Source organism: Chungangia koreensis, from assembly GCF_042651785.1.
In the GTDB taxonomy this organism is placed as follows: Bacteria; Bacillota; Bacilli; order Bacillales_A; family Planococcaceae; genus Chungangia; species Chungangia koreensis.
In genome coordinates this window covers 1-56908 of sequence record NZ_JBHSEC010000020.1, presented here as the reverse complement: position 1 = coordinate 56908, position 56908 = coordinate 1, and the positions used below count along the sequence as shown (strand labels likewise).

Sequence of the window (56908 nt, the reverse complement as noted above, 5' to 3'; positions counted from 1 at the left end):
GTTCCTGGCGGGGCAGTCATGGCAGCCCTTGGAATATTAGGTACAATGCTCGGCTTCAATGAAACCATGCTTGCGCTTATGATTGCACTTTATCTTGCTCAAGATAGTTTTGGAACTGCAACGAATGTGACTGGAGATGGAGCATTGGCGTTGATTGTCAGCCGTTTTTATAAAGAGAAAGAAACTGCAAAATCCAAGGTGATTGAAAAAGCAGTTGAATCATAATATTCAACATTTTAGAACTATTTCCTCCCTTATTTACTTTCAGTTATTACCGGTGTACGATATATCGTGCATCCAAGTAAAACCTTTAGGGGAGAGATTACAAATGAAAAAGTTCTTATTAACAACAATCGCAGCAGGTCTATTTTTAGCGGCTTGTGGCGAGGAAACACCAAAAGAAGAGACTACAGCACCAGCAGAAGAAACAAAACAAGAAGAGACTTCTAATGTAAAAGCAGATCTAATGAAGCTCTATATGTCCATTCCAAATACTATCAACGCTAATGATGCTGATTTGAATGCATTTGAAGGAGCAATCGGAGATGAAACTGCCGACTTGGCAGCTTTGAAGGATCCGGCTGTCGCTTCTGCACAAGCAACTGCAACTGCTGTTGAAGGAATTGAAGTTCCAGAATCATTAGTTGACCAAAAAGAAGCATTGGAAACAGCATTGGCTGACTTAAAAGTGATCTATGAAGACAAGGCAGCTGCAATTACTGCAGACGACACTGCTAAATTAGAAGAAACAAATGTGAAATACGAAGAAGTAGACGCTCAATTCAATGCACTTCTGGAAGAGCAAGGTTTAATCCCTTCCAGTATTTATAATGAAGTATCCATGTAAAAAGCTGTAGCAAAGGTCTGTCCGTTTTAACGGGCAGACTTTTTGTTTTAAAGCTTTTATTAATCGTGAATTTCATTCTAATAGAGTTGTATACAAAAGTTTGCATCAAAGAAAATCGTTTAAATTCACGGTTACCGGTTATATCTTTCAATGATCAGTGTTATAATGAAAATTCAGTAAAAAGACCTGAAACCATGACCATCAAATTTGATGTTTAATCAATTGTAGGTTGGGTATGGTTTATAGAGTCTTAAAATACGGAAGGGAATGGTTTATTATCCATCATATCGATATGGAATACACCGAGAAGATGGGGCAAGGTTTTCGGAGCGCTCATGGATTTGGTTATGAGGACTACCGGATGCGACATGACTTATTGATCAAAGTCGAAAAAAGAAGGCAAGCTGATTATGAAAAAGAGCGGTTGACTACTTCATTACTTGAAAGTCAATTACGAAATAACATATAATTGGGATAGACAATTGGAGCCAGTGCAGGACTTTGCACTGGCTCTTTCTGCTGTTAGACCTATTCTCAATCACCAAATCTTATTGAAAATGGGAGGTAGGATGCATTCGGGTTGATTGTCTTGAAAATTAGGCTATAAAAAGGCTTTATGGCCAACAAAATCAACTTTCAAAAGTTTGCAACCGTCCCTTATATACGTTAAGATTAGAATGATACTAAATTGAGAATCGCTATAGTGCAATTCAATTATTGGAGGTAATGGAATGTCGACATTGGTCATTAAAGATCTTCATGTTTCAATTGAAGACAAAGAAATTTTGAAGGGCGTCAATTTGACGATCAATACAGGGGAAATCCATGCCATCATGGGCCCGAACGGTACAGGTAAATCTACACTTGCTTCTGCAATCATGGGGCATCCGAAATACGAAATCACTTCTGGTACAGTCACTTTAGATGGTGAAGACGTATTGGAAATGGAAGTGGACGAGCGTGCAAAAGCAGGACTCTTCCTTGCTATGCAATATCCAAGTGAAATTGCTGGTGTAACGAACGCTGACTTCCTACGTACTGCGATTAATGCACGTCGCGAAGAAGGCGATGAAATTTCCTTGATGAAATTCATCCGTGAATTAGATAACAAAATGGACTTCCTTGAAATGGATCAAGAAATGGCACAACGTTACTTGAATGAAGGTTTCTCCGGCGGTGAGAAGAAACGTAATGAAATTCTCCAAATGATGATGTTGAAACCGAAATTTGCAATCTTAGATGAAATTGACTCCGGGCTTGATATTGACGCATTGAAAGTTGTTTCGAATGGTGTAAATGATATGCGCGGCGAAGGTTTTGGCTGCTTGATCATCACTCACTATCAACGTCTTTTGAACTATATCACACCGGATCATGTACACGTCATGATGCAAGGACGAGTAGTCAAATCCGGCGGTGCCGAGCTTGCTCAACAACTTGAAGCACAAGGTTACGAATGGATTAAAGATGAACTCGGGATCGAAGACGAAACAGTTGAAGCAGAAGCGTGATAAAGGAGACGATGAACATGACGGTTGAAACTAAATTGGCATTGACCGAACAGGACGTACGCTCCTTTTCATCAGCGAAAAATGAACCGGAATGGTTCACGGAGCTTCGTGTTCGTGCTTTGGATCAAGCGAACAACTTGCCAATGCCTAAACCAGACAAAACTAAAATCGATAAGTGGAATTTCACTGAATTCCCTGTCCATGCAGTAGAAAGCAATCCGTATTCTGATTTGAGTGAGCTTCCTGAAGAAGTGAAAGCATTAGTTCATGCGGAAGAACAAAAGAATATCTATATCCAACGAAATAATACACCTGCCTTTCTTGCTGTGTCAGAGGAGCTAACTTCAAAGGGCGTAATCCTCACGGACATCCATACAGCAGTCCGAGAACACGGAGAATTGGTACAGAAGTACTTCATGACAGAAGGTGTGAAAGTTGATGAGCATAAGCTTACAGCTTTACATGCTGCATTAGTGAACGGCGGTGTATTCGTTTATGTTCCAAAAAACGTGGAAATATCAGAGCCTATTCAAGTGATTTTCCTTCACGATGATGAAAATGCATCTTTGTTCAATCACGTATTGATGGTTGCCGATACACATAGTTCAGTCACATATGTAGAAAACTATTTATCCTTGGTACCAGAAGCAAAAGGATTAGCTAATATCGTATCTGAAGTGATCGCACTTGATGGTGCTAAAATCACTTACGGAGCGGTTGATGTATTGGCTAAAGGATTCACGACTTATGTGAACCGCCGTGGAATCGCTGGACGCGATGCACGCATCGAATGGGCACTTGGTTTGATGAACGATAGTGATACAATTTCCGAAAACTACACGTATTTAGTAGGTGATGGATCATTCGGCGATGCGAAAGCGGTTGTGGTTGGCCGAGGGAACCAAAAGCAAAACTTTACAACAAGAATCCAGCATTGGGGTAAAGCTTCAGAAGGCTTCATCCTCTCCCATGCTGTTGTAAAAGATGAATCCACTGCCATCTTTAATGGGATCGGACACATCGAGCACGGTGCTTCCAAAGCAAACGCTGAACAAGAATCCCGTGTATTGATGTTGAACGAAAAGGCTCGCGGTGATGCGAACCCGATTCTTCTGATCGATGAAGATGATGTAACTGCAGGACACGCCGCTTCAGTTGGCCGTGTCGATCCATTGCAGCTTTACTACTTAATGAGTCGCGGAATTTCTAAAGCCGACGCAGAGCGTCTGGTCATCCATGGATTCCTTGCGCCAGTTGTTAACCAATTGCCGATTGAAGGCGTACAGAAGCAGCTGACGGAGGTAATTGAAAGGAAAGTGCGCTAATGTTAAACAAAGACATACGTAGCTATTTTCCAATTTTGCATCAGGAAGTGAACGGTCACAAACTTGTCTATTTGGACAGTGCAGCCACTTCTCAAAAACCGGTGCAAGTCATTGAAGCAGTTAAAAACTATTACGAATTCGACAATTCGAACGTCCACCGGGGGGTTCACTCCTTAGGAAACCGGGCGACCGAAAAGTATGAAGGTTCTCGCGAAAAAGTTCGGAAATTCATTAATGCCGAATCCATCCAGCAAGTCATCTTTACAAGAGGTACGACAACAGCACTCAACTGGATTGCCAGTAGCTATGGCCGTGCTAACTTGAAAGAAGGCGATGAGATTGTCATATCATACATGGAACACCATTCGAATATCATTCCTTGGCAGCAGCTTGCAAAGGCGACCGGAGCGGTATTGAAGTATGTGGACCTTGAAGAAGATGGTACGATCTCAATGGAAAAGATCAACTCGACCGTAACTGAAAACACAAAAATTGTTTCTATTATGTACGTTTCAAACGTATTAGGAACGATGAATCCGATAAAAGAAATTGCTAAAGTCGCTCATGACAATGGTGCAATCATGGTTGTGGACGGTGCCCAAGCGGCTCCGCATTTGAAACTTGATGTGCAAGACTTGGATGTCGACTTCCTTGCTTTTTCTGGACACAAAATGTGTGGACCAACAGGAATCGGTGTTCTTTATGGTAAAAAAGAGTTGCTTGAAAATATGGATCCAGTAGAATTCGGTGGAGAAATGATCGACTTTGTCGGCCTTTACGAATCCACTTGGAAAGAGCTGCCTTGGAAGTTTGAAGGCGGTACACCGATTATCGCGGGAGCGATCGGTCTTGGGGCTGCGATTGATTTCCTTGAGGAAATCGGGCTTGACGAAATTGAAAAGCATGAGAAACAGCTCGCTGCTTATGCGATGGAAAAAATGTCGGTTCTAGACGGGTTAACCATCTATGGACCGGCTGATCCGGAAAAACGCGCTGGTATTGTAACATTCAATATTGAAGGCGTTCACCCGCATGACTTGGCGACAGTATTAGATATGAATGGTATTGCCGTTCGGGCGGGACATCACTGCGCTCAACCTCTCATGAAGTGGTTGAATGTGTCTGCCACCGCTCGTGCGAGCTTCTACATTTACAACACAGAAGAAGAAGTCGACATGCTTGTAGAAGGGATCCGCACAGCAAAGGAGTATTTTAACGATGTCATCTAATAATTTAGATCAGTTATACCGCCAAGTGATTATGGACCATTATAAAAAGCCGCGTAATAAAGGCTCTTTGGAAAATGGCAGTTTTACAGTCGACATGAACAATCCGACATGTGGAGACCGCATCCATTTGACGATGCAGGTTGAAGGCGACATTGTGAAAGATGCGAAATTTGACGGCGAAGGCTGTTCGATTTCCATGGCATCCGCATCGATGATGACTCAAGCCGTTAAAGGAAAAAGTGTTGACGAAGCACTACAACTTGCTGATATTTTCTCTAATATGATGTTGGGCAATGAGTATGATGATTCGCAAGATTTGGGTGATATCGAATCGCTTTCGGGCGTTTCGAAATTCCCGGCCCGCATTAAATGCGCTACTTTGGCTTGGAAAGCCATGGAAAAAGGTGTTAAAGAGAATAAACAATAAAAAGGAACGGAGGGAATACGATGGCTAAGAAAATGCCTGAAATCGGCGATTATAAATACGGTTTCCATGATAAGGACGTATCGATTTTCCGTTCTGAACGTGGTTTGACTCGTGAAATCGTCGAACAGATTTCTAAAATGAAAGAAGAACCTCAATGGATGCTTGACTACCGCCTAAAAGCATTAGAGCAATTTTATAAAATGCCAATGCCGCAATGGGGCGGAGAGTTGGGTGGACTTAACTTCGATGAGATTACGTACTATGTAAAACCATCAGAAGCCACTCAAAAATCATGGGATGAAGTACCAGAGGAAATCAAGCGTACGTTTGACAAGCTTGGAATTCCAGAAGCGGAGCAAAAATACTTGGCTGGTGTTTCTGCACAGTATGAATCCGAAGTTGTTTACCACAACATGAAGGAAGAGCTTGAACAAATGGGAATCGTCTTCAAAGATACTGATTCTGCCCTTCGTGAAAATGAAGAATTGTTCAAGAAACACTGGGGAACAGTTATTCCTCACACAGATAATAAGTTTGCAGCTTTGAACTCGGCTGTTTGGTCCGGTGGTTCATTTATCTACGTACCACCCGGCGTGAAAGTGGAAACTCCACTTCAAGCTTACTTCCGGATCAATTCAGAAAATATGGGTCAATTCGAACGTACGTTGATCATCGTAGACGAAGGGGCTTCCGTACATTATGTAGAAGGATGTACAGCACCTGTTTACACAACCAACTCTCTCCACAGTGCGGTTGTTGAGATCATCATCAAAAAAGACGCATATTGCCGTTATACAACGATTCAAAACTGGGCGAACAACGTTTACAACCTTGTAACGAAACGTGCAGTTTGTGAAGCAAATGCAACAATGGAATGGATTGACGGTAACATCGGTTCCAAGTTGACAATGAAATACCCGGCAGTCATCTTAAAAGGTGAAGGTTCACGTGGTATGACACTTTCCATCGCAATCGCTGGTAAAGGGCAACACCAAGATGCTGGAGCAAAAATGACACACTTGGCACCAAATACTTCATCCACAATAGTTTCGAAATCCATTTCGAAGCAAGGCGGTAAAGTAACATATCGTGGAATCGTCCACTTCGGACGCCGCGCACATGGTGCTCGTTCTAACATTGAATGTGATACGTTGATCATGGATAACCAATCGACTTCCGATACAATTCCATACAACGAAATCTTGAACGATAACATCTCACTTGAGCACGAAGCGAAAGTTTCAAAAGTGTCCGAGGAGCAATTGTTCTACTTGATGAGCCGCGGTGTTTCCGAACAGGAAGCAACTGAAATGATCGTCATGGGCTTCATCGAGCCATTCACGAAAGAACTTCCAATGGAATACGCGGTAGAAATGAACCGTTTGATTAAATTTGAAATGGAAGGAAGTATCGGTTAATCCGATCTTCATCCAATATAAAGCCCGGCCACTTTGTGGTCGGGCTTTTTCCTCGTTCATTATCGGTAATGCTGATTGAACTGTGATTAATGCTGATTCAAATAGATTTAATGCTGATTGAAGCAGATTTAATGCTGACTGCCCATCGTTTAGTACAACTTTCTAAAATCCTCACGAGCCACCTTAGAATATTTGGGCGATTAAACGAGAAATTCCGGCGATTAAAGAGAGTCCAAACGGCGATTAAAAGTGGAATTTGGGGGATTAAAGCATCTTTTTTGGCGATTAAACCCTCTAAGACGCGATTAACCACTCAAGGAGAGATTCGGAAAAAATCCACACTCGCTGTCAGCAGAAAACAGGATTGTCAAAACACCGTATGCTATCATATAGGAAAGATAGAGAAGGGGGCTATAGGAATGATACAGATCGGTCTGACCGGGTGGGGAGACCATCCAGACGTTTATAGTCCGCATTCAAGCAGCCGTGATAAGCTGAAGGATTACAGCGGGCATTTTCCGATTGTTGAACTCGACGCCTCCTTTTATGCGATACAGCCTGAACGGAATATTGAAAAATGGATTCGAGAAACTCCGGACTCTTTTCAATTTGTGGTGAAGGCGTACCAGGGTATTACAGGCCACCACCGGGGTGAGCTGCCCTTTGCGTCTGAGGATGAGATGTTTGAATTGTTTAGTCGTTCCATTCGGCCTTTAAAAGAGGCTGGAAAGCTGGCAATGGTATTGGTTCAGTTTCCGCCATGGTTTGATTGCCAGAAGAAGAATGTAGAGGAAATACGATCGATACGTGAACGGCTCAACGAATTCGAACTTGCGATAGAGTTCAGGCATCAATCGTGGTATCACATAGATTTCCGTGATGGGACATTGACATTTCTACGTGAAAATGGATTGATCCACTCGATCTGCGATGAGCCTCAATCCGGTGAGGGAAGTATCCCGTTAGTACCGATTTCAACGAATAAGGAAAAGGTACTCTTCCGGCTCCATGGCCGAAACATACACGGTTGGCGTAATCCAGGAGATGATGAGCAGTGGCGGAGGGTACGTTATTTATATGATTACAATAGAGAAGAATTAAAACAATTAAGTAAAACGGCAACCCTGTTGGAAAAACAAACAGACCGTGTCTATGTGTTGTTCAATAATAATTCAGGCGGGCATGCAGCGGCCAATGCGAAGCAGTTCCAAAAGATTTTAGGGATTTCGTATGAGGGTCTTGCACCGAAACAACTTGATTTATTCGGAGGAGAATTTTAATGGAATGGATTTTGCTGGCATTGTTGGCCTTATTTTCGGGTATCGTCGGGGCACTTGTCGGTCTCGGAGGCGGAATTATTTTAGTGCCCGCCACTATATTTTTAGGAATTACGATGGGATGGATCCCTGATCTCACGCCCCAAAAAATCGTTGGTCTGTCGGTCATTATGATGGTTTTCACAGGGCTTGCTTCGACCTTGTCCTATATGAAGAAGAAAACGGTGGATTATCGCAGCAGCCTTATCTTTTTTGCAGGGAGTGTTCCGGGTACACTAATAGGAGCGTGGGTCAATAAAGGATTGGATTTGCCTTCTTTTAATTTGTATTTCGGCATACTACTTTTAATAATCTCGACACTGTTATTAGTCCGTAAGTACTTGAAACCTGTGTTGTGGTTTGTAGAGAATGGAAAGAAGAGAGAGTTCATTGATCCCGCTGGTCGTCAATATACATATGGATATCCGATTTGGTTTGCCCTCCTCTTAACCTTCGGCGTCGGCTTCATGTCGGGCTTATTCGGGATTGGTGGCGGATCAATTATTGTCCCTGCTATGATCTTGCTGTTTTTGTTCCCGCCACATGTGGCAGTTGGAACTTCGATGTTTATGGTCTTTCTGTCGGCACTTGTGAATTCAGCCACTCATATTTCCCTTGGAAACGTACCTTGGCTCTATACGATACCGGTCATACCAGCCGCGTATATCGGTGCAAAATTGGGTGCTTACTTGAACAGTAAACTAAAATCGGAAACGTTAGTGACGATTTTGAGAATTATCCTGCTGTTAATGGGAATCCGCTCAATATTTGAAGGGATTTTTGGGTGAAAGAGGCGATTTGATTGATTGAAACGATTCATTTTTATCATACAAATGATTTACATAGTCACTTCCAGCATTGGCCGAAGATCCGGCATTTGTTGAATGTTCGAAAACAATGGCATGAAGAAGAGGGGGAGAGTTGCTTCCTCTTGGATATTGGTGATCACGTTGACCGTTCTCATCCGTTTACAGAAGGGACATTCGGGAAAGGCAATGTTCAGCTTTTGAATGAAGCAGGGTACGATCTTGTGACAATCGGGAACAACGAAGGAATCACGATGCACAAGGATCGTCTTTCAGAGCTTTACGAACAGGCGAATTTTGACGTGATTGTTTGCAACCTTTACGAAAAGGACGGAAGCAGACCTGCATGGCTAAAGCCATATGAGATCATCGAAACGAAGACTGGCGTTAAAATCGGTGTGATTGGAGCTACAGCTGCATTCACGCCTTTCTATGAACGTTTGGGCTGGACCATCACTCCTGGTCGTGAGGAAATCCGTAAGCAGGTTCATCTGTTAAAAGACCAGACGGATCTGATAATCATTCTTTCACATTTAGGCATTCATGAGGATGAACAGTTAGCGGAAGAATGTCCGGATATCGATGTTATTTTTGGAGCGCATACACATCATGTGCTGCACGAGGGGAAACAGGTAGGCGATACCTTGCTTACAGGTGCAGGGAAGTTCGGACAGTATGTAGGCCATGTCATGGTGGAATTAGATAGTGATCAGAAAACGATTGTAGATAAAAAAGCGATTCTATATGACGCGAATGAACTCGATGAAAGCAGTGATCAAAACTACGATGATGAGTTGATAAATAAGGGACACGAGTTGCTAAAGAAACCCCTATTTTATAACGGAACTGCCATGAAAAAGGAATGGTTCTCCAACTCCAAACTTAGTAGCCTATTTGGACAATCGCTCTTGGACTGTACTGGCGCAGATTGTGCCTTATTTAACGCAGGCATATTTTTAGATGGGCTTCCAGAAGGGAATGTCACCGCATTTGATATTCATCAGACCTTGCCCCACCCGATTAATTTGACAGTTGTGGAGTTGACAGGGGCGGAGCTGAAGGAAGCTTACCTGCAGTCTTTAAATGCAGACTGGCCAGCCATCGAAATTAAAGGACTCGGTTTTAGAGGTTCTGTAATGGGTAAGCTCATATGGTGTAACATGAAGTTAGACGAGGAAAAACGATTGCTCATTAGCGGGGAACATGTTGATCCCCAAAAGGAATATCGGCTTGCAACCCTTGATATGTTTACATTCGGTTTCTTCTTCCCGAGTTTTCAACGGGCACCAAAAATCTATTATATGCCAGAATTCATCCGGGATATCTTTGCAGATTATTTAATAAAGACCAAGCCGGAACCTTCAAAACAATAGGACATAATAAAAACCTCCTTCTCATAAACTGCGGAAGGAGGCGTTTTTTGTGCGATTTCCTCATTCCCGGAGGCGAAGAAGATGGAATATCAGATTGACACCGCTGATCATCCCCGTCCTTATTATTTCAATAGGGATTTTCTTAGTATTCGTGAACACACGATTAAATCCGATCTTTTTGGAGTATGCAAAAGTGCAGACCAATAAAATCGCTTCATTGGTCATAAGCAGAGCGACGAATTCACGTGTCACGAATGTGATGGACGTGAATGATATCATTGAAGAAGTTCCTACGGAATCGTCCAATATGGTCACTACACGTTTCAACACAGAAATTATTAATAGGGTACGTGCGGACACTACCACTTTAGTTCAATCACATCTTGAACAGGCTGAGCAAGGTAATCTGGAGCTTCTGCCTGAAAATGATTATGAATTTGATAAAGACGCAATGCAGGAAAAGGGTGGAATCGTGTTTTATGTACCGTTGGGGCAGGCTGCCAATATTCCGCTTATAGGTAATTTGGGTCCTAAAATACCCATTCGTTTTCACCTAATCGGTAATGTCGAATCCAATATTGGAACAGATATCAGGGAATTTGGAATAAATAATGCGTATGTAGAAGTTTATATCCATATGAAAGTGAATGTACAAATTATCATTCCAATGGCTACAACATCCAGTGTAGTTGAACAGCGTATTCCAGTGGCCATCGGTTTGGTAAAAGGACCTGTTCCACATATCTATACAAATGGTGATAGTTCTAATGCTCCTTCAGTAGAAGTGCCCCTTCCTTTAGACGCAGATCCACCAGAATAATCCTCTTGAATTTTCAGCGGTAAATTGATAATCTTATATACATTGAATTTAAATATGATGAGGTAGAGGCCGCATCACCTAAGAGTAGTACACGTGAGGATGACAACGTTGACCGTGTATGAAAGGAGGCGATGCCGAAGCCGGAATGTTCTAGTCGAGAATGTTGCGGTTGGGGATACTCCGAATAGGAGGATCACTGTCATCCGGACGACGGATGGAGAGCTATCGTCAGTAAGGTGAAACAAGACTTTTTGTTTTTCACGACAGCGATTGGTTAAGGCCGGCTACGGGTATAATGATGCCTGATGCCGGCCTTTTTATTTGGCCTCTTCCTACACAAAAGGAGGAACTATTCATGGAAGGTACTATTTTTTCAATTGTACCGCCTTTACTTGCCATTATAATGGTGTTAATAACTAAACGTGTCATCTTATCCTTGGGGATCGGGATTGTCAGCGCCGCTATTTTGGCTAGCTTATCCCCAACTGGGTTTGTGAAAGACATCTTTGCGTCATTCGCGACAACTTTTTGGGATGATGGAATAAACACGTATAATATATTCATCATCCTATTTATTTTACTTCTTGGAGTTATTACAGCATTTGTCAGCTTGTCAGGTGGAAGCCGCGCCTTTGCGGATTGGGCCGTTAAACGGATTAAGACGCGAAGAGGGGCAAAGCTTTTAACCGCATTCTTAGGGGTCATCATTTTTATAGATGATTATTTTAACGCGCTGGCAGTTGGTCAAATTGCTCGTCCTATTTCGGACAAGCACCGGATCTCGCGTGCAAAACTTGCATACTTTATCGATTCAACCTCTGCACCAATATGTGTCGTTTCACCGGTTTCAAGCTGGGGAGCATATTTAATTGCCTTAATTGGGACGATTCTGGCAGGACAAAGCGTACTGGAATATTCACCTTTGTCTGCTTTCATGTTAATGGTACCGATGAACTTTTATGTCATCACAACCCTTTCCATCGTGTTTTTTGTCGCAATTTCAGATTTTGATTTATTCCAAATGAAAAAACATGAAACATTAGCCCTTGAAAAAGGGATCTTATACGATGATAGTAAAAAGATTCCAGGAGAATTAAAAGAAGAATTTCCTGCACATCAGCATGGCAAGGTCCGTGACTTGGTTCTCCCGATTATCTTGCTGATCGTCTCTACAATCATCACAATGCTTGCAACTGGCTATGTAAATGCTGGCTATGAGTTGAATATTTGGAAAATGTTCGAGAATACGGACGTTCCCCTTTCTCTCTTAACAGGAGGAATCATTGGGACCATTGCGGCTGTAATCTTGTATGTCAGCCAATCAGGGAAAAATGAGACCTTTAGTCCGTCCTTGATCGGACTCGCATTTTGGAGCGGAATCAAATCCATGATGCCGGCAGTATTTATCCTGTTATTTGCATGGTCATTATCTTTCTTGATCACCAAACTTGAAACAGGGGACTATTTAGCCCAAGTAGTAACCGCATTTGATCTTCCGACTGGCTTATTGCCATTCTTACTATTCATCTTGGCGGCATTTATAGCATTCTCTACAGGCTCATCGTGGGGTTCCTTTGGGATTCTTCTCCCGATTGCCGGTGAAATCATGATTACTGCAGATATTGACTTGCTCTTGCCTGCACTCTCTGCGGTATTAGCCGGATCCGTTTTTGGGGACCATGCGTCACCGATCTCCGATTCGACTATTCTCTCTTCTACAGGAGCTGGGAGTAACCACATCGATCATGTCATCACACAGTTGCCATATGCAATTATTTCTGCTGTCATTGCTGCTGTAGGATTTTTAATCTTAGGGCTTACGGAGTCCGTTGCAATTTCTATGGTGGCTGTTGTAGTGATCCTATTAGTTCTATTTGTTGTGTGGTCAAAGCGAATTAAGTCTACAGTTGAACCCTCGAAATAATTCTGGGTGTTTGTGACCTGTTTGGATTAGATAGTTATTGTCCAGGACATCTGATTATGTTACATTGACATATATCCGAACTAAAAACTGGTGGTGAAGAAATGATTGTCGTAGACAAAACACAATACGAGCTTTTAACGGACTACCGGAATGGTTTTGAAGAGGAAGCTTTCCAAAGCCGGTATTCGGATATATTATCTAAATATGACTATATCGTCGGTGACTGGGGCTATGGACAACTACGGCTGAAAGGCTTTTTTGAAGACCGCAATCACAAGGCGACTTATGAAACTAAAATCAGCACACTCCAAGACTATATATATGAATACTGCAATTTTGGATGCGCCTATTTTGTATTAAAAAAAACCGGAAAAGTGAAAGAAGAAGAACCGGTATATGGAACGATTCATGTCGAAATGGAAGAGCAGCAATCGGAGGAAGTTTGACTCCGATTGCTCTTTTTTTTATTTTCGCCGAATGTGGTAGGATAGAGGAGAGAATGATTCAAACTGGAGGAAACATCATGTATTTTATTGATCGCAAAAAAATCACCGAAACGTTAACATATATGGAGCGATTATTAGATGGGTATGAGAGAAATGAGAAATGGAACGCAGATATCATTCATGAATTAGCTCTTGAGAAGTTGGTCCAAAACGTAATCGAGTCAATCATTGATGTCGGAAATTCAATGATCGATGGGTTCATCATGCGAGATCCTGGCAGCTATGAAGATATTTTGGATATTCTATTGGATGAAAAAGTCATTTCCCAGGAAATGCATGCTCCACTGGTTAAAGTAATTGGACTTAGAAAAATGCTGGTGCGTGACTTCGTCAAAGTAGATACAGATCTTGTCATTTCCATTATGAATGAAGGAATGGAAGCACTAAAACAGTTCGCTCCTGCAGTCAGAGCCTACTTGGAAAACGAACTGGGAGCAGTGTCCGCCTTCATGCCGGAGGGACAATAATGAAACGATATAAAGCGTATTGCTTCGACTTGGACGGGACTGTCTACAGAGGAGATGAACCGATCTTAGAGGCAGTTGAGTTTGTTAATAAGCTTACACGAAGCGGGATTAATCCGTTCTTTGTAACGAATAACGCATCCAAGACCCCCGCTCAGTTATTGGCCAAATTAACTTCATACGGAATAAAAACTTCTGAATCACAAATTATGACTTCCGCTATTGCCGCTTCTTTGTTCATAAAGGAGCAGCACCCTGACGCACGTGTCTATATGATTGGGGAAGCCGGTTTGCATGACGCGTTAGTAAGTCAGGAGCTTAACCTCGTAGAAAAGGATGCAGATGTTTTCGTCATGGGAATCGACCGTGACATCACGTATGAAAAACTTGCACGGGCTTGTGTGGAAGTTCGGAATGGTGCAAAATTCATTGCAACGAATAGTGACAAGGTTTTTCCTACAGAGAGAGGCCTGATTCCTGGAAATGGCTCTTTTGTGGCATTAATCGAGGCGGCTACTGATGTAAAGGCGCTCTACATAGGAAAACCCCAACCTCATTTGCTTGAAGCCATTATGGTAAAGCATGGGTTTACAAAAGAAGAAATGGTCATGATCGGCGATAACTATACGACAGATATTTTAGCTGGTATTAATTTTGGAATCGACACGGTTCATGTTAACACCGGGGTCACATCTGCTGAACAAGTGAAGCAGGAGAGTGCGGGACCGACATACTATCTCGAAGACTTATCCCAGTGGAAAATATAAAAAAGTTATCCTATCAAAGGATAACTTTTATAATCAAAACATCGGGTTTTCTTCGATGTATTCATACACTTTTTGGACCAGTTCTTCTGAAGTATCTGCCTCTACGATATCGCCGTTCACCAGGCAATATAACCCCATAGAGCAAGTTGTGCAATAACTGAGACAGCCATATTCAAGAACATCCAAATTTGTATCCTGCTCGAGAATATCGAAAGCCTCTTGTGATCCGTTTGCCATGTTGCTTATACAAAATTCGATTATCGGATTCACAAATTTCACCTCTTTCAAACGAAATGCTACTCGATTTCCGTGGATACGTCAAATACTGACCATTATTGTGAAACTTATCACAATCAGCTATACTATTTATATATTATTACTTACATATTCTTATGTTTAAAGGAGATACGTATGCGAAAATTAGTCTTACTTGGCGGTGGTTATGGTAATATCCGGATTCTTCTCCGACTTTTGCCGAATAACTTGCCGGAGGATGTAGAAATCACATTAGTAGACCGTACTCCGTTCCATAGTTTAAAAACCGAATTTTATGCTCTTGCTGCTGGCACTGTTTCTGATGCAGATGTAAGGGTTCAATTCCCGCAGCATGAACGGCTAAAGGTTGCGAACGGCGAAATTATTGATATTGATGTGAAAGAAAAAATGGTATTTCTTGATAATGGTGATCGGATCAGTTATGACGATTTAGTGATCGGGCTTGGTTGTGAAGATAAATATCATAACGTGCCGGGTGCGGATGAATTTACGTATAGCATCCAGACGATTGCGAAAGCGAGAGAGACGTACCAATCCTTATTGGGATTGGATCCCGGAGCTATTGTAGGAATCGTAGGAGCAGGGTTGAGTGGAATTGAGTTGGCGAGTGAGTTGCATGAAAGCCGCCCTGACTTAAGGATTAAATTGTTTGACCGTAGTCCTCGGATTCTAAGAGATTTCCCGGAAAGATTGAGCAATTACGTTAAAGGGTGGTTTGAGGACCACGATGTAGAGGTGATCAGCAACTCGAATATTACAAAGGTAGAGCCTAATTTACTTTATAATCATGATCAAACGATTGAAGTAGATGCCGTCGTCTGGACAGCCGGAATCCAACCAGTCAAAACTGTACGTAAGTTGGATGTTGAGAAAGATAAATCCGGAAGGGTAATCGTGACCCAATACCATCATGTTCCAGCGAATGAGCATATTTACGTAGTAGGTGATTGCGCTGCTTCCACATTTGCTCCGAGCGCATATTTGGCCGAGGAACAAGCGGAACAGATTGTTAAAGTGCTAAAAGCCAAATGGAATGGTGAAGATCTCCCTGAGAAAATGCCGAAAATTAAACTTAAAGGTTTCATGGGATCACTTGGTAAAAAAGAAGGGTTTGCCTATTTAGCAGACCGTACCGTTACCGGAAAGATCGCCCGTCTGTTAAAATCCGGAGTCCTCTGGATGTATAAATGGCATAACGGATGAAGAAAATCCGTGGGCTTGAAGGTTGCAGGTCATGCAAACTTTCCCGCACGATGCGGTGTACTTTTGTTGCGAACTGAACCGCTGACTTCATTTTCATCCACAAAACCCGCAAACAACAGTTTGCGGGTTCTTCTATGGTTTCTTCTATTTAGCAGGCTCTTGAAATCCATGCTTTTCTAATTCAGCTAATACCGGCTTCAATTGAATGTAGCCTTCACCGACAACTTCGCCCTCTATCATGACAAGGGGATAGAAGAATTCATCATCGAGTACACGTTGGGCAATTTTAGCCTGGCGATCATCTTCAATTGGTTTCTCAATATCAATATACTCAATTGAGAATGGGTATTCAGGGTATTTACGGCGGATTGCAGCGTCTAACCATTCGTATGTGTCCTTGGAGGAAGGAGCATTCACACAGCTCGCACAAATAATATCCGCTCCATATATTTCAACCGAAACAGGGACTTTGTTCAAAAATATTACATCCTTTCTAATTTCCATGATGGATTTTTTTCTTACTTCACATTATAATAATTATAAGGAAAGGAGTCGACAAAATATGACCGAAACAATGATGAGAGAATCAGTTCAAGAAGTTTTAAATAAATTACGTCCATTCTTACTACGTGATGGCGGGGACTGTGAATTGATTGATGTCGAGGACGGCATTGTCAAGCTCCGTTTGCTTGGTGCTTGCGGCAGCTGCCCAAGTTCAACGATTACACTTAAAGCTGGTATTGAACGTGCGCTATTGGAAGAAGTTCCAGGCGTAGTCGAAGTAGAACAAGTATTTTAATAAATAAAAGGGATCGAACCTGATCCCTTTTTTATTTTCTCTAAATATGTATGCATGACGCGGAAATCGGTAGGATTTGTACTAAGTAATTATAACCGATAGTAAAGCCCCCTTGTGAATACACTATATTTAGGGGGGATTTAATGAAAGAAGTAAGCAGGGATACTTTAGAACTTAAAAACTCACTTAGTTCATTTGAAAAGAGTGTTATTAGATCAATTGTAAGAAGGTGGTATAGGCACTATTCAGATGAAATAATATTTAATGGCGATTATGAAATAGGAGACTATGCCAGCTTACATTTTGTTTTTGAAGACCAAGAATTAGAAGATGATTTAATTATTGATCATTTTGCATTAACCATTAGTAACAAAGTCGTCCTATTTACAACCGATGAATACGGTAAGAATCAAAAATGTTTTATAATTTGATTAATAAAATGATAACGTTTATCGGTATTTAAACCAAAAAAATCAGCAGCAAAACCAGAATCGGTAATAAGTCTATAATAATCGGTAGTAAACCCATCATAATCGGTAGTAAACATATATCACAATCGGTAGTAAACCCTGTCAATCGTTACAAGACAAGTTAACCGAGATCATAAACATAAACCATGCCATTTAGTGAAACACTTGCTTTCTATTTCAATTGATGTTCTTTCTCTTCACGGATTAAGCGCCATTGTTCTTTTGCCATTTCAATAACTTTTGGTTCAATTGAGGTTTTTTGTTTTTCAATGACTCGTGAAAAGTATCGAGTTGCCTCTTCAATATCACCTAAGCGCCTGGAAAGTTCAGCAATCATATACAAGACACGTTCTTCTGACATTTGGGTTCCTTCATAATCTTGTTGAGTATACGATTCAATATACAAATCACGTGAGATGAGAAGGAATCGCTTCTCTTGTTCAGGATTGTCTAAATTCCGATACAGCCAAGCGGTTCGTAGTGTAATTCCTGCCAGTGCGATCGATTTTTCTTTTTTAATCGAACCACTTAAAAATGCCAGCTTATAAGCAGCTATTGCTTCTTCAATCGTGCGTTCTCCTCCATAAGAGCGATTCACCCATTTTGAGGCGATTTGTGCATCGATTTGTTCTTTAATGGCCGGAGCAAAGTATTTGGAAAAGTCGTCTGTATATGCAAATCCACAGTGTTCGCAAACCATGATATAGTAATACAGAGGATTGATGTCATTTGCATAAAGAGGTTGAAAATCTGACTCTTGGGAGTGAAGTTTTACAAACTTCGATCGGATTTTTGTCGTGTTAAATTTCTTGCGGCAATGTAGACATTCAATTTGTTTTGTGTAGTAGGGCGATAGTTCCATTTCGTTCCCCTCGTTTCGTATGACATTATTACCATTCATTATAACTCAAAATTCTTGCAATGAATGCTCTTTCTTGTCACAAATTAGGGAAAACGATAAGATAGAAAGTAAGAAGAAAGGAAGGTGACACGATGGTACAGATTGTTGAATTGACTGAAGCTGCTGCTTTCCATGTTAAAGAAATGATGCAACACAATGAGGAAGAAGGTTCGTTCCTACGTGTTGCAGTTCGTGGAGGAGGCTGTAGCGGCCTTTCATACGGCATGGGCTTTGAAAAGGAACGACAAGAGGATGATTTTCTTCTTGACCAACATGGCTTACAAATTGTTGTTTCGAAGGATGATGCAGGAATCCTGAACGGAACGACAGTAGATTATAAACAATCGCTAATGGGTGGAGGATTTACAATCAATAACCCTAATGCCATTGCTTCGTGCGGCTGCGGTACTTCATTCAGAACAGCAAAAGCAGCTGGAACACCAGAAAATTGTTAAGACCGGGCAGCCGGTCTTTTATTTTTTTATCAGGAAGATATTTTGTGAATAGTCCGTCATGAATTAAGGATATTTAACACCTTTTGAAAGCGTTTAACATGTTATTTCCTTGTATCTCTTTATACCTTTAAAACTATTTATTGTTGAGTTGAAAAGAGAACTCAAAAGGTCTAATATAGAGGATAGGGAAATTTGTCATGTAAGTGACGAAACGACTAAGGTAGCTATACATTCATAATCTATTTATTTCTCCCTTAGTTGAATTATAAATATTAAAAAGGTGGTTTCGATCTCTGTGAAAAAACCAACAATCTTGGTATTGGGGGCAGGTTACGGCGGTTTGATGACAGTTGTAAACTTGCAAAAGAAATTAGGTGTCGATGACGCAGAAGTAATCCTTGTCAACAAAAACGACTACCACTATGAATCGACATGGCTTCACGAAGCATCTGCAGGTACACTACGTCCGGATCAAGTCCGCTATGACATCAAAGATGTGATTAAAAGTGATCGTGTAAAATTCGTAAAAGCTACTGTTGAAAATATTGATGTAAACAGTAAGAAGGTTGCCACTACTGCCGGTGATCTAACATATGATTATCTTGTAATCGCACTTGGATTCGAAGGTGAAACTTTCGGTATTGAAGGACTCGACAAATATGCATTTAGTATTGCGAATGTAAATGCTGCCCGTCAAATCCGTGATCACATCCACTACCAATTCTCTACTTGGTCCTTAGAAGAGGAAAGAGACGATAGCCGCTTGACGATTGTAGTCGGTGGAGCAGGGTTCACTGGTATTGAATTCTTAGGAGAATTGGCAAATCGTATTCCTGAACTTTGTGCTGAATACGATGTACCACGGGAAAAAGTACGTGTTATTTGCGTTGAGGCATCTCCAATGGTACTTCCAGGCTTCGATCCGGAACTTGTAGACTATGCGAAAGCACAGCTTCAATCCAAAGGAGTAGAATTCTCAATTGGTACGCCAGTTGTCCAAGCAACTCCTGAAGGCGTTAAGATTAAAACTGGTGAAGAAGAGTTTGATTTCATTAAAGCTGGTACAGTCGTATGGGCTGCAGGTGTACGAGGAAACAGCCTAATTGAAACATCTGGAATTGAAAGCAACCGTGCTCGGGTTAGAGTGGAAAAAGATTTACGTGCTCCTAACTTTAACGATGTATTCATCGTAGGCGACTGTTCATTCATGATCAATGAAGAAGCTAACCGTCCATATCCACCAACTGCTCAAATCGCGATGCAACAAGGTGAAGTGGCAGCTGAAAACATCATTGCTTTAATGAATGGAAGAGAAACAAAAACATTTGTTCCTGACATTAAAGGGACTGTATGCTCACTCGGTGATGAAGATGCTGTAGGAGTAGTATATGGTAAAAAATTGACAGGCAAGAAAGCTTCCTTCATGAAGAAGGTAATTGATAACCGTGCCTTACTTATGGTCGGCGGTCCATCATTAGTGCTTAAAAAAGGAAAGTTTAATCTTTTGTAATTCTTTTAAAGGAAGCTCCCCATGGATACCCATGGGGAGTTTTTTTACCAAGTAGGGGGTAGAAACATGGGGAAGAAAGAGCGGGGAAAAGTTTGGCTCGCCGCTGGAGGACTTGTCATCAATGAAAAAGGTGAGTGGCTTGTTGTTAAGAAACGGTATGGTGGATTAATCGGAAAATGGTCCTTACCTGCAGGATTTGTTTCCCAAGGAGAAACCATTGATGAGGCTGCAATACGAGAAGTGAAAGAAGAAACAGGCATCGACTGTAGAATTAGGGAACTTGTCGGCTTTCGGACTGGCGTCATCCGAGGAGATATTAGTGATAATATGGCAATTTTCACGATGGAGCCTATTGATTCCAAACAGGAAGTCGTCCCCGAACAAGGCGAACTCTATGAGGCTGCATGGATGAGCCCCATGAATTTAAAGGATCATCCTTTAGCTTCGCTAATGCTTAAAGAGTTTACAGCGGAATCGTTAAAAAACGGTATACCTTATTTAGATGGACTGAACCCAGGTAATGTTTTTGAATATACCTCCTATCGTCTTTTCATAAATAAATAATTCCAAAGATAATAAATTGCATTATTCAATCATATATGGTATATTATCTGAAAATTAAAACAGGAGGAAGATGACGATGCCATCACGGGGGAACTATAAGTTGGATTGTCCGTATTGTAAAGGGAAAGGGTATGTACAACTACGTCTTGGCGGTTCTGAAACATGCTTATCGTGTAAAGGGGCGGGGAAGAAAGCGTAAGTGCAAATATGACAAACCGTTGAACTCGTGAGACGTTGTTGAAAAAGGTCCTGCTGTTCATGTACACTGAAGACAGTGAAAATGGAGGGCAACTTATGAACGGATCTTTTTCGATAATTCAACTCATTCTATCCATGCTCATATTCTTGGTCATGTTTTTCGGAATCAGTTTTCTTTTGAATATGTTATTACGTATGACGTGGCTAATGGCATTTGTTTATCCGCTCATTGTCATTTTTATTGTCGATGAGGTTAGTTTTTTCGATTACTTTACGAACCCGGCTGAGTCATTTGGTCTTTTGGGAGAGAAGTTATCTTCACTGCAAATCGTAGATGTGCTGATTTTGGCAAGTGGTTTTGCCGGAACGATTATTGCGGGCATCGTCATTAAGCTTTTAAGGAAAAATGGATATCGAATGTTTTAAAGGGACTATTCCAGAGCTTTTAGCTCTTGGAACAGTCCCTTTTCTATTTTAGAAACGCATAGATTACAATTGATAAGAAAATTCCGGTCAACGCACCGGCAAACACTTCACTCGGCTTATGTCCAAGCAAGGTTTTTAGTTCTTTGATCTTTTCATTACTATTTTTTTGACTCCATCCTTTTGCTTCATTGACAAAGGTCTGGAAATCGAGACGCATCTGATTGATAATCAGAGCTTGTTGACCTGCCTGAAACCGTACACCGGTTGCGTCGAACATGACGATGACAGAAAACATGGTCGCAACAGCAAAAGTTGGTGAATCAAAACCTGTTTCAAATCCTACCGCGGTTGCAAGAGCTGTAACGGCAGCTGAATGGGAACTTGGCATTCCGCCAGTTGAGGTAAACAGTTTCCACTCAACTTTACCTTTCAACAAATAATGAATCGGTATTTTTGCAAATTGCGCTAAGAGAATCGCGAGTAAGGAAGCTATAATTGGTGTGTTTTCTAAAATGCCCAAGGGATCAACAACCTTTCAAAACAGGTAACTTAGTGATAGTATACCACAAGGTCAAAACTCAGAAACAGACAAGCGACAAACGAAATTTATTCGTTGTCCGAAACAAATTCGGTTATAATTAAATCAGTGAAATGAGAATGGAGGATTTATATGAAATTAGATGTAGTAGGAATGGATTTTTCTCAAGTGAATTCAGATGTTTTGATTGTAGGTGTTTCAAAACATCCTGAAAATACGACTGGATGGGATCACTTTTCTAAACTTTTTGGTGAACATATAAACAACTGGGTCTCTAATGGAGATATTTCATGTGACCTTAAAAAAGTTACGAAGATTCCTTCTCTCGACAGTTCTTTTAAACGGGTTCTATTCGTCGGGTTAGGTAATCGAAAGGAACTGCAAATAGACGATTTGCGCCAAGTGTTTGCTGCTGCAGGTAAAGAGTTAGTGAACATGAAAGTCGAAAGTGCATCTGTTTGGCTCGGATCATTCACAAATGATGAAATCACTGAAGAGGATGTAGCATATGTGAGTGCTGAAGGAATAGTATTGGGATCTTATGTATTTAGGGACTATAAAACGACATCGAATGAAAAGGATTTTGACTTAAAATCTCTTCAATACTTATCAGCTGAACCTTCTGAAGAGCTAAAAGCCGCATTCGAAGTTGGCCAGGTATACGGCAAATCTGTAAACGAAGCAAGAACACTTGTAAATACACCAGGGAATGTATTGACTGCTACTGCAATGGCTGAATATGCTCAACAATTAGCTGAACAATACGGCTTTGAAATTGAAGTATTAGGAAAACCGGAAATGGAAGAGCTCGGTATGGGCGCCATTCTTGCTGTAAATCAAGGATCTGTTGAGGAGCCAAGACTGATTGTATTGAAATATCAGGCACAGGAAGAGTGGAAAGATGTAGTGGGCTTAGTCGGTAAAGGGATTACATTCGATACTGGCGGATATTCGTTGAAAACTAAAACGGGTATTGTCGGTATGAAGGGTGACATGGGCGGCGCCGCAGCTGTTTTAGGAGCGATGAGGATTGTCGGTGAATTACGCCCTTCGAAAAACGTAATGGCTGTTATTGCTTCCACAGACAATATGATTTCTGGCAATGCGTTTAAACCTGATGATGTCATTACATCTTTAAGTGGTAAAACCATTGAGGTACTCAATACGGATGCAGAGGGACGCCTTGTTTTGGCTGATGCTGTTACGTATGCTAAACAGTTAGGTGCAGAATATTTAGTAGACGTTGCCACATTGACTGGCGGAGTTATTACTGCATTAGGATATGATAAAACAGGAGCGTTGACAAACAACGAGTCATTCTTTGAAACTTTCATGGAAGCATCTGTTGAAACAGGCGAATTCGTATGGAGATTGCCATTGACGGAGCGCGATAAGAAACGGATTCGAAAAAGTGATGTGGCGGATTTAAACAATTCTCCAGGGGGAGATGGCCATATGATTTTCGGCGGTGGATTCGTAGGGGAATTTGCTGAAAATACTCCGTGGATCCATCTGGATATTGCAGGAACATCAGGAGCGTCCGCTTCTCATGACTTAGGACCAAAAGGCGGGACTGGAGTTATGGTACGGACACTGGCCACTTTAATTGAACGAATGACAGAAGAGGATGACGAATAGGCAAACGACCTATCTCTACTTTTCCCTCAAAGCATAACATAAGGGGGAAAGGAGGAGACGTTTTGCCACGATTCGGATTCGGATTTGGTCGTCCATTTGGATTTGGTGGGTTTGGTTTTGGGGGTCCATTCTTAGGAGGGTTAGCCGGTGGCCTGCTTGGAGGGGCTTTAGTAGGTGGATTTGGTCGTCCATTCTACCCATATTACCCTCCGTTTGGTTACGGATATGGTTTTGGAGGATATCCTTTTTACGGCGGTTACCCATACTTCTGGTAAAAAAATACGCTTTTGCACATGGTGCAAAAGCGTTTTCTTATGCTTATTTTGATGCTTTTCTTCGAAGTAACTCATCTTTGTAATCATCTGGTTTTGTACCCTCAATCGGTTTTATTCCATGGATATATGCTGCTCGTCCCATCAAATGACCGCCAATAGGTGAAGTAGCGAACAAAAAGACGATCGCAATAATCAGATGGGGATTCACATGGTCTTTAATGAGCCAAAAGTAGAGGAATACCCCGAAAAGGATAGACATGACCCCTAATGTGGAACTCTTCGAAGCAGCATGTGCCCGCGTGTACACATCAGGTAACCGAATAAGCCCAATGGCACCGACGATTGTAAAAACCAGGCCTACAATGATGAAAAAGCCAATGAGAATATTAAAGATCATCGTCAACTTCAATGATCGCTCCTTTCTCTATGAATTTAGAGAAGGCGACTGTACCAATAAACGCGATAATCGCGATCAGCAAGATGATTTCAGAAAAGAAAACGGTGTCGACCAAAATGGATACTAAAGCGGCGGTGGACACCAAACCGATACCTAAAGCATCAAGGGCAATAATCCGGTCTGCCACAGTCGGGCCTTTAACTAATCTGATGACGACTCCAATCATGGCAGCCGTTAAAATGACCAAACAGATCCAGATAAATGTCATCATGAACGGCTCACCTCCATAATCGCCTTTTCAAACGTATTTTTGATGGAACTGATCGCTTCATCAATTTCATCTGCATGGATCGCATGGATGAATAAGGTCTTCTGATCCTCGGAAACATCTATTACCAACGTTCCTGGTGTCAGTGTAATCAGTACTGACAATAAGGTGATTTCCCAGTCGGATCGAAGTTCAGTCGGATAGGCAAAAATTGCCGGACTTACTGGTAATGTAGGTTCTAACACTAACTTCATTACTGCAATGTTCGAAAGGATCAATTCTTTTAAAAAGAGAATAATTAATTTTACCATCGACCAAATTCTGGCGAAATAGAACCTTTCGCTTAGGAATCTTCGCATCAGGAATAGTAGAATAGCTCCGATTAACCACCCGATGATAAACTTGTGTGCCGTGAAAGTTCCTGTTATAAATGTCCAAACGACTGCAACAAAGAAGTTTAATAGGATTTGAATAGCCATCGTCATCTACTCCTTTAATACCGCATCTGTATAGATGGATGGTTGATGTAATACTTGTCCTGCATCCTGCATGAATGGAACGATGAATTCTGCCCCAACTCCGTAGAGAATCGTAATGCAGGTAAGAATCACAGCGGGGGTGAAAAGTTGTCTATAGGTAGATTTCCCAACTCCTTGAACGGGCTTTTCTTCGCCCCAGAAGGCATAGATGAAAATTCGGATTACCGATAGTAGTACCACTAAGCTTGAAGCTAATATAACTATGGTTCCCAAAAGTTCCCCTTCCGCAAAACCGCCCTGTACGATAAGTAATTTTCCTGCAAACCCACTAAGTGGAGGAATTCCTGCTAATCCGAAGGCAGCTACTAAATACATCCAGCCAAGGGCAGGGTGGGTTTTCATCAGACCACCCATTTTACGTAAGTTGGTGGTGCCGGTAACTGCTGCTATAACACCAATCAGAAGGAAAAGAGCACCTTTAATTAGAATGTCATGGATCAAGTAGAATACTGATCCTGTCATCGCTGTTTCGTTTGAAAGTGATGCGCCAAAGAGAATGACACCAACTGCAATGATAATGTTATAAATAATAATCTGCTTTAGATCGAAGTAAGCGAGAGCACCGATACAGCCAGCTACAATTGTAAGAAGAGCCACAATCATTAAGATTTCATGCGTGTACCCTTTGTCGAAAATGAAGAACAAGTTGTATGTACGCATGATGGCGTAAACGCCTACTTTAGTTAAAAGTGCCCCGAATAATGTCAACACTGGTATTGGTGGTGCTGCATAGGATCCCGGCAACCAGAAGTAGAGAGGGAAAATAGCACCTTTCAGGCCAAAGACAACTAAGAAAAGAATGGCAATGACGGTAATAATCCCAGGTTGGCCAATCTCACCAATTTTCATAGAGATATCGGCCATATTCAACGTTCCAACTACTGAGTACAACATAGCCACTGTAATAACGAAAATGGCAGAAGATATAACATTCACTAATAAATACTTGATGGATTCCCTAAGCTGGACTTTTTCTCCACCAAGGACAATCAATACATAAGAAGACATGAGAAGGACCTCGAAAAAGACGAACATATTAAATATATCGCCTGTTGTAAAGGCACCGTTCACGCCAGTCAACATAAAAAGAATAGCAGGGTAGTAATAGAATCTTTCCCGATCCTCACCAATTGCCCGGAAACTATACAGCACTACAAATAACGTAATAATGGTTGACGATAAAACCAACAACGCCGACAACATATCTGAAACCATTGTTATTCCGAAAGGTGCTGGCCAACTTCCGAGCGTGACAGATTGGATTCCTTCACTTTTCACTACTGAAATCAGATAAGAAACAACCAGGATATTCAGTAATAGCGCGATGGTCGTTAGAACTCTTTGAGCTTTCACTTTCTTTGGCATGAACAACAGCAACATCGCAAAAAAGAAAGGGATGATGATCGGGAATAAAGGCAAGTTAATCATGGTCTTCATTTCCTCTCATCAGATTTACGTCATCCGTATGTAATTCCTGGTATGCTCTATAAGCAATGACAAGGAAAAAGGCAGTTACACCAAAGCTGATGACGATTGCTGTCAGTATTAAAGCTTGTGGTAACGGATCCGCATAGTTCGTCACACCGTCAGCTACGACCGGTGGGGACTCTCCGCCTAGTCCGCCCATTGTCAGGATGAGTAAATGAGCACCGTGGCTCAACAGTCCTGTTCCAACAATGATTCGGAGTAAGCTTTTAGATAGCATAAGGTAAACGGCTGCAAAAAATAATAAGCCGATTAGGACTGACATAAGAATTTCCATTATTCATCCTCCCCTAACGTTTGAATAATGGTCATGGTAACTCCAACTACGACCATGTATACACCCAAGTCAAAAAGTGTAGCACTATGCAATGACGTTTTTCCGAACAAAGGTAGTTCGAAATAATCGAATGCATGGGTGAAAAATGGGACATTAAAGAAAATGGATGCTGCAGCTGTTGCCAATGCAATAACCAACCCTGTTGCAGTCATATAGGTGTAATTGATCGGTAAAATGTTTTTCACTGTTTTTAAATCGAAAGCTAATATCAGAAGGATAATGGCACTCGATGTAATCAGCCCACCAACAAACCCACCACCTGGGGTATAATGGCCCGCGAAGAAAATGTGGATAGCAAACAAAATGATCATGAAGAACAGTACTTTTGTTGCCGTCTGCAATATAACATCATTTGTTTTCAATGCCATCCACCTCCTTCTTTTTGGATAGCCTCAATTTGATCATTCCAATGATTCCAATAGAAGCGATCGATAACACCGCAATTTCAAATAATGTATCAAATCCACGATAGTCAACTAAGATGACGTTGACGATGTTACCGCCACCAGCTTCCGTGTAGACTGTTTCTTCATAATATTTTTTGATAGACGGAATCATCTTCTGAGAATGGGCGGAAAGGGCAACTAAAGTAACTGTTACGCCAACTCCTAAAGCAATAAGGAAATTCCCGAAGCGATAACCTTTAGATTCGACATGTTTACTTTCACTCGGTAAATGATAGAAAGCTAACATGAATAGTGCAACCGAGACTGTTTCGATGACAAGTTGAGTCAACGCCAAGTCCGGTGCCTTGAATAATACATAGAAAAGGGAAACCGTATAACCCGTTGCACCTAAAGCGATGATGGAAATCATACGGTTGGTCGCACCGATGACTGTTAAAGTACTAATGACTAAAATAATCATCAAAATGACATGGTAAACGCTAATTGAAGCTGAATCTGAAAAGTTAATGGCAAATCCATCTTTTACAATTAAAGTTCCAATCGTAATCAGGATGATAAATGTAAACATATACATCAGATAATGACGGATCGAACCAGTCATGTATCGATTAGAAAAACTATTCATGCCTGATTCGCTGGCACGCATCATTCCATCATAGAAACCATTCAACTTAAATCGTTCCGGAGTGTACGCATAAAGCTTCTGCCAACGATTTAAAGTGAAGTACAGAAGGAGACCTAATGCAATAATGCCAAGTGTCATGTAAAACTCAGTATTTGCACCGTGCCATGCAGAAACATGAATGTCCACCATGGATGGTGAATTATACAAGAACGGTTGAATGGCTGCTACAGCCGGTTTAACAAGTAAATCTCCGACAATGTTCGGTATGAAGAAAATTACAATTACAAGTAGCCCCAGTAGAACAGGGGAAACTAACATACCGATTGGTGCTTCATGCGGATGCTTCGGTAATTTCTCTTCCTGAAGCTTCCCTGTAAAGGTCCTGAATACAAAATAGAAACTATAAACGAACGTGAAGACACTTGCAATCCATGCGACAATCGGGAACAAGATACCCCATGTGTCAAATGAAAATAAGTTAAATTCAGTAAAGGAGACCATGGCCGTCAGGAACATTTCCTTACTTAGGAATCCGTTAAACGGAGGAATTCCTGCCATTGAAAATGAACCAATGAGTGCAACCGTAAAGCTGATCGGCATCAAGCTCATTAAACCGCCAAGTTTCCGGATGTCCCTTGTACCTGCCTCATGATCGACGATTCCCGCAATCATGAAGAGACTACCTTTAAACGTTGCATGGTTAATTAAATGGAAGATTGCTGCGAAGGCAGCGTATCTGAACACTGTATCTTCGGCTCCATCCACATGAAATGCGACAGATGCAGCACCCAGTAAGGACATGATCAAACCGAGCTGGCTGACCGTGGAGAAGGCCAAAATCCCTTTGAGATCTGTCTGTTTTAATGCAAAGAAAGATCCCCAGAAGAGAGTCAAAAGTCCGATTCCCGTAACAAGCCAGATCCATGTTTCGGAAACTGCAAAGATAGGTGTGAAGCGGGCTACTAAGTATATTCCCGCCTTGACCATTGTGGCCGAGTGAAGGTAGGCACTGACTGGTGTAGGTGCCTCCATTGCATCGGGTAGCCAAATATAGAACGGAAATTGAGCTGATTTTGTAAATGCACCTAACAGAATCAGAATCAAAGCCCAAATAAAGAGCGGATGCTCAGATAAGGATGTGCCTTGGCTAACCAGTTCCCGTATTGAAAATGTATCGCCCATGATTCCGAGTAATACGAATCCTCCGAGCATCATTAGTCCACCAAATACAGTGATCATCATTGACTTTAATGCACCGAATCTGGACGCGTCCCGATTGAACCAATAGCCGATCAGTAGGAATGAGGAGATCGACGTAAGCTCCCAGAACATATAAAGGGAAACCATGTTGTCCGACTGAACAACCCCTAACATGGCGCTCATGAAGATGAGCAGGTAAATATAGAAATTATGAAGTTGCTCCCGCTTCTTGTCCAAATAGAAAATGGAATATAGCACGACAAGAGCACCTATGATGGTGATGAGCAAGGAGAACAACAAGCTTAATCCATCTATGTATGACACCACTGAAACGCCTAATGAAGGAATCCAAGGTATTTCAGAAGTTAGCGCTCCGCCATCCTTAGTAACCGGGATATAACTGATGTACATAGATGCTAATGTAACAGGTACTAAAAGAACGAACCAGCCGGTATGGATGGATGGAATCTTTTTAAATAGTAGCGGCAAGAAAATTGCTGCCAATAAGGGCCAAAAAATCATTGAAACAAGCAGCAAAGTTATCCCCCTTTCTAAGAAAAATACAGTATACTGTGAATTATAGCACTTAAATGTAAGGCGGTGCATTTGTTTGTCCCCGTCATTTTGTGCCAATTCAGGTTTTCTGAAACGTTATTAAATATGAAAGAACATCAGTTTAAAATGAGGATTTTTTTATGAAAAACCCATATGTTTTTGGCTTTATGCCGCTTGCTACTATCATTTTGTTCAGTTTGACGTTTGGATTATATAGTGTCACAGAAGCGATTTCCTTCTTCAAGGAAATCGGGCTTTACGCTGGAATGCGCGAATTTTTAAGTGATTTTCAATTGAGGGTATTTTTACTGATTATCCTTTCTTTCAGTTTCTTCATGGTGTTTTCGGCACTTAAGCTGATTGCTGAAACAATTCATGAATTTGCTATGCTATTTTTTTCTAAAGACGTCAGCGGAGAAGGGTTTCGTGAAGCCCGCTCCGGGAATGTCATTTACTTTGTAGGTTCTATGTTATCTGTCATTGGTATTCAATCGCTGCAAATCCTCATTGGCATCTTTCTTATAACAACATTTATTTATTTTGTATATGTCGTTTACCGGATGAGTCATTATATGAATCTCCTGAGCATGATTGGAATGGTAGTTTTTGAAATTGTTGTGTGGAGTGTCTTCATCGCGTTCATACTATACGTTCTTTTGAAACTATATAACGGGCTCATGGCAAGTCTGCCAATTTTAGATGAAAATAAAAGCAGTTGAGACCTTATGTCTCAACTGCTATTTTTCAATTAGGATGGAAAACAGATCATGCTGTATCTTATCAGATTGAAGATGTTTCATATTTCGAGGACGATCGTAGCCCATCCACACAGCGGCTGTGTACTGATCATTCATACCTGCAATCCAGTAGTCATGATAGTTATCAGTTGTTCCAGTTTTCGCCCCAATGTAAGAAGAGTTTGTTGAAATGCCCCTGCCTGTACCTGACTCCACTACTTCGGAAAGCAATTCTCTAATCATGTTTACTGTCTTTGGCTTCCAAACAGAATGCTTTTCTTCATTCCACTGATAGAGTACTTGACCTTCAGTATTTTTTACGGAGCGTATCGCTCTAACAGGTTTATAAAGACCGTCTATGAAACTCGTATAGGCATCCGCCATCTCAAGTACAGTCATTCCTGATTCAAAACCGCCCAATGCGGCTGGATAGGTGTGGTCCTTTTCTGTAATATGATTGAAATTGAAAGGTTCCAAATAGGAAAAGGCTTGGTCGATGCCGACTTTCTGGAACATGCGCACTGCAACGGAATTGTAGCTATGCTTGAATGCATCTCGAATGGAAACATTCCCATAGACGGCTCCACCATAATTATTGGGGCAATAGTTACCGATACATATTTGACTTCCATCTACAATTGAATCAGGTACATATGAAACAGACTCGAAAAGGGGGGCATAAACAAGCAATGGTTTAATGGCAGAGCCGGGTTGTCTTACTGCTTGGAATGCTCGGTTAAAATCATATTTTTTATAACCCTTCCCTCCGTAAACTGCAATAATTTCACGGTTTTTGTTATCGATTACTGCTCCACCTGCTTGAAGTTCATTTGTCCGTAGTCGTGAAGACATGTTCAGTTCAATCATTTTTTGTTTTGTTGGATTAAGCGAAGTGTCTATTACGATCCCAGATGCTTGTAAATCCGACAATCTTTTATCAAACTCCGATTGAATACGGTCCCGTACAATGGGATCCGTAGCTTTCGATAACCTCTCTGTAAAACCTTCACTTTCTCCGACTAATTCCTTAAACTCTTGTAATACAAATGTGCTATACGAAGGGTAAAGATTTTTCTTCTCTTTGACATTCAGTGTAATAGGCATTTCTTTAAAGTCCTCGGCTTGTTCTTGCGTAATGACCGTTTCCCGTACTAAAATATCCAACAACCGTTCCTGTCGTTCTTTTGTCCGATCAAAGTTTTTCAACGGATCATAGAGGGAGGGATTGTTTGGAATCGAAGCGATGAACGCAAGCTCAGCACCATTCAGTTCAGACAATGGCTTATTAAAATAGTAGGTAGAAGCTGCACCTACTCCATATACCAAATTCCCAAAATACATTTCATTCATGTACATCTCTAAAATCTCTTCTTTTTCAAATTGTTTCTCCAGTTCTCTTGCATATAAAAGTTCGGTCACTTTCCGTTCGTAGGACTGTTCTGCCGATAGATATTTCATCCTTACCAGCTGCTGCGTAATGGTACTTCCGCCTTGTTCAATCCCATCACTTGATGAATTGACCAGAAACGCGCGGACAATTGCAGAGAAATCATATCCTTCATGCTCATAAAAACGTAAATCTTCACTATATATAAAAAGTTGCTGCAGTAAATAAGGAATCTTTTCTAATGTAAGAGGCTGCCTCCATTCAACGTAATCTTCCGAAAATACTTGTCCAGTACTATCCTTCAATACGACCGGAGCAGGAGGGGAGGGCGCCTCAAAATTTACGGCTGAAGACATGTTACGTTGTAATTCAGAATTTGTTTCTAATTCGGAGATTAGCAATTTGTACATGAAAAACAATACGGGAATAGCGATTATTGTTGCAATAAAACCAAAGAGTTGCCTCATTTAAGAACCATCCCACTTTCATATGTATCAATAAAAAGAATAGCACACATTCCAATGGGAAAGTGTGCCATTATTCAAAGGTATTCAATTAATATAAGGGTTGCTATACACGTTCAAACTTCTCGTAATTATCTTCCAGCATATCGTCGAAGTCTTGTATTGGTTGTTTCCTTGTCCAGTTCAAGAAGAGGAATGACAAAAGGAAAATGGATGCAGTAACAAAGAAAACGGATGAAATTCCGATATAGCCGCTGACAATACCTCCAAACATAGGACCAATAATATTACCTAAGAATCGGAAGCTTGTATTATAGCCAAGTACTTCCCCTTGTATATTGACAGGTGCTTCCTGTCGTACAAGTGCCGTAGTAGTCGGAATCATGCCTCCAACCGCGATACCAAAGAATAACCGTAATACGACAAGATGCCAAAGTTCCGTCACAAAGGCCTGAGGGACGATAAATAGGAAAGACAGAAGCAGGAGGAGACTAAGAATTTTTTCATATCCCCATTGATCACCCAGCCTTCCCCAAGTTCTTGCGAACAGGAGATTTCCGACACCTGCCGCACTGAACGTTAATCCTGCCCAGAAGGCAACTTGTTCCGGTCCATGCAGTTCTGCAACATAAAGAGATAGAAGAGGCTGAATACTGAAGTTCCCAATTTGAATTAGAGCAGTGATAATCATGACATTCAACATGAGCCGGTGGTTTAGGATCGTAGTTAAGATCGTCTTACGCTGATACGAATGTTCTCCTTTTTTCGCTTGGCGTTTAATCTCTTTCACACCTAATAAAACGACAATTGCAGCAAGTGTAATTGCGGATGCTGTAATCAGGAAAGTATACTGAAAACCAAAATGGTCCGCTAAAAAACCGCCCATGAGAGGTCCGAACAATGTTCCGGATGTGCTCCCCATCTGGAGTGTTCCTAAAGTTTTACCTGCTATTTCCTTCGGGGTTTGGGAACTGATGAATGCTAAAGATGTAGGGATAAATCCAGTCACAATACCCATAAATAAGCGAACAAGGAATAAGGTTTCAACTGATTGCGCGACACCCATTAAGAAGATCGAAGTGGCAATGCCAAAACCATTTATAATTAGAATCGGTTTAAACCCGAAACGGTCAGCAATCCTGCCCCAAATCGGTGACATGATAAAAGCGAATACGAAGGTAACACCAAAAATAAGACCGGCCCATCTTTGGACATAAGCGTCACTATATTCTCCCATAGTTTCAATGTATAAAGACAGGAACGGCATGATCATAGTCATCGTACCGGATACGAGGAAGTTAGCGATTAATATAATGAAGAAATTGCGTTTCTGATTTGACATCATGACACCTGCTTTCAACACATAGTCAATATTATAGAACATTTCGATTTACGAAGGAAGTGTTGAACTCTTTTCAACTGATTTATTACCCTGATTTGTGCTAAACTATGTGTTGGGTGAAAATGAATGAGACAATTATTATTTTTGTTAGTGTGCTTATTAATGTTAGTTTTATCAGCATGCGGTACGAACGAAAAGAATGATCAAAAGAGTGTAGAAGATGCAAGTAAAGAAGAAGTAAGCAAAGAAGAATCTGTGGAGCAGCAGTCAGGCTCTACAACTACAGAAGGAGAGTCGGTTATGTATCCACAATTATCAAATGAAGTTGCAGAAAACGAAGCTTTAGTAGAAATGAACACGACATTAGGGACGATCAAGATTAAGTTATTCCCTGAATATGCACCTAAAACGGTTGAGAACTTCTTAACACACGCTGAAAATGGCTATTATGATGGAATCATCTTCCACCGTGTTATTGAAGATTTCATGATTCAAGGCGGCGACCCAACAGGAACTGGAATGGGTGGGGAAAGCATTTACGGGGATTCTTTTGAGGATGAGTTCTCTATGAATTTGTTCAACCTTCGTGGTGCACTTTCGATGGCCAATGCAGGCCCGAATACAAACGGAAGCCAATTTTTCATTGTCCAAAACAAAGAACTTTCTCCAGGACTTGCTTCACAATTGGAACAGGCAGGTTTCCCGGCTGAAATTATTAAGGCATATGAAGAAATGGGTGGAACACCTCACCTTGACCACCGTCACACAGTATTTGGACAAGTAATCGATGGCATGGACGTTGTCGATAAAATTGCAGCAGTCGAAACTGGTGCACAAGATAAACCAGTTGAAGACGTTGTGATTGAATCCATTAAAGTCATCAAGAAATAAGAAATAGGAAGTGCTTCGAGTGTTAGATGTACTATTATTAATGCCGTTTCTTTACTTCCCGGAAGATAAATCCCAATACATTCCTTCCGTCCTTTGGCTTTTAGCTATAATCTTGCTCTGTGTTCTGTTTTTCAGATGGTTGAAAAAGTACTCTCAGAAGGAACAGATGAAAACAAAAGAGCTGGAAGAACGTATTTTAAGGGAAAGACAGCAGGAAAATGAGAAAGAGCGACCATAATTGGTCGCTCTTTTCTGTTATTTGAATGCTTTTATGAATCTATGTACGCCTTCTTTTAGCGTGTCAGGGGGACAGGCGACATTCATTCGTAGGAATCCTTCTCCGGATTTACCGTACTTAGATCCTGGTTCAAGTGCAACTTTTCCAATAGTTAATAGACGATCCATCGCTTCACTTTCGGAAAGTCCCGTTTTTCGGTAATCGATCCAAAGAAGATATGTTGCCTGTGGTTTTTGGATCGTTATTTCAGGGATTGCTTTTGTAATTTCCTGAATGGCATAGTCCATGTTACTTGATAAGATTGACAGTAATTCCTCTAACCAAGGCTCACCGCTTTCATAGGCAGCCTGGACTGCTGCTGCTGCAAACGCGTTGAGTTCCATTTGACCGTGCGCCATAGCGTTTTCTGTCAGCTTCAACCGTTTTCCTTCATCAGTCACAATCATCGTCGCTGCCTGAATTCCCGCAAGGTTGAAAGTTTTGGTAGGAGCGACACATGTAATAATCCGTTCCGCATCTTCGCCTGCAAGCTTGGCGATTGGTACGTGGCGATGTTCAGGGAATACCAAGTCTGAGTGGATTTCATCAGAAAGTATAAGGACATCATACTTAGCACATAAACGAATAATTTCTAAGAGTTGCTCTTCTTCCCACACTGTACCGCCCGGATTATGCGGATTGCACAAGATAAAGATTTTCACGCCTTCTTTCAGCTTTTCTTCAAAATCATTTACATCTATTTTATAGTGGCCATTTTGTTCGATTAGCGGAGATTCGACTACTACTCTTCCTTGGCGTTCTGGAACAGCAAAGAAAGGTGGGTAGACTGGAGGGGTAATGAGTACACGATCTCCTTTTTCTGTAAAGGTTTCTACAACGGAAGCGATTGCCGGTACTACCCCGTGGTGGAATAGCATCCATTCCGTTTCAGTTTTCCAGCCGTGACGCTTGTCCAGCCAATTTGAAATGGCTTCTTTACAGCCATCACATACATAGGAATAACCGAAGATAGGATGGTCGATCCTCTGTTTTAATGCGTCAATGACGGCATCGGGTGCTGCAAAATCCATATCTGCAACCCACATTGGCAGTATCTCGGAAGCGTCCTCAACTTGGTAAATCATCTCCATCATATCCCATTTAACAGAACGAGTTTTTCTTCGTTCAAAAACATTACTGAAACGATCCATATAATCCCCTCTTTTCTTTTTTTGTATCTATGTTATCATAGCTGTTAATGAAGTAGAAATAAAGGTGAATAGACTTGGAAACAATCGAAATGAACCGTAAAGCGGTGTATCTATTAGAGGAATGGGACCCGTTCAACGTAGGTCGTGAAGGATACGTAACAGAAATTGCGGATGTAGTGGCAGAGTTGCATCAACTGGATCATCCTACAGACTTAGCTAAGCGGATTCAGGAAATTTACGAACATTCATATGAAATTTGGATTCCTTTTGAAAAATGTGTGCAAATTTCCTATAAATTAATCGCCATAAAATACGAAGCCAAATGCATTGTATAAGAAAAAGCTTTCATTCTTGAGTGGAATGAAAGCTTTTTTCTTTTTACACAGTTTAATGCTGACTCAACGGAGGTTAATGCTGATTCAATCGAGTTTAATGCTGACTCAACGGAGGTTAATGCTGACTCAATTGAGTTTAATGCTGAAAAAAGAAATTTAACGATAAATCTTCTATAAGGATGCGAGCCCTTGAATGAAAATAAAAGCAATTGCAATTGGTACGATATAGCGAATAAGAATTCTCCAAGTTGCGAGTACTTGTGGATTTAATTCATTTTGTAAGTCCTGTTTCTTTAAGACGTAGCCCGCAAAAATCGCCACGAGGAAGGCTCCGATCGGCATACCGATTTTGCTTGTGATCATGTCCGCGAAATCGAAGATCGAATATCCTGCAATCGAAACATCCGATAAGATCCCGAAGGAGAGAGCACTCGGAATTCCAATTACAAATGTAATGAGACCTATGAGCCAAGCAGCTTTCTTTCGATTCTCGTATTTCTCCCGAATACCGATGGCCACAGCAATTTCAAGCATGGACATGGACGAAGTAAGTGTGGCAAAAAGTAACAAGATGAAAAAGATGATTAAGAAAAAGGAACCAAAAACAATCTGGTCAAATACCGCCGGCAGAATGATGAAGACAAGCCCCGGTCCTTCATTCGGAGAAAAGCCAAGTGAAAAGACTGCAGGAAATATAACAATCCCGGCCAATATCGAAATGACAATATTCATAAGAGAAACACTGAGTGCAGACTGTCCGAGTTTTTGTTCAGCAGATAGATATGATGCATAAGTCATCATCGCAGCTGAACCTACACTTAAGGTGAAAAATGCCTGTCCGAGTGCTGAAAGTGCCGTACTCCAAGTCAAGTATGACCAGTCAGGTACAAATAAGAATTTCAAGCCTTCTATAGCGCCATCTAACGTAATTGATCGAACTGCCAAGATGATAAAGAATATGAAAAGCAAAGGCATCATCCATTTATTCGCACGCTCGATGCCGCCCTTTATTCCACCAGAAACAATCCATATTGTCAGGAGTAGGAAAATGGCTTGTCCGATTAGTGCTTCAAATGGATTCGAAATCACCGTTTCAAACAATCTGTTATAGAAATCTTCGCCAGTCCCTTCGAATGACATCGAGATAGAACGGACGAGATAAGAAATAATCCAGCCGCCGACTACGCTATAGAAAGAGAGGATAATCAACGAAATCATTACCCCTAACCAGCCAATACCTTGCCATTGTTTGCCAGGGGCCAATCTTTTTATACTTGAGACGGCATCTCGCTGCCCTTTACGACCTATTACAAATTCCGCCAATAAGATGGGCAGTCCGATCCCCAATGTGGAAATGATGAATAAAAGAAGGAATACACTTCCCCCGTTTGTACCTGCCATATAAGGGAATTTCCAAATGGCGCCCAATCCGATTGCACTACCAGCTGCCGCCAGTACGAACCCCATTTTGGATTGCCACTGATCACGATTTTTCACTAACTAAACACTCCTACATTCAAAGATTGTCTTATTCTACACGAATCATATTGAAAATCAAGTTTTGCTCTGAAACAATTACGTTAAAAGTATCGTTTCATCATTGAAAATAGAATGTTAAATAGCAAGGGGGAGAACCCCAATGGGGGAACAAACATTAATCGAAAGGGCACGGGACGGAGACCGAGCCGCATACGGAGAGCTAATGGTGCTTCATCACCGTACAATAGAAAAATTTGCATTCCAGTGCGGTGTCCGTGTGGATGATATTCCAGACGTTACACAGGAAGTCTTTATCAAGCTATACCGTTTCCTGCACCAGTTTAAAAAAGAGCGATTTACGACGTGGCTTTATAAAGTCACACTAAATACGGCACGGGACTATTACCGAAAACAAACGAATGAGCGAGATAAGCAGAACAAGGCTAAAAACGCTTATGAGAATTTTGAATCAATGACTCCAGAAAACAAAGTCCTGCTATTCGAAGAAGATCGGGAACTTCATCAAGCAGTTCAGCAATTAGATGAGAAATACCGAATCCCGATTATCTTGTTCTACTTTCAGGATTTGTCGTACGAACAGATTTCAGACATATTAAATATTCCTTTGTCGACAGTCAAAACAAGATTACTACGGGCAAAGGGATTGCTGAAAAAAGCAATAGTAGCAGAAGGAGGTACCGCACATGGACGATCGCCAATTTGAAAATCGCGTGCAGTTATTGAAGAAATCGTATGAACGTGTGCCTTCTGAATTCAATCCGGAAGAAGTATTACAAAAGCTGGATGATGAACCGATTCAAAAAAGTAATATAGAACCTCAGAAATCTAAAAAAGATCGATACATTCAAAAGGCCTCGGTCTGGCTCGTAAGTTTAGCGAGTGTATTCCTATTAGGAATCATTGCTGCTACTTTTCTTATAAATGAAGAGGATCCACAAACGAGTGGGGAAATCTCAGATGAGTACATTGAGCAATTAAAAAAGGATTACCAGGCTGAACGTGAAAAAAGAAGAGAAATGTTGAAGATGGAAGAGGAACGGTTCAGTGATTTAGGCTTTGTCAAATGGTCGGATCAAATGATTGCCTTGATTACAAGTGAACGCGAAGTTGATCGATATACTCGAGACGGATCTCCTGAAAAGTTGAAAGAGGATTATGAAGATACGATTAAATCCCTCATGCTTCCATCTGAAATGGCTGAAGAACTCAAGGAGGCTTCATTAAGAGAAGATGAGTCGGGCAGCATAGAATTTCTAACGGAATATCGGAACAAAATCCAAAGTTTACAGACGGTCTATAACGACATTTTGGCTGATTATCCTGAAGCATTAGAAATGAATAAAGCTGAAGGTCAATACAACGAGACCCTCATTATGATTGCAAGTAAAGGAGAACCAGAGGAGTTCAAGAATATGGTGGATACAATGACCTCACAAAATCTTCGGGTGAAGGTGAATGAAGTGACCGGCTTAGTGTCGGCTGAGTTGTATAGTGAGGACTTCAACTTGTTAAGTGAAATTCATCCGAATGTACAATATTATTATCAGATGATGTTTGATGAGCCTTATTTGGTGGCAGGATCGCTTCGTTATTCTTTAGAAGAATCGGCACAAAAGGTACAGGAAATGCAATATGCGTTGCTAAACGTGGAGCGGGATCATAACTTATACACAATTTTAGAAAACTATTTCTCTGAGTTATTTTATGAGTTAATGAAGGGTTCCGATCAAGCACCAGTTTTTGATGAAAATGGTGTCGTAAAGAAAGAATATCAGGAGATTTGGCTAAACCTATCCTCTGCTTCCGTGACAGCTCCGACCTATTATTTGCTGAAGCCGATCATCACGGAGATGGAGGAATCGGGGTGGACGAAGTCTGCAAGCTATGACCATCTCACCATCGATGATATCAAAACGGCATTAGTGTTAGCTCGAGATGGGAAATTGACACAATTTATAGGGGACATCATTTTTGAGGACCGAACAGTTAGTTTATCAGATTCGGCTTTCTGGGATGACATCGAAAAGATTTATAACGAATTTAAAGATAGCAAATACAATCTTGATACGATTAAGGGAATGCATCCAATCGATGCTTTAGGCTTGCTTGAATATGCGAATAAAATGGATGATCCTTATGTGGTTTATCATCTAATAGACAAATCGGAAAGTGGAATAACAGATGAGGACTATATAAATGAATATGTGGAAAGATGGACACGGAGAAGACCTTTGTTGTCAGGAGTTGATCAACTTACTTTTAAGAAGGATTCGCTTAATGGAAGTGCACAAATTATTCATTGGGGAGTTGTGAACGGAGAAAATCAAGGAGAGCCTCGATTATCTTTTACTATGATTTATACCGAGAAGGAAATATGGAATCTACATTTAAATTATTGGTTTGAAGATCCTTCGATTCACAATGAGGATGAAATACCGATCGATGATGATTTCATGCAGCGAGTCCATGCTCTTTACAAGAATTTTGCTGCAACAAAGGATGAACAAGTTCTCAGAGATGCCAAACCTTCTGAAATCGTCGGTTTGTATTTTTACACTGGAGAGTTAAAGGATTACGAAACCCAATATGCCCTCTTTTATCAGGATGACGAAAGATTACCGACAAAGGAACAATATTTGAAAGATGTTGAGCAATTCGGTGCAGAACCAATCAAGTTCAGGGAACTCTTCAAATCCATCTCATTCAAATCGGATGAACCTAAAGAAATGGACATAGACGTTGGCGGCTATGCTACCTTATATGTGGATCGAAGCAGGAATCCTGATGAGGAAAAAGTGAAAGGGTTCCGGTTGAGGAATACTCATGCAGGTTGGCGTGTCTCATTTATGCCGATGCAATGATGTATGATATGGAAAAGGTGATTTGTGTTGAGAACCCTCACTGCTGCCAAAATTAAATATGTTCCATTAGAACTCTAAATAGGCTGGAAAAGAAGGACCATTATAACGGCTTAAATGGATTAAAGACCATCAACAACTGATTGATGGTCTTTTGTCTATTTGCCGGAAATATTCTGCTTTAGTAAGTTTATAATCTCTTCATTCTGCTGGATCTGCAAAGCCATTGCATTTTTAATCTGACGAATCCATCGCAACATGAAAGCGAGCAGAATAAAAGGAATCAGAGTAATAATGCCAGGTATAAGTTCAGCCATATCCAAACACCTCCTAATGGTCAGCTTAACACTACAAATAAAGGAATTGAATAAAAAATTGCAAAAATTGCTTCCGTAATTTGGTACAATTAATGAAAAGAGGGCGGAGGGGGCGGATGGAGTTCAAGGACTTAAATGATACTCAAACTGAAAAAGTTATTAATCGATACATAAAATATTTGGAATTGTTGTCCTTGCAATTTGGTGTGCACCCCAATGATCTTGAGCCCGTATTAAAGCAAATCATTGAGAAATGCCGAACTGCTAAAGAACTTAATAAAAATACCATTTATCGAATTGCCGTAGATGTTTTGCAACTATATTTCCCTTCAGAGAGTGAAGAAGGATTTAATAAAGATGGAAAGAAAATCTTCTTATTTGAAGAGGATGAGAAATTCCATCACGCTGTTGGGAATTTGATGTTTGATATTAAAGTTCCTTATATCTTAACTGTCTTCCATGGCTTTACGATCCCAGAAACGAGTTCCTTGCTCCACCAGTCTGAAGAGTTTATCAGCCATTCTATTGAAGAAGCCAAACAGCAACTTATAGCAGCAATCCCGATACAGCACGAACAATATGAAAAAGCTCTGGAGTTTTTGAAAAAGACGTATAGTAGGCTGCCTGAGCTTACGGACCGCCAACATTTATTTTCAGAGAATAGCATCTCGGAAGATATAATCCCTTCAGGAAAAGAAGAGGAGAAGAAGGAAAAGAGGGCATTTCTATTACAAATGGTCGGAGCAGCATCAGCAGTGATACTTTTCATCGCTTTATTCTTCATCAGTTCTACTAATAATGGTCAGGTAGATGACCAATACTTAACGAGATTAGATGAGGAATTCAATAGTTTAATGGATGACCGAAGACAGAAGTTAGGCTTAAGCCAAGCTGTGTTCGGTCAACTAAGTTTTGTGGCAAATGCCCGGAGTTTAAATAGTTTATTCCAAAGTGAAGTAAACAAGTCGATTGAATCCGAAGAGCCGATGAAGCGGAAAGTCGCAAAGCAAAAGTTTAAAGAGGTGGCAGATTCTTTTCAGTTACCATCAGAAATGATTGAGGGTTTAAAGGATGAACATTTAACCGGAGATCAAGAAGCCAGTCTAACGTTCATAGATGATTACGGAAAGCGTCTACACCAAGTTAGAGGCGCTTATTATATGGAGAGTGGTCTATACAAAAGCAGAAATGAATTACCTGATGCTTTAATAAAAGCAATGAAAGAGCAAAACTTATACATCTCTAATGATGCAGACTATTTAACTATTGAATTTAGAAAAAGCGATTGTACAAAAATATTGGAGAGCACTCTCCATAAGACAGTGAAACCTTATATCAAAATGCTCGTATTAGAGGGAAGTATTTATGCACAAGAATTACTTTCACCATCTGAGCTCGCAGTTGCTTCGACTGTACTGGAAGAGATTATCTTAGACGACCATCCACAACAAGCTTATTTATACGATACGGCGAAGAATTTGTATCGCATTGTACTTTCACGCTTAACTTATGGACCATCGATTTACCAAAAAGACATGACAATCAGAAAAGATTATATAGCTGCTTGGGAAAGTTTAGCCAAAAGACATGACACTTCACCGATGGGTGCGATTTTTAGTGAAATAATTGAAGGAATTGCCATGTCTAATCCTACTACATTAAGAACTCTTGATCCTCATTTGGATTTGGAGAGGGCTATATCTCTTATGCAAAAAGGCGAACTCGCTTCCTATTCGGGAGTAGAGCGTCAGTTTGATGAAATGGAAAAGTTCACAAAAATCGATCTTCCGAACGATGACTTTAATATGGATATTTCAAAGTTAGTAGTTGATCTTGAACTCAATAGTGAAATTGGCAGTCGTGCAATTTCAGTGTTACAGAATCCTCTAAATGTTGTAGGCGCCTATGACTATGCCCAAAGGGAAGAGAACTGGAAGTTACTCTATGGCGCCTCTTCAAAGTACTATCAATTTGATGATTTTAAAGAGAGTCATATTATGGGAAAACCTATCTTGGATGGAGTCACCAGTATCGTGTTTGATCCGGAATGGATTCATTATAATCCGACAATGGTTGCACCTATCTTTTTTGTAAGAGATGGCAAGAGCGAGATTGGCGTTTGGATAATTAAATGGGGACAGGGACCTCAGTGGGTAGTAGATCAAGTTGTCGACTAAGACTAACAAAAGTAGTAACGGGGGAGACATATGACAGAGAAAAACGACGGTTATCTGATACAAGAGCATTTCAGAGAGACACTTGAACAACATTATAATCAGATTGAACTTCTGGTCTTTCAATATGGAGTTATGCCTAACCGGATGGAACTGTTCATGAAGGAAACTATACGACAGCTAATTTCGCGTTCTATAAACGAGTCTTCAGCTGATCTAACTAAATTTGATATGTTCGAGACAACCATTGCGGCACTCATAACATCAGAGCATATACATACTCTCGATCAAGAAAAAGTATTAGAAGATGAGCAGGGGAAAAGAATTTTCCATTTTGAAGAAGATGAAAAGATTCATAAGCTGATTTCCCGATTGGAACCGAAGGAAAAACTCGCGTTGATTCTTCGTTATTTCCATGATTTCAATCAGAGTCAAATTGCAGAGTTATTGAATAGTGAAGAAAAGGAAATTGGATTATTAACTGAAAAGACCCTACTAAAGTTGAAAGAGCCTCTTGAAATTGAAAGCGATGAACAATTGGATAAGTTTCTAAATCTACTTCACAAGTCGTATGAACGAATGAAAAAATTAACTGACATAGAGACAGTATATGGTTCGATCCAAGGCTTGAAAACTGAACAAACATCTCAACCGGGAGGTGTACTGAAGAAGAGTGATCACTTCTCGATTTGGAAACCGGTATTGCTCATTTCGGCTATCATGATTTTCTTTGGCTCGATCATATTCGTCGGAGAGACCTTCGGAAAGGTCGATGATCGGTTTTTGACGAAAATGGAAGAAGACTATGAAGAGGTAAAGCAGCAAAAGACTGAAACCCTCCAAGTAAAATCAGAAGCTTTCCAACAACAGATGTTTGTCCAAGAGGCTGACAGAAGTTTTGCGAGAATAATGACCAAGTTTAAGAGACGGCTTAAAGACGGAGAAGAAGTGAAGAAAGAAGAAATCAGAGAAGAATACAACAAAGTTTTGGAGTCCTTGGCCCTTCCATCGGAGATGGTGAAAAAAGTAATAAAAGAACCTTTAACCGATGATGAGAAGAAAAGTGAGCAGTTTTTCACAGATTATCTGATGAGATTAGATGAAATTAAATATGCTTATTATCAAAGCCTTTTTGAGACTCCAAGTAATTATAATGCGCAACCAAAAAAACTAGAGATCACAGATGAAATGACAAAAGCGATGGAAGCACAGAACTTAAAGTTCAATGACTTTGCACGCATGGAATCTTTCCCAATCTATCTCGCAAATGAACGGACAGAAAAGTTAAGGGAAAGTATTCATCCGAACATGCAACCTCATATCATGATTTTAGAAAAGTCGGATTACATGTACAGTCTGAACGAAGATTTTGATCCTGATGAGTTGATCTCAACACTGTCTTCCTTTGAAGAAGCAATAAAAGCAACAGTGCAATACTCGGATTTATACCATCGTTTGTCAGGTGTATACCACGGGATTATCATGTGGTCGGTTCAAGATTCATGGAGAAGTCCGGAAGATCAGATTTTTGATCAGGATGGTACTGTAAAGCCAAAATACCGTGAGCTATGGATAGATTTTGCAAATGCTGACGACAATTCTCCACTCTCTGCCCTCTTTAAGCCGATTGTTTCCGAAATGGAAGAGACCGGGTGGAGGTTTTCCCAGAAGCAGGAGTACTTCGATTATCAAAATGTTGACCGAGCTGTTACTTTTGCTATGGAAGGTAGATTAGATGAATTTTCCTATGATTTGACGGATTATCAAATATATTTATCCGATATGGCAGAATATGAAGTGAAATCTGATAGCTATCAAACTACCGTGCAAACGCTCTATAACGACTTTAAGACGATGATGGATCCTAATTATATCAACGGAAACGATCCGTTATTTATTCTTGGCGTATATGAATTGGCGCGTGCGGAAGGAAATGTAGAAGCTATTTACAACTTAACATATAAAACAATGCCATTTGATGAGTTCAAGGAACAATGGGAACCTGGGCCTCCACTATTTGAAGAAGTCGATTCGATTAAAACAGATTCAAGTTTAGATGAAAACGTTCCAGGAGAACGGAAAAAAACCTCTGTTGTTTTTACTGTAAATGGGAAAGAGGAAGTGCGAGCAAAAATGGTTCAAGTAAACTATTTTTGGTTAGTTGAAGTAGTGAATGAATGAACATAAGCAGGATACCGACATTTTTGCCCGGCTCTTACCGCTATGGTATAATTCTTACCGAGAATAGATACGAAACTTTTTTTCAGAGTAGGAGCGGCTAACATGACAAAACAATATGAGGCAGGAGAGGTGCTGACTGGAAAGGTAACGGGCATTCAGCCATATGGCGCATTCGTAGCATTGGATGATGAGACGCAAGGGCTAGTTCACATTTCAGAAATTACGTACGGGTATGTGAAAGATGTTCATGATTTTCTTAGTGTCGGTCAGGAAGTACAAGTGAAAGTGATGGAAGTTGATGAGGCTGCAGGCAAAATCAGCTTATCGATCCGGGCCCTACAGGAACGGCCTCCGGTAATGCGGAAGGAAGTTCCTAAGAAATCTCTGCAAGCTCGCGTACAAGAACGTGATGCAGAAGGGTTCAATTCGCTAAAAGACAAATTACAGGACTGGATCCGTCAATCGGGTCAATAAAAAGTATAAAAGGATCTGTATCACCCTGTAGGGGAGATTCAGATCCTTTTTCATTTCCTCAACTTGCGAAGACGATATTGAAGGTTTTGACGGCTCATTCCAAGGGCATTCGCAGTTTTTGTGATGTTCCCATCATACATATTTAAGACTTTTTGCAGATAATATATTTCTGTTTGTTTCAAGTACTCGTCGAGTGGCAGTAAATCCTTTTCCATTTGGACAATAAAATCCAATGGATTGGAAACGGGCTCTCTCCACTCTTGCACTTTCTTCTTAAAGTGTAAAGGTAGCATTTCATACGTGACCCATTCTTCAGTCGTAATCATAGAGGAGACTTCATCCAACAGAACTTCAACTTCTTTTAAATTTCCAGGCCAATCATATTCATGGAAAATTTCACGTATTTCCGGTGTAATCCCCATAACACTGGAGCCCAAACGTTTACGATGGCGTTCGAAATAATCTTCTACAAATGCATCGATATCTCCTTTCCGATCTTTCAGCGGCGGTACAGAAATAATCATAGACGCAAAGAAATAATAGAGTTCCTTCAACAATTCACCGGTTGCAATCAGTTCGACCGGATCTGCACCGATACTCGCAATGAAAAGCTTATCGACATGCTTTTTGTCTGAAAGAAGTTTATGCAGTTGTTGTTGCAATGGAAGGGATAAAAGATCAATCCTTTCACAAAATACCGTGACTGATTGGATTTCTTGTAAGTCATTATAAAAATTTTGGATCAGTGCAGGTTCAGAACTGTGGCAATACAATGTATAGAAATGGGAATTAGATGGGGACAATTCATAATGGATCGCTTCTGCTAAAAGGTCCTTTCCCGTCCCCGCTTCACCAGTCAAAAGAACAGGCAGTCTGGCTGCTGCAGCTTTCTTAGCGGTCTCGATTACCTTCTTCATTGGTTCTGAATCAGCGATAATGGCGGTAAAGGTAGTAGGTTCACCGTATTTTCGCAGCGGCTGATAAACCAGTTTTTCTAAGGCTGTAATGTCCCTTGCCAATTCTATAGCGCCTATTAGCTTGTCGTTATCAAAAATTGGATATGTATCATTGATCGTTGTAATTTCTTGTCCATTTCGGTTCCAATATGTCTGTTTACTGTTTAGGATCGGTGTACCGCTTTGGAGGACTTTCATCAATGTACTTTCCTGTTGATCGAATTGGAAAAGTTCCATGATGGTTCGATCGGACAAATCTTCAAAATCCACACCTTCAATATCTTTCATTTTGTGATTATACAAAATCGTCTGACCTAATTCGTTCACAGCATGTATTCCGACGGAAATATTTTCTGCCGCAAAACGGTAAAAAGGAAGCAAGTTATTATTGGCTGACAAGTTTTTCACCTCAATTTTCTTCAAAACACTTGAAATGTGCAATATTCTTTTGCATTATTATAAGTGGATATAAAACAAAAACGCAAATATTTTTTGCGTCTATCCAAGGAGGATAAAAGTGATTCCCTACAAACATGAACCATTTACTGACTTCTCTAAGAAAGAAAATAGGCAGCAGTACGAAGAAGCGCTTAAGCTTGTCGAGTCGTATTTAGGCGAAGAGTATCCGTTAATCATCGGTGGAGAGCGTGTAACTACCGAGGCCAAGATTGTTTCATTCAACCCTGCGAAGAAAGAAGAAGTAGTAGGGCATGTCTCAAAAGCAAATAAAGAATTAGCAGAAAAGGCGATGAAAGTTGCTGATGAGACATTTAATACTTGGAAAAAGGTTAAACCTGAAATTCGCGCAGATATTCTATTTAAAGCTGCCGCAATCGTACGACGCCGTAAACATGAATTTTCTGCCTTATTAACAAAAGAAGCAGGTAAACCATGGAACGAAGCGGATGCAGATACTGCCGAAGCGATTGACTTCATGGAATACTATGGTCGTCAAATGCTGCGGATCAAAGATGGTATGCCAGTCGAAAGCCGTCCGGGAGAATATAACCGCTATGATTATATCCCTCTTGGAGTAGGTGTCGTGATTTCTCCTTGGAACTTTGCATTTGCAATCATGGCTGGTACTGCAGTTGCTGCAATGGTGACTGGTAACACGGTTCTATTAAAGCCAGCTTCCACGACACCGGTGATCGCTTATAAATTCATGGAAGTATTGGAGCAAGCGGGGATGCCTCCTGGGGTTATCAACTATATACCTGGTTCAGGAGCGGAAGTCGGAGACTATTTAGTTGACCATCCAAGAACACGTTTCATCAGTTTTACTGGTTCTCGTGACGTTGGTCTTCGAATCTTCGACCGTGCATCAAAAGTAGGGAAAGGTCAATTGTGGATGAAACGCCTTATCGCGGAAATGGGCGGTAAAGACACAATCGTCGTTGACAAAGATGCTGACCTTGAATTAGCTGCACAATCCATCGTTAAATCAGCATTCGGCTTTAGTGGACAAAAATGTTCTGCATGCTCTCGTGCTGTCATTCTCGAAGATGTATACGACCAAGTTGTAAAGCGTGTCGAAGAATTGACGAAAGAATTGTCGATTGGAGACCCTACTGATCATTCGAACTTCATGGGTCCGGTAATCGATCAAAATGCATTCAACAAAATCATGGATTATGTGGAAATCGGTAAAAACGAAGGTCGTCTTGTATTCGGTGGAACCGGTGATGAATCAAAAGGGTATTTCGTGAATCCAACAGTATTTGCGGACCTCGACCCTAAGAGCAGGATCATGCAAGAAGAAATATTCGGGCCAGTTGTTGGTATTTCGAAAGCAAAAGATTTTGATGAAGCGATTGAGATTGCAAATAACACAGAGTACGGACTTACAGGTGCAGTGATTACGAATAATCGGATGAATCTTGAAAGAGCGCGTGAAGATTTCCATGTCGGAAACCTTTATTTCAACCGAGGATGTACTGGGGCAATTGTAGGTTACCAACCATTCGGTGGATTTAATCTCTCCGGTACGGACTCCAAAGCTGGAGGCCCAGACTATTTACAACTTCATATGCAAGCTAAAACGACTTCAGAAATGTTGTAAACATTAAGGGGCGGATTCATTGGAAGATGAATCTGCCCACTATAAAACAAGGGGGATTTAAAAATGTCAGTATCAGAAAGAGTAATAGAACAAACTAATAGATTTGGAGCTCATAATTACCATCCGCTGCCAATCGTTATTTCTGAGGCAGAAGGTGTATGGGTAAAAGACCCGGAAGGAAACAAATACATGGATATGCTATCAGCATATTCCGCTGTTAACCAAGGTCACCGCCATCCGAAAATTATCCAGGCTTTAAAAGATCAAGCGGATCGAGTGACGCTGACTTCCCGTGCATTCCATAACGATCAGCTTGGCCCTTGGTATGAAAAAGTATGCCAATTAGCAGGGAAAGAAATGGCACTTCCGATGAACACAGGAGCAGAAGCTGTAGAAACAGCGTTTAAAGCAGCTCGTCGGTGGGCATATGATGTAAAGGGAGTAGCTGAAGGTCAGGCTGAAGTCATTGCATGTGAAGGGAATTTCCATGGACGTACTATGACGGCGGTATCATTATCATCTGACCCGGAATATAAACGTGGTTTCGGACCTATGCTGCCTGGCATCAAGTTAGTCCCTTACGGAGACTTGGATGCTTTGGAAAAAGCAATTACACCTAATACGGCTGCATTTTTAATCGAACCGATTCAAGGGGAAGCTGGAATTATCATTCCTCCGGAAGGTTATTTAAAAGCAGCTCGTGAACTTTGCCGAAAGAATAATGTGTTATTCATCGCGGATGAAATCCAAGCTGGACTTGCGCGGACTGGCAGAATGTTTGCGTGTGAGTGGGAAGAAGTAAATCCGGATATGTATATCTTAGGTAAAGCTTTAGGGGGCGGTGTATTCCCGATTTCCTGTGTAGTGGCAGACGAAGAAGTCTTGGGCGTCTTTAACCCAGGTTCCCACGGTTCTACATTCGGAGGCAATCCAATGGCATGTGCTGTTTCGATTGCATCGTTGGATGTTTTGGTTGATGAGAATCTTGCACAGCGCTCTTTTGATCTTGGTCAGTACTTCATGGATGAGCTTAAGAAAATTGATCATGATACCATTAAGGAAGTCCGTGGCCGCGGCTTATTCATCGGTATGGAGCTCACCACTGAAGCAAGACCTTATTGCGAACAGCTAAAAGAACTTGGGTTACTCTGTAAAGAGACGCATGATACCGTCATTCGATTTGCTCCTCCATTGGTTATTTGCATGGAAGAATTGGACTGGGCAATTGATAAAATCAAAACAGTTTTTCAATAAAAAATATTATGTCCAAATTATTGATAGAGTATGATACAATGTTGGCGATGTAATCATTATGAATTAAAGAGGCGAAATAAAACAATGACAGAAAATCTTAACCTGTTTACATCCACACAAGATGTGATTCAGGAGGCGCTGAACAAACTTGGTTATGATGAGGCTATGTTCGAATTGTTGAAGGAACCTATGCGTATGATGGAAGTTCGGATTCCAATCAAGATGGACGACGGAAAAGTCAAAGTCTTTACTGGATATCGGGCTCAACATAATGACGCAGTAGGACCTACTAAAGGCGGAATTCGTTTCCATCCAGACGTGACAATTGATGAAGTGAAAGCACTATCTATCTGGATGACATTAAAAGCAGGTATTGTAGATCTTCCATATGGTGGAGGTAAGGGTGGTATTATCTGTGACCCTCGCCAAATGTCTATGGGTGAACTTGAGCGTTTAAGCCGCGGGTTTGTCCGTGCCTTAAGCCAAATCATGGGGCCTACAAAAGATATTCCTGCACCTGACGTATTCACAAACTCCCAAATCATGGCTTGGATGATGGATGAATACAGCCATATCGACGAATTCAACAGCCCTGGTTTCATTACTGGTAAACCAATCGTATTGGGTGGATCACAGGGTCGTGACCGTGCAACTGCTTTAGGTGTTACTTATATTATCGAGGAAGCAGCAAAGAAACGTAATATCGATCTGAAAGGTGCTCGAATCGTAATTCAAGGATTCGGTAACGCAGGAAGCTTCTTATCTAAGTTCTTGCATGACGCAGGTGCGAAGATTATTGGTATTTCCGATGCTTACGGCGCTCTTCATGATCCGAACGGTCTTGACATTGATTACTTATTGGACCGACGCGATAGCTTTGGAACAGTAACAACCCTCTTTGAAGATACAATTTCTAACAAAGAATTGCTTGAATTGGATTGTGACATTCTTGTTCCAGCGGCAATTGAAAACCAAATTACAGCAGAAAATGCACACAATATTAAAGCGAACATTATTGTTGAAGCTGCAAATGGACCAACAACGTCAGAAGCTACAAAAATCTTGTTCGAACGTGGTGTGCTCTTAGTACCGGACGTGTTGGCAAGTGCAGGTGGAGTTACGGTTTCCTACTTCGAGTGGGTGCAAAACAACCAAGGTTACTACTGGACTGAAGAAGAAGTAAACACGAAAATGTATAAGAAAATGACTGAAGCCTTCGAAAACATTTACACAGTAGCTACAACAAGAAATATTAACATGCGTTTAGCTGCGTACATGGTAGGTGTAAGAAAAACTGCAGAAGCTGCGCGCTTCCGTGGTTGGGTTTAAATTATGTATGAACAGCCTCCCTTTTCAGGAGGCTGTTTTTTTACATCTGGCCAGCTGGTCGAGGTTCTTTTTCTGTACGTGGTCCAGTGCGTCTGATTTCTTTGTCCGGTTTGAAAAGAAGGCCAAGGTTGATCAGGCCGGCAATGCCGACTAATGTGTAAACGATTCTTGATAGAATGGAATCTTGTCCTCCGAAGAGTGAAGCGACAAGGTCGAATTGGAATAAACCAATAAGTCCCCAGTTTAAAGCCCCGATGATTGTCAGTACTAATGCAGCCCGTTGAATACCACTCATTTTCTCACACCTCCTTTGTCTTAATATGTTCTGAAAAAAGTGGTTCATTCGAGAAGTTGATTAATTGCAATCTATACACTGTTGATTGATAATACTACAGTGAAGGAGGAGTTTAAATGAATAGTTTCTCATTTCAAAATCCGGTAAAGTTAATATTTGGTAAAGGGCAAGTTGAAAAATTACGTGAAGAGTTGCCTAATTATGGAAATAAAATTTTAGTTGTTTACGGCGGGGGAAGTATTAAACGTAATGGTTTATATGACCAAGTCATGGGCATATTAAAGGAATTAGGTAAAGAGGTTTTTGAGTTAAGTGGTGTTGAGCCGAATCCGAGAGTATCAACCGCAAAAAAGGGCGCGGAAATTTGTAAAAATGAAGGAATCGACTTCGTACTTGCAGTAGGCGGCGGATCAGTGATCGATTGCACGAAATTGATCGCTACAGCGGCAAAGTATGACGGGGACCCTTGGGACTTCGTTATTAGAAAAGCATTCCCTGACGACGCGCTTCCATTCGGAACAATTTTAACTTTGGCAGCAACAGGTTCCGAAATGAACTCAGGCTCTGTTATAACAAATGAAGAAACTTTAGAGAAATATGGATGGGGAAGTGTGCCCTATACATTCCCGAAATTCTCCATATTAGATCCTGTTAATACTTTCTCGGTTCCAAAAGATCAAACAATTTATGGAATTGTAGATATGATGTCCCATGTGTTTGAGCAGTATTTCCATAATGCGACGAATACACCCGTACAGGATCAATTATGTGAAGGTGTACTACGTGCAGTAATCGAGACTGCTCCCAAACTTCTTGATGACTTAGAAAATTACGAATACCGTGAAACGATTCTCTTTGCTGGTACATGGGGATTAAATAATTTCCTTTCAATGGGCTCACGAGGAGATTGGGGAACACATAATATTGAACATGCTATCTCCGCGGTTTATGATATTCCACACGGTGGAGGATTGGCTATATTATTCCCTCATTGGATGAGATTGCATGCAGAAACTGCACCAGAACGTTTTGCACAACTGGCAGTTCGAGTATTCCATGTGAATCCTGAAGGCAAAACAGCGAATGAAGTGGCATTTGAAGGAATAGATGCTCTTCGTTCATTCTGGACATCCATTGGTGCACCAGTGCGTCTTGCGGATTATGACATAGATGATTCGAAACTTGACCTGATGGTAGAAAAAACAATGATTAACGGTCCGTTCGGCAATTTCTCGAGACAACTTCAAGAAGAAGATGTCCGTGCTATTTTAAAAGCTTCTTTATAGGAATAAAAATAGAACCTCCTGTCAAACTAAGCGTGACAGGAGGTTTTATCATGATTGAACTAGATACGGTATTATCTGGTGTGCGGATGGAGAAAAGTGCTGCAGAGGATTTTCTGAAGCCACGAGGGTTTACGGTCGGCGGTGGTTGGGATTACGATCACGGGTATTACGATTATGTATTTCGTAAAAAGCCGCATTATGATGTCCTTAGGATTCCAGTTGCGGTCAAAGGCGGAGACTTCGAACAACCATCTGCTGTGTTGGAGATTGGAAAACCAATTGTTCTTCGACACAAGTATCAAACAGGAATTGAAGAAGAGAAGGATTCTTTGGTAGGTATAGGAGCAGGAACGTTGAATCAGTTTCAGTCCCCGATTGAAAAGGACGCAGACGTAGATCATCAATTGGTTGATTCAGGAATGCAACTAATAAATCTACTTGAGCAGGATTATCAGAAATTTCTCCAGTAGAAAAATAAATGAAAAGGATCTGCCCATTATTAAATTGGACAGATCCTTTTCATTATAAATCTTTAGGTTTTTTTAACGTAGGAAGAGTAGCTGGTCTTTCTTTTATATGTTTCCAAGTGTGTATCCCATCATTTTCATCGAATGAAATCGTAATGTCTTGAACTCCCCGTTGGCTTAAAATTAAGGACACTAATTGATCTTTAATATCATCCGCTTCCGCCACAGTTAAGTTCTTGTCTATCTCTGCGACCAGTTCAACGTGGAGGAATTCTCCTTCTTTAATAACCTCAAGTTTTTGGATGTCTTTAATATTCGGATCATCTGCCACTAAATATGCAATATGGTTAAGCATTTCCTCATCGGTTTCTCCGATTGCACCTCTCGCATTTTCGAGGAAGACTTTTCCGACCACGTAGAACATCATGAGACCGATAATAATGGAGACAATTCCCTCTGCCCAGTACAAATTTGCATAGTTAGCCAATATAACTGCAATGAACGCAAGGACGCCTCCGGAAGTTGCCACCAAGTCTTCCATAAATACTAACTTAGTGGCAGGCTTTGCACGGTCTAAATTTGCGAAAGCAGTAGTAAAAGGCTGTAAACCTCTACCTTTTAAGCCGGCATCATGCAATATCTCCTTACCCGCCTTATATAAAACAGTCATTTCTAAAGCAATTGCTATTCCTAAGACTAACAAGTTAATCCAAACTTTTGAAGGATCGGATTCTACGGGGTGGAGTAAATGATGCCAACCTTCTTTTATAGTTTCGTAAGAAAGAATTCCTACAATTATGACTGCTCCAAGACAGACGAGGTTGACGACACGACCAAAGCCATTTGGAAATCTCGGTGTTGGGGCCTTTTTAGATAGAGAGGATCCGATGAAAACGAAAAACTGATTCGCGGCATCTCCGAGAGAGTGCATCATTTCTGCGAACATGGCTACGTTCCCTGTAAAGAAATACGCAAGCCCTTTTAAAATGGCTATCACTGTATTGACTATTGCAGCTAATAGGGAAGGTTTATTTCCTTCTTTAAGTAGTTTAAAAAATTCTCCCATGATGCCCTCCAATTACGATAAGATTTCTACTTCACAACTTTTTATATAAGAAAGTTCAAGGAGATCCTTATATATTTCCGCTGTATTTTTCTTTTTTATGCCTACTAAACGGAAATCCAGTTCATGGAGTGGTTCTGTGTTCAATTCCCTGTTTCGTACTCGTAAGTTTTCAATCTCCATCTTGTTCTCCTCCAAGTAATTCATGAACAGTTGGATTCCGTCTGCGTCTGAAATTTTAACCCTTATGGAAATTTCGTTCATCCTCAATCTCTTTGGTCCAACTTTAGCCAAGAAAGGAGGGAATACTTCTATGCCTATTAACACGACGAGTACAGCAATGGTGGCTTCCAGGTAAAATCCGGCGCCAATTCCGATCCCGATTCCAGCAGCTCCCCAAATCATAGCGGCGGTTGTCAGTCCGGTAATGCTGTCATTTCCGCGTCTTAAAATGACACCTGCACCAAGAAAACCTATGCCGCTGACAATTTGTGCTGCTAAACGTAGTGGATCCATAGTGATGTTTATATCGTCTCGACCTTCTGCTGTATAGGCTGTTTCAATTGAAATGATTGTAAGAAGGCAACTGAAAGTGGCAATAACTAAACTTGTCTTTAAGCCAACCGGTTTTTTCTTTAATTCCCTTTCTACGCCAATGACTAAACTAAGTAAGGCGGCAAGGCATAGCTTTAACAACACATCGTTTCCGAAGATGTGTAACGCGATCCAATCCATCATTTACTTTCATCCTTTCCCTATGCGCTTGCAACTATGTAAGGTACATGTGAAAATAATTAATAATGTTATTTTATCTTTGTTTATTAGTGTTTTGAAAGAAAAAAGTGAAAAGAGAGAAGTGCTGCAAAGTGGAACATCCAAGAATCCATCCATATATACCAATTGTTATTGGAGTCATTTCTGTTTCCCTATCTGCAATTTTTGTCAAGTTGACAACAGCAGAAGCGGGAGTAATTGCCTTTTATCGTATGCTGTTTTCCATACTCATTATGAGCCCTTTGTTCCTACTGAAATATACACATGAATTAAAAATGTTAAACAAAAGAGATTGGATTTTCTCATTAATAGCCGGTGTTTTTCTTGCCTTTCATTTCATCCTTTGGTTTGAATCATTAAACTATACTTCAGTTGCGAGCTCCACTGTCTTGGTGACGCTTCAGCCATTGTTTGCTTTTGTGGGTACATATTTTTTCTTTAAAGAACCTTTATCATTAAAAACGATCCTATCTGGTCTGATTGCAATTGCTGGAAGTGTGTTGATCAGCTGGGGGGATTTCAAAGTTAGCGGGTCCGCACTTTATGGAGATGCTTTAGCGTTAATTGCGTGTGCTTTGATTACAGGTTACTTATTATTTGGACAAGATGTTCGGAAGAGAATCTCGCTGATCACCTATACATTTGTTGTTTATTCCGTAAGCACAGTGACACTATTCTTTTATGTACTCTTAAAAGGGGAATCGTTCGGTCCTTATCCTACGGAAGACTGGATGTGGTTCATCCTTTTGGCAATCATCCCGAACTTATTAGGTCATACATTGTTTAACTGGTCTCTTAAATGGGTGAGTACGAATGTACTCTCAATTGCGATTCTGTTTGAACCAGTAGGTGCAGCAATTCTGGCTTATTACATTTTTGAGGAGAGGTTAATCACAACTCAAATCGTTGGGGGATTGTTTGTTTTGGCGGGAATAATATTATTCGTCATTGATGATAGAAAGTTTACAAGAAGAAAAGTTTAAAAAAGTGCTTGATTTTTATTTTGAGAGGTTGTATATTAGAACATGTCCTTAAGAACAGAGGAAAACGAAATGAAAAAAGTTGTTGACTTCGAGTTCGGGACATGTTATATTAGTAAAGTCGCTGTTGAGAGACAGAGACGCAATGAACCTTGAAAACTGAACAGCAAAACGTCTAACAAAAACTTGTTTTGATCCGACCTCCGTCGGACAGAACAGACAACAAATTTGGACATCATAATGATGCCAGCAAAACTTATGAGCTTAACTCATACTCTTTATGGAGAGTTTGATCCTGGCTCAGGACGAACGCTGGCGGCGTGCCTAATACATGCAAGTCGAGCGGACTTGAGGGAGCTTGCTCCCGATGGTCAGCGGCGGACGGGTGAGTAACACGTGGGCAACCTGCCCTGCAGATGGGGATAACTCCGGGAAACCGGGGCTAATACCGAATAATCGATTCCTCCGCATGGAGGAATCCTAAAAGATGGTTTCGGCTATCACTGCAGGATGGGCCCGCGGCGCATTAGCTAGTTGGTGGGGTAACGGCCTACC

63 protein-coding genes, 1 rRNA gene and 1 riboswitch (1 of these 65 cut by a window edge) are annotated in these 56908 nt (G+C 40.9%); of the genes, 44 read left to right on the top strand and 20 right to left on the bottom strand.

The genetic code is table 11. From position 1 onward, the window contains the following. The 17 genes from ACFOZY_RS13265 to ACFOZY_RS13185 form a co-directional block, all read left to right on the top strand. Positions 1 to 225 carry the 3' portion of a dicarboxylate/amino acid:cation symporter gene (locus tag ACFOZY_RS13265; RefSeq protein WP_378156293.1) on the top strand. 978 nt of this gene lie to the left of the window's left edge, so 225 of the gene's 1203 nt are visible here — the last part of the coding sequence; its start codon lies beyond the left edge, outside the window; its stop codon occupies positions 223 to 225. A 103-nt stretch (positions 226 to 328) separates the two neighbouring features. Then, complete coding sequence (locus ACFOZY_RS13260) at positions 329 to 847, top strand: hypothetical protein (protein WP_378156291.1); 519 nt, start codon at positions 329 to 331, stop codon at positions 845 to 847. 292 nt (positions 848 to 1139) lie between these two features. Continuing rightward, on the top strand, positions 1140 to 1316 hold the full coding sequence (locus tag ACFOZY_RS13255; RefSeq protein WP_378156289.1) for a hypothetical protein: 177 nt from the start codon (positions 1140 to 1142) through the stop codon (positions 1314 to 1316). A gap of 262 nt (positions 1317 to 1578) precedes the next feature. Next, positions 1579 to 2358, top strand: coding sequence for a Fe-S cluster assembly ATPase SufC (gene sufC, locus ACFOZY_RS13250; RefSeq protein WP_378156287.1), 780 nt, complete (start codon positions 1579 to 1581; stop codon positions 2356 to 2358). 17 nt (positions 2359 to 2375) lie between these two features. Then, positions 2376 to 3683: a Fe-S cluster assembly protein SufD gene (gene sufD, locus ACFOZY_RS13245; RefSeq protein ID WP_378156285.1), complete on the top strand. Its 1308-nt coding sequence runs from the start codon at positions 2376 to 2378 to the stop codon at positions 3681 to 3683. Continuing rightward, the gene (locus tag ACFOZY_RS13240) at positions 3683 to 4912 is read left to right on the top strand and encodes a cysteine desulfurase (protein WP_378156283.1); all 1230 of its coding nucleotides are present in this window, start codon (positions 3683 to 3685) and stop codon (positions 4910 to 4912) included. The genes sufD and ACFOZY_RS13240 overlap by 1 nt, the downstream gene beginning before the upstream one ends. Further along, complete coding sequence (sufU, locus tag ACFOZY_RS13235) at positions 4902 to 5339, top strand: Fe-S cluster assembly sulfur transfer protein SufU (RefSeq protein ID WP_378156281.1); 438 nt, start codon at positions 4902 to 4904, stop codon at positions 5337 to 5339. Before ACFOZY_RS13240 ends, sufU begins: the two co-directional genes overlap by 11 nt. A gap of 20 nt (positions 5340 to 5359) precedes the next feature. Continuing rightward, a complete protein-coding gene (gene sufB / locus ACFOZY_RS13230) occupies positions 5360 to 6757 on the top strand; it encodes a Fe-S cluster assembly protein SufB (RefSeq protein ID WP_378156279.1) in 1398 nt (465 codons plus the stop codon). A gap of 419 nt (positions 6758 to 7176) precedes the next feature. Then, a complete protein-coding gene (locus ACFOZY_RS13225; RefSeq protein ID WP_378156277.1) occupies positions 7177 to 8037 on the top strand; it encodes a DUF72 domain-containing protein in 861 nt (286 codons plus the stop codon). Then, the gene (locus ACFOZY_RS13220) at positions 8037 to 8861 is read left to right on the top strand and encodes a sulfite exporter TauE/SafE family protein (protein ID WP_378156275.1); all 825 of its coding nucleotides are present in this window, start codon (positions 8037 to 8039) and stop codon (positions 8859 to 8861) included. The genes ACFOZY_RS13225 and ACFOZY_RS13220 overlap by 1 nt, the downstream gene beginning before the upstream one ends. Before the next feature lie 14 nt (positions 8862 to 8875). Further along, positions 8876 to 10252, top strand: a complete 1377-nt coding sequence (locus ACFOZY_RS13215) for a bifunctional metallophosphatase/5'-nucleotidase (RefSeq protein WP_378156273.1) — start codon at positions 8876 to 8878, stop codon at positions 10250 to 10252. Between the two features lie 81 nt (positions 10253 to 10333). Further along, positions 10334 to 10459: a hypothetical protein gene (locus ACFOZY_RS13210; RefSeq protein ID WP_378156823.1), complete on the top strand. Its 126-nt coding sequence runs from the start codon at positions 10334 to 10336 to the stop codon at positions 10457 to 10459. Next, positions 10404 to 11072, top strand: a complete 669-nt coding sequence (gene yunB / locus ACFOZY_RS13205; RefSeq protein WP_378156803.1) for a sporulation protein YunB — start codon at positions 10404 to 10406, stop codon at positions 11070 to 11072. Before ACFOZY_RS13210 ends, yunB begins: the two co-directional genes overlap by 56 nt. A 55-nt stretch (positions 11073 to 11127) precedes the next feature. Continuing rightward, positions 11128 to 11305, top strand: a riboswitch (Lysine riboswitch). A gap of 122 nt (positions 11306 to 11427) precedes the next feature. Further along, positions 11428 to 12996 (top strand): Na+/H+ antiporter NhaC family protein, encoded by a 1569-nt coding sequence (locus ACFOZY_RS13200; protein ID WP_378156271.1) that lies wholly within the window; start codon positions 11428 to 11430, stop codon positions 12994 to 12996. A 101-nt stretch (positions 12997 to 13097) separates the two neighbouring features. Then, a complete protein-coding gene (locus tag ACFOZY_RS13195; RefSeq protein WP_378156269.1) occupies positions 13098 to 13442 on the top strand; it encodes a YutD family protein in 345 nt (114 codons plus the stop codon). A 77-nt stretch (positions 13443 to 13519) separates the two neighbouring features. After that, the gene (gene hepT, locus ACFOZY_RS13190) at positions 13520 to 13969 is read left to right on the top strand and encodes a type VII toxin-antitoxin system HepT family RNase toxin (RefSeq protein ID WP_378156267.1); all 450 of its coding nucleotides are present in this window, start codon (positions 13520 to 13522) and stop codon (positions 13967 to 13969) included. Continuing rightward, entirely contained in the window at positions 13969 to 14733 is a 765-nt protein-coding gene (locus ACFOZY_RS13185) for a TIGR01457 family HAD-type hydrolase (protein ID WP_378156265.1), read from the top strand. The genes hepT and ACFOZY_RS13185 overlap by 1 nt, the downstream gene beginning before the upstream one ends. A gap of 33 nt (positions 14734 to 14766) precedes the next feature. Here ACFOZY_RS13185 and ACFOZY_RS13180 read toward each other — a convergent pair whose 3' ends face one another. After that, positions 14767 to 15003 (bottom strand): YuzB family protein, encoded by a 237-nt coding sequence (locus ACFOZY_RS13180; RefSeq protein WP_378156263.1) that lies wholly within the window; start codon positions 15001 to 15003, stop codon positions 14767 to 14769. Positions 15004 to 15144: 141 nt separating this feature from the next. Between ACFOZY_RS13180 and ACFOZY_RS13175 the strand changes: the two genes are divergently transcribed. After that, on the top strand, positions 15145 to 16212 hold the full coding sequence (locus tag ACFOZY_RS13175; RefSeq protein WP_378156261.1) for an NAD(P)/FAD-dependent oxidoreductase: 1068 nt from the start codon (positions 15145 to 15147) through the stop codon (positions 16210 to 16212). Between the two features lie 144 nt (positions 16213 to 16356). Here the strand turns inward: ACFOZY_RS13175 and ACFOZY_RS13170 are convergent, their stop codons facing one another. Next, positions 16357 to 16716, bottom strand: coding sequence for a YuzD family protein (locus ACFOZY_RS13170; RefSeq protein ID WP_378156259.1), 360 nt, complete (start codon positions 16714 to 16716; stop codon positions 16357 to 16359). Between the two features lie 58 nt (positions 16717 to 16774). Between ACFOZY_RS13170 and ACFOZY_RS13165 the strand changes: the two genes are divergently transcribed. Then, positions 16775 to 17011, top strand: coding sequence for a NifU family protein (locus tag ACFOZY_RS13165; RefSeq protein ID WP_417281993.1), 237 nt, complete (start codon positions 16775 to 16777; stop codon positions 17009 to 17011). A 143-nt stretch (positions 17012 to 17154) separates the two neighbouring features. Then, on the top strand, positions 17155 to 17442 hold the full coding sequence (locus ACFOZY_RS13160) for a hypothetical protein (protein WP_378156257.1): 288 nt from the start codon (positions 17155 to 17157) through the stop codon (positions 17440 to 17442). 211 nt (positions 17443 to 17653) lie between these two features. Here the strand turns inward: ACFOZY_RS13160 and ACFOZY_RS13155 are convergent, their stop codons facing one another. Next, positions 17654 to 18382 carry a DUF2225 domain-containing protein gene (locus ACFOZY_RS13155; RefSeq protein ID WP_378156255.1) on the bottom strand — a complete coding sequence of 243 codons (729 nt, stop codon included), beginning with the start codon at positions 18380 to 18382 and terminating at the stop codon, positions 17654 to 17656. Between the two features lie 92 nt (positions 18383 to 18474). On the opposite strand from ACFOZY_RS13155, the gene ACFOZY_RS13150 reads away from it, so the two are divergent. From ACFOZY_RS13150 to ACFOZY_RS13130, 5 genes are all read left to right on the top strand, one after another. Then, positions 18475 to 18837: a HesB/IscA family protein gene (locus ACFOZY_RS13150; RefSeq protein WP_465251165.1), complete on the top strand. Its 363-nt coding sequence runs from the start codon at positions 18475 to 18477 to the stop codon at positions 18835 to 18837. A 295-nt stretch (positions 18838 to 19132) separates the two neighbouring features. Continuing rightward, positions 19133 to 20347 (top strand): NAD(P)/FAD-dependent oxidoreductase, encoded by a 1215-nt coding sequence (locus ACFOZY_RS13145; RefSeq protein WP_378156253.1) that lies wholly within the window; start codon positions 19133 to 19135, stop codon positions 20345 to 20347. A 66-nt stretch (positions 20348 to 20413) separates the two neighbouring features. Further along, positions 20414 to 20911 (top strand): NUDIX domain-containing protein, encoded by a 498-nt coding sequence (locus ACFOZY_RS13140; RefSeq protein ID WP_378156251.1) that lies wholly within the window; start codon positions 20414 to 20416, stop codon positions 20909 to 20911. Between the two features lie 70 nt (positions 20912 to 20981). After that, entirely contained in the window at positions 20982 to 21110 is a 129-nt protein-coding gene (locus ACFOZY_RS13135) for a YuiA family protein (RefSeq protein ID WP_378156249.1), read from the top strand. A gap of 95 nt (positions 21111 to 21205) precedes the next feature. After that, entirely contained in the window at positions 21206 to 21535 is a 330-nt protein-coding gene (locus ACFOZY_RS13130; RefSeq protein WP_378156247.1) for a YuiB family protein, read from the top strand. A gap of 43 nt (positions 21536 to 21578) precedes the next feature. Here ACFOZY_RS13130 and ACFOZY_RS13125 read toward each other — a convergent pair whose 3' ends face one another. Then, on the bottom strand, positions 21579 to 22055 hold the full coding sequence (locus tag ACFOZY_RS13125; RefSeq protein WP_378156245.1) for a divergent PAP2 family protein: 477 nt from the start codon (positions 22053 to 22055) through the stop codon (positions 21579 to 21581). A 150-nt stretch (positions 22056 to 22205) separates the two neighbouring features. Here ACFOZY_RS13125 and ACFOZY_RS13120 point away from each other — a divergent pair, with 150 nt between their 5' ends. After that, positions 22206 to 23711: a leucyl aminopeptidase gene (locus ACFOZY_RS13120; protein WP_378156243.1), complete on the top strand. Its 1506-nt coding sequence runs from the start codon at positions 22206 to 22208 to the stop codon at positions 23709 to 23711. 62 nt (positions 23712 to 23773) lie between these two features. Next, a complete protein-coding gene (locus ACFOZY_RS13115; RefSeq protein WP_378156241.1) occupies positions 23774 to 23986 on the top strand; it encodes a hypothetical protein in 213 nt (70 codons plus the stop codon). A gap of 43 nt (positions 23987 to 24029) precedes the next feature. On the opposite strand, the gene mnhG is transcribed toward ACFOZY_RS13115, so the two are convergent. Genes mnhG through ACFOZY_RS13080 form a run of 7 tightly spaced genes read right to left on the bottom strand, consistent with a single transcriptional unit; the run spans position 24030 to position 29766 of the window. Continuing rightward, positions 24030 to 24383, bottom strand: a complete 354-nt coding sequence (gene mnhG / locus ACFOZY_RS13110; RefSeq protein ID WP_378156239.1) for a monovalent cation/H(+) antiporter subunit G — start codon at positions 24381 to 24383, stop codon at positions 24030 to 24032. Continuing rightward, positions 24373 to 24654, bottom strand: a complete 282-nt coding sequence (locus ACFOZY_RS13105; protein WP_378156237.1) for a Na(+)/H(+) antiporter subunit F1 — start codon at positions 24652 to 24654, stop codon at positions 24373 to 24375. The genes mnhG and ACFOZY_RS13105 overlap by 11 nt, the downstream gene beginning before the upstream one ends. Further along, positions 24651 to 25130, bottom strand: a complete 480-nt coding sequence (locus ACFOZY_RS13100; protein WP_378156235.1) for a Na+/H+ antiporter subunit E — start codon at positions 25128 to 25130, stop codon at positions 24651 to 24653. The genes ACFOZY_RS13105 and ACFOZY_RS13100 overlap by 4 nt, the downstream gene beginning before the upstream one ends. Before the next feature lie 6 nt (positions 25131 to 25136). Further along, positions 25137 to 26627: a Na+/H+ antiporter subunit D gene (locus tag ACFOZY_RS13095; protein WP_378156233.1), complete on the bottom strand. Its 1491-nt coding sequence runs from the start codon at positions 26625 to 26627 to the stop codon at positions 25137 to 25139. Then, a complete protein-coding gene (locus ACFOZY_RS13090) occupies positions 26611 to 26952 on the bottom strand; it encodes a Na(+)/H(+) antiporter subunit C (protein WP_378156231.1) in 342 nt (113 codons plus the stop codon). Before ACFOZY_RS13090 ends, ACFOZY_RS13095 begins: the two co-directional genes overlap by 17 nt. Beyond that, entirely contained in the window at positions 26952 to 27374 is a 423-nt protein-coding gene (locus tag ACFOZY_RS13085; RefSeq protein ID WP_378156229.1) for a Na(+)/H(+) antiporter subunit B, read from the bottom strand. Before ACFOZY_RS13085 ends, ACFOZY_RS13090 begins: the two co-directional genes overlap by 1 nt. Next, on the bottom strand, positions 27361 to 29766 hold the full coding sequence (locus ACFOZY_RS13080) for a Na+/H+ antiporter subunit A (RefSeq protein ID WP_378156228.1): 2406 nt from the start codon (positions 29764 to 29766) through the stop codon (positions 27361 to 27363). Before ACFOZY_RS13080 ends, ACFOZY_RS13085 begins: the two co-directional genes overlap by 14 nt. Before the next feature lie 173 nt (positions 29767 to 29939). On the opposite strand from ACFOZY_RS13080, the gene ACFOZY_RS13075 reads away from it, so the two are divergent. Continuing rightward, positions 29940 to 30518, top strand: coding sequence for a YufK family protein (locus ACFOZY_RS13075; protein ID WP_378156226.1), 579 nt, complete (start codon positions 29940 to 29942; stop codon positions 30516 to 30518). An 18-nt stretch (positions 30519 to 30536) separates the two neighbouring features. Here ACFOZY_RS13075 and ACFOZY_RS13070 read toward each other — a convergent pair whose 3' ends face one another. Further along, positions 30537 to 32390, bottom strand: a complete 1854-nt coding sequence (locus tag ACFOZY_RS13070) for a transglycosylase domain-containing protein (protein WP_378156222.1) — start codon at positions 32388 to 32390, stop codon at positions 30537 to 30539. A 103-nt stretch (positions 32391 to 32493) separates the two neighbouring features. Continuing rightward, positions 32494 to 33771, bottom strand: coding sequence for an MFS transporter (locus ACFOZY_RS13065; RefSeq protein WP_378156220.1), 1278 nt, complete (start codon positions 33769 to 33771; stop codon positions 32494 to 32496). A 258-nt stretch (positions 33772 to 34029) separates the two neighbouring features. Between ACFOZY_RS13065 and ACFOZY_RS13060 the strand changes: the two genes are divergently transcribed. Continuing rightward, positions 34030 to 34620 (top strand): peptidylprolyl isomerase, encoded by a 591-nt coding sequence (locus ACFOZY_RS13060; protein WP_378156796.1) that lies wholly within the window; start codon positions 34030 to 34032, stop codon positions 34618 to 34620. 19 nt (positions 34621 to 34639) lie between these two features. Beyond that, positions 34640 to 34858: a hypothetical protein gene (locus tag ACFOZY_RS13055; protein WP_378156218.1), complete on the top strand. Its 219-nt coding sequence runs from the start codon at positions 34640 to 34642 to the stop codon at positions 34856 to 34858. A 17-nt stretch (positions 34859 to 34875) separates the two neighbouring features. Here ACFOZY_RS13055 and ACFOZY_RS13050 read toward each other — a convergent pair whose 3' ends face one another. Then, positions 34876 to 36048 carry a MalY/PatB family protein gene (locus ACFOZY_RS13050; RefSeq protein ID WP_378156216.1) on the bottom strand — a complete coding sequence of 391 codons (1173 nt, stop codon included), beginning with the start codon at positions 36046 to 36048 and terminating at the stop codon, positions 34876 to 34878. A gap of 74 nt (positions 36049 to 36122) precedes the next feature. On the opposite strand from ACFOZY_RS13050, the gene ACFOZY_RS13045 reads away from it, so the two are divergent. Continuing rightward, positions 36123 to 36383 carry a DUF1871 family protein gene (locus ACFOZY_RS13045; protein WP_378156214.1) on the top strand — a complete coding sequence of 87 codons (261 nt, stop codon included), beginning with the start codon at positions 36123 to 36125 and terminating at the stop codon, positions 36381 to 36383. 16 nt (positions 36384 to 36399) lie between these two features. Beyond that, complete coding sequence (locus ACFOZY_RS13040) at positions 36400 to 36543, top strand: hypothetical protein (protein ID WP_378156212.1); 144 nt, start codon at positions 36400 to 36402, stop codon at positions 36541 to 36543. A gap of 11 nt (positions 36544 to 36554) precedes the next feature. Here the strand turns inward: ACFOZY_RS13040 and ACFOZY_RS13035 are convergent, their stop codons facing one another. Then, complete coding sequence (locus ACFOZY_RS13035) at positions 36555 to 37880, bottom strand: sodium-dependent transporter (RefSeq protein WP_378156210.1); 1326 nt, start codon at positions 37878 to 37880, stop codon at positions 36555 to 36557. 142 nt (positions 37881 to 38022) lie between these two features. Here ACFOZY_RS13035 and ACFOZY_RS13030 point away from each other — a divergent pair, with 142 nt between their 5' ends. Continuing rightward, positions 38023 to 38586: an RNA polymerase sigma factor gene (locus ACFOZY_RS13030; RefSeq protein WP_378156208.1), complete on the top strand. Its 564-nt coding sequence runs from the start codon at positions 38023 to 38025 to the stop codon at positions 38584 to 38586. Then, on the top strand, positions 38567 to 40744 hold the full coding sequence (locus ACFOZY_RS13025) for a hypothetical protein (protein WP_378156206.1): 2178 nt from the start codon (positions 38567 to 38569) through the stop codon (positions 40742 to 40744). The genes ACFOZY_RS13030 and ACFOZY_RS13025 overlap by 20 nt, the downstream gene beginning before the upstream one ends. Before the next feature lie 155 nt (positions 40745 to 40899). Here ACFOZY_RS13025 and ACFOZY_RS13020 read toward each other — a convergent pair whose 3' ends face one another. Further along, entirely contained in the window at positions 40900 to 41058 is a 159-nt protein-coding gene (locus tag ACFOZY_RS13020; protein ID WP_378156204.1) for a hypothetical protein, read from the bottom strand. Between the two features lie 116 nt (positions 41059 to 41174). On the opposite strand from ACFOZY_RS13020, the gene ACFOZY_RS13015 reads away from it, so the two are divergent. The 3 genes from ACFOZY_RS13015 (at position 41175) to yugI (ending at position 45887) form a co-directional block, all read left to right on the top strand. Then, positions 41175 to 43235: a hypothetical protein gene (locus tag ACFOZY_RS13015; protein ID WP_378156202.1), complete on the top strand. Its 2061-nt coding sequence runs from the start codon at positions 41175 to 41177 to the stop codon at positions 43233 to 43235. A gap of 30 nt (positions 43236 to 43265) precedes the next feature. Next, on the top strand, positions 43266 to 45413 hold the full coding sequence (locus ACFOZY_RS13010) for a sigma factor-like helix-turn-helix DNA-binding protein (RefSeq protein WP_378156200.1): 2148 nt from the start codon (positions 43266 to 43268) through the stop codon (positions 45411 to 45413). Positions 45414 to 45515: 102 nt separating this feature from the next. Further along, on the top strand, positions 45516 to 45887 hold the full coding sequence (gene yugI, locus ACFOZY_RS13005; protein WP_378156197.1) for a S1 domain-containing post-transcriptional regulator GSP13: 372 nt from the start codon (positions 45516 to 45518) through the stop codon (positions 45885 to 45887). 50 nt (positions 45888 to 45937) lie between these two features. Here yugI and ACFOZY_RS13000 read toward each other — a convergent pair whose 3' ends face one another. Further along, positions 45938 to 47266, bottom strand: coding sequence for a sigma 54-interacting transcriptional regulator (locus ACFOZY_RS13000; protein WP_378156194.1), 1329 nt, complete (start codon positions 47264 to 47266; stop codon positions 45938 to 45940). Positions 47267 to 47360: 94 nt separating this feature from the next. Between ACFOZY_RS13000 and pruA the strand changes: the two genes are divergently transcribed. From pruA to ACFOZY_RS12985, 3 genes are all read left to right on the top strand, one after another. After that, positions 47361 to 48905 (top strand): L-glutamate gamma-semialdehyde dehydrogenase, encoded by a 1545-nt coding sequence (pruA, locus tag ACFOZY_RS12995; protein WP_378156192.1) that lies wholly within the window; start codon positions 47361 to 47363, stop codon positions 48903 to 48905. 63 nt (positions 48906 to 48968) lie between these two features. Beyond that, positions 48969 to 50159, top strand: coding sequence for an ornithine--oxo-acid transaminase (locus ACFOZY_RS12990; RefSeq protein WP_378156190.1), 1191 nt, complete (start codon positions 48969 to 48971; stop codon positions 50157 to 50159). An 84-nt stretch (positions 50160 to 50243) separates the two neighbouring features. Then, complete coding sequence (locus tag ACFOZY_RS12985; RefSeq protein ID WP_378156188.1) at positions 50244 to 51488, top strand: Glu/Leu/Phe/Val family dehydrogenase; 1245 nt, start codon at positions 50244 to 50246, stop codon at positions 51486 to 51488. Between the two features lie 40 nt (positions 51489 to 51528). On the opposite strand, the gene ACFOZY_RS12980 is transcribed toward ACFOZY_RS12985, so the two are convergent. Continuing rightward, complete coding sequence (locus ACFOZY_RS12980; protein ID WP_378156186.1) at positions 51529 to 51783, bottom strand: DUF378 domain-containing protein; 255 nt, start codon at positions 51781 to 51783, stop codon at positions 51529 to 51531. Between the two features lie 116 nt (positions 51784 to 51899). Between ACFOZY_RS12980 and ACFOZY_RS12975 the strand changes: the two genes are divergently transcribed. Together ACFOZY_RS12975 and ACFOZY_RS12970 are read left to right on the top strand one after the other, a co-directional pair. Continuing rightward, the gene (locus ACFOZY_RS12975; protein ID WP_378156184.1) at positions 51900 to 53069 is read left to right on the top strand and encodes an iron-containing alcohol dehydrogenase; all 1170 of its coding nucleotides are present in this window, start codon (positions 51900 to 51902) and stop codon (positions 53067 to 53069) included. A gap of 50 nt (positions 53070 to 53119) precedes the next feature. Further along, the gene (locus tag ACFOZY_RS12970) at positions 53120 to 53539 is read left to right on the top strand and encodes a YugN family protein (RefSeq protein WP_378156182.1); all 420 of its coding nucleotides are present in this window, start codon (positions 53120 to 53122) and stop codon (positions 53537 to 53539) included. A gap of 52 nt (positions 53540 to 53591) precedes the next feature. Here the strand turns inward: ACFOZY_RS12970 and ACFOZY_RS12965 are convergent, their stop codons facing one another. Together ACFOZY_RS12965 and ACFOZY_RS12960 are read right to left on the bottom strand one after the other, a co-directional pair. Further along, positions 53592 to 54602, bottom strand: coding sequence for a cation diffusion facilitator family transporter (locus tag ACFOZY_RS12965; RefSeq protein ID WP_378156180.1), 1011 nt, complete (start codon positions 54600 to 54602; stop codon positions 53592 to 53594). Positions 54603 to 54614: 12 nt separating this feature from the next. Further along, positions 54615 to 55337 carry an MgtC/SapB family protein gene (locus ACFOZY_RS12960; protein ID WP_378156178.1) on the bottom strand — a complete coding sequence of 241 codons (723 nt, stop codon included), beginning with the start codon at positions 55335 to 55337 and terminating at the stop codon, positions 54615 to 54617. 128 nt (positions 55338 to 55465) lie between these two features. On the opposite strand from ACFOZY_RS12960, the gene ACFOZY_RS12955 reads away from it, so the two are divergent. Together ACFOZY_RS12955 and ACFOZY_RS12950 are read left to right on the top strand one after the other, a co-directional pair. Further along, positions 55466 to 56356: a DMT family transporter gene (locus tag ACFOZY_RS12955; RefSeq protein ID WP_378156176.1), complete on the top strand. Its 891-nt coding sequence runs from the start codon at positions 55466 to 55468 to the stop codon at positions 56354 to 56356. Positions 56357 to 56630: 274 nt separating this feature from the next. Then, positions 56631 to 56908 (top strand): 16S ribosomal RNA (locus tag ACFOZY_RS12950); the annotation flags it as partial.

Excerpts from the sequence above, each read along its gene's own strand:
- ACFOZY_RS13060 (WP_378156796.1), top strand. The coding sequence starts at position 34,030 with ATGTATCCACAATTATCAAATGAAGTTGCAGAAAACGAAGCTTTAGTA.
- ACFOZY_RS13160 (WP_378156257.1), top strand. The coding sequence starts at position 17,155 with ATGAAAGAAGTAAGCAGGGATACTTTAGAACTTAAAAACTCACTTAGT.
- ACFOZY_RS13200 (WP_378156271.1), top strand. The coding sequence starts at position 11,428 with ATGGAAGGTACTATTTTTTCAATTGTACCGCCTTTACTTGCCATTATA.
- ACFOZY_RS13255 (WP_378156289.1), top strand. The coding sequence starts at position 1,140 with ATGGAATACACCGAGAAGATGGGGCAAGGTTTTCGGAGCGCTCATGGA.
- ACFOZY_RS12980 (WP_378156186.1), bottom strand. The coding sequence starts at position 51,783 with ATGAGTGGTATTCAACGGGCTGCATTAGTACTGACAATCATCGGGGCT.
- ACFOZY_RS13195 (WP_378156269.1), top strand. The coding sequence starts at position 13,098 with ATGATTGTCGTAGACAAAACACAATACGAGCTTTTAACGGACTACCGG.
- sufD (WP_378156285.1), top strand. The coding sequence starts at position 2,376 with ATGACGGTTGAAACTAAATTGGCATTGACCGAACAGGACGTACGCTCC.
- ACFOZY_RS12985 (WP_378156188.1), top strand. The coding sequence starts at position 50,244 with ATGACAGAAAATCTTAACCTGTTTACATCCACACAAGATGTGATTCAG.
- ACFOZY_RS13075 (WP_378156226.1), top strand. The coding sequence starts at position 29,940 with ATGAAAAACCCATATGTTTTTGGCTTTATGCCGCTTGCTACTATCATT.
- ACFOZY_RS13010 (WP_378156200.1), top strand. The coding sequence starts at position 43,266 with ATGACAGAGAAAAACGACGGTTATCTGATACAAGAGCATTTCAGAGAG.
- ACFOZY_RS13025 (WP_378156206.1), top strand. The coding sequence starts at position 38,567 with ATGGACGATCGCCAATTTGAAAATCGCGTGCAGTTATTGAAGAAATCG.
- sufB (WP_378156279.1), top strand. The coding sequence starts at position 5,360 with ATGGCTAAGAAAATGCCTGAAATCGGCGATTATAAATACGGTTTCCAT.
- ACFOZY_RS13175 (WP_378156261.1), top strand. The coding sequence starts at position 15,145 with ATGCGAAAATTAGTCTTACTTGGCGGTGGTTATGGTAATATCCGGATT.
- ACFOZY_RS13170 (WP_378156259.1), bottom strand. The coding sequence starts at position 16,716 with ATGGAAATTAGAAAGGATGTAATATTTTTGAACAAAGTCCCTGTTTCG.
- yugI (WP_378156197.1), top strand. The coding sequence starts at position 45,516 with ATGACAAAACAATATGAGGCAGGAGAGGTGCTGACTGGAAAGGTAACG.
- ACFOZY_RS13095 (WP_378156233.1), bottom strand. The coding sequence starts at position 26,627 with ATGAAGACCATGATTAACTTGCCTTTATTCCCGATCATCATCCCTTTC.
- ACFOZY_RS13030 (WP_378156208.1), top strand. The coding sequence starts at position 38,023 with ATGGGGGAACAAACATTAATCGAAAGGGCACGGGACGGAGACCGAGCC.
- ACFOZY_RS13090 (WP_378156231.1), bottom strand. The coding sequence starts at position 26,952 with ATGGAAATTCTTATGTCAGTCCTAATCGGCTTATTATTTTTTGCAGCC.
- ACFOZY_RS12965 (WP_378156180.1), bottom strand. The coding sequence starts at position 54,602 with ATGGGAGAATTTTTTAAACTACTTAAAGAAGGAAATAAACCTTCCCTA.
- ACFOZY_RS13240 (WP_378156283.1), top strand. The coding sequence starts at position 3,683 with ATGTTAAACAAAGACATACGTAGCTATTTTCCAATTTTGCATCAGGAA.
- ACFOZY_RS13185 (WP_378156265.1), top strand. The coding sequence starts at position 13,969 with ATGAAACGATATAAAGCGTATTGCTTCGACTTGGACGGGACTGTCTAC.
- ACFOZY_RS12960 (WP_378156178.1), bottom strand. The coding sequence starts at position 55,337 with ATGATGGATTGGATCGCGTTACACATCTTCGGAAACGATGTGTTGTTA.
- hepT (WP_378156267.1), top strand. The coding sequence starts at position 13,520 with ATGTATTTTATTGATCGCAAAAAAATCACCGAAACGTTAACATATATG.
- ACFOZY_RS13130 (WP_378156247.1), top strand. The coding sequence starts at position 21,206 with ATGAACGGATCTTTTTCGATAATTCAACTCATTCTATCCATGCTCATA.
- ACFOZY_RS12970 (WP_378156182.1), top strand. The coding sequence starts at position 53,120 with ATGATTGAACTAGATACGGTATTATCTGGTGTGCGGATGGAGAAAAGT.
- ACFOZY_RS13080 (WP_378156228.1), bottom strand. The coding sequence starts at position 29,766 with ATGATTTTTTGGCCCTTATTGGCAGCAATTTTCTTGCCGCTACTATTT.
- ACFOZY_RS13105 (WP_378156237.1), bottom strand. The coding sequence starts at position 24,654 with ATGATGACATTTATCTGGATCTGTTTGGTCATTTTAACGGCTGCCATG.
- ACFOZY_RS13070 (WP_378156222.1), bottom strand. The coding sequence starts at position 32,390 with ATGAGGCAACTCTTTGGTTTTATTGCAACAATAATCGCTATTCCCGTA.
- ACFOZY_RS13015 (WP_378156202.1), top strand. The coding sequence starts at position 41,175 with ATGGAGTTCAAGGACTTAAATGATACTCAAACTGAAAAAGTTATTAAT.
- ACFOZY_RS13155 (WP_378156255.1), bottom strand. The coding sequence starts at position 18,382 with ATGAATGGTAATAATGTCATACGAAACGAGGGGAACGAAATGGAACTA.
- ACFOZY_RS13210 (WP_378156823.1), top strand. The coding sequence starts at position 10,334 with ATGGAATATCAGATTGACACCGCTGATCATCCCCGTCCTTATTATTTC.
- ACFOZY_RS12975 (WP_378156184.1), top strand. The coding sequence starts at position 51,900 with ATGAATAGTTTCTCATTTCAAAATCCGGTAAAGTTAATATTTGGTAAA.
- ACFOZY_RS13220 (WP_378156275.1), top strand. The coding sequence starts at position 8,037 with ATGGAATGGATTTTGCTGGCATTGTTGGCCTTATTTTCGGGTATCGTC.
- ACFOZY_RS13065 (WP_378156220.1), bottom strand. The coding sequence starts at position 33,771 with ATGTTCTATAATATTGACTATGTGTTGAAAGCAGGTGTCATGATGTCA.
- ACFOZY_RS13225 (WP_378156277.1), top strand. The coding sequence starts at position 7,177 with ATGATACAGATCGGTCTGACCGGGTGGGGAGACCATCCAGACGTTTAT.
- sufC (WP_378156287.1), top strand. The coding sequence starts at position 1,579 with ATGTCGACATTGGTCATTAAAGATCTTCATGTTTCAATTGAAGACAAA.
- ACFOZY_RS13140 (WP_378156251.1), top strand. The coding sequence starts at position 20,414 with ATGGGGAAGAAAGAGCGGGGAAAAGTTTGGCTCGCCGCTGGAGGACTT.
- ACFOZY_RS13100 (WP_378156235.1), bottom strand. The coding sequence starts at position 25,130 with ATGGCTATTCAAATCCTATTAAACTTCTTTGTTGCAGTCGTTTGGACA.
- mnhG (WP_378156239.1), bottom strand. The coding sequence starts at position 24,383 with ATGATCTTTAATATTCTCATTGGCTTTTTCATCATTGTAGGCCTGGTT.
- ACFOZY_RS13135 (WP_378156249.1), top strand. The coding sequence starts at position 20,982 with ATGACGATGCCATCACGGGGGAACTATAAGTTGGATTGTCCGTATTGT.
- ACFOZY_RS13165 (WP_417281993.1), top strand. The coding sequence starts at position 16,775 with ATGACCGAAACAATGATGAGAGAATCAGTTCAAGAAGTTTTAAATAAA.
- ACFOZY_RS13120 (WP_378156243.1), top strand. The coding sequence starts at position 22,206 with ATGAAATTAGATGTAGTAGGAATGGATTTTTCTCAAGTGAATTCAGAT.
- ACFOZY_RS13260 (WP_378156291.1), top strand. The coding sequence starts at position 329 with ATGAAAAAGTTCTTATTAACAACAATCGCAGCAGGTCTATTTTTAGCG.
- sufU (WP_378156281.1), top strand. The coding sequence starts at position 4,902 with ATGTCATCTAATAATTTAGATCAGTTATACCGCCAAGTGATTATGGAC.
- ACFOZY_RS13150 (WP_465251165.1), top strand. The coding sequence starts at position 18,475 with ATGGTACAGATTGTTGAATTGACTGAAGCTGCTGCTTTCCATGTTAAA.
- ACFOZY_RS13050 (WP_378156216.1), bottom strand. The coding sequence starts at position 36,048 with ATGGATCGTTTCAGTAATGTTTTTGAACGAAGAAAAACTCGTTCTGTT.
- ACFOZY_RS13020 (WP_378156204.1), bottom strand. The coding sequence starts at position 41,058 with ATGGCTGAACTTATACCTGGCATTATTACTCTGATTCCTTTTATTCTG.
- ACFOZY_RS12990 (WP_378156190.1), top strand. The coding sequence starts at position 48,969 with ATGTCAGTATCAGAAAGAGTAATAGAACAAACTAATAGATTTGGAGCT.